At 60.1% G+C, this 57,671-nt stretch carries 49 protein-coding genes, 1 tRNA gene and 1 rRNA gene (1 of these 51 running past the window's edge); 41 read left to right on the top strand and 10 right to left on the bottom strand.

Annotated elements, in window-relative coordinates; all coding sequences use genetic code 11:
- The 9 genes from rrf to AAAX73_RS07165 form a co-directional block, all read left to right on the top strand.
- Positions 1-104, top strand: a 5S ribosomal RNA gene (gene rrf, locus AAAX73_RS07125); the annotation flags it as partial.
- 172 nt (positions 105-276) lie between these two features.
- Positions 277-816 carry a holo-ACP synthase gene (acpS, locus tag AAAX73_RS07130; protein ID WP_349125495.1) on the top strand — a complete coding sequence of 180 codons (540 nt, stop codon included), beginning with the start codon at positions 277-279 and terminating at the stop codon, positions 814-816.
- Positions 817-2,433, top strand: a complete 1,617-nt coding sequence (locus AAAX73_RS07135) for an NAD(P)H-hydrate dehydratase (RefSeq protein WP_349125496.1) — start codon at positions 817-819, stop codon at positions 2,431-2,433.
- Between the two features lie 2 nt (positions 2,434-2,435).
- The gene (gene alr / locus AAAX73_RS07140) at positions 2,436-3,581 is read left to right on the top strand and encodes an alanine racemase (protein WP_349125497.1); all 1,146 of its coding nucleotides are present in this window, start codon (positions 2,436-2,438) and stop codon (positions 3,579-3,581) included.
- Positions 3,582-3,589: 8 nt separating this feature from the next.
- Complete coding sequence (locus AAAX73_RS07145) at positions 3,590-4,210, top strand: uracil-DNA glycosylase (protein ID WP_349125498.1); 621 nt, start codon at positions 3,590-3,592, stop codon at positions 4,208-4,210.
- Between the two features lie 15 nt (positions 4,211-4,225).
- Positions 4,226-4,732: a tRNA (adenosine(37)-N6)-threonylcarbamoyltransferase complex ATPase subunit type 1 TsaE gene (gene tsaE, locus AAAX73_RS07150; RefSeq protein ID WP_349125499.1), complete on the top strand. Its 507-nt coding sequence runs from the start codon at positions 4,226-4,228 to the stop codon at positions 4,730-4,732.
- On the top strand, positions 4,719-7,103 hold the full coding sequence (tsaD, locus tag AAAX73_RS07155) for a tRNA (adenosine(37)-N6)-threonylcarbamoyltransferase complex transferase subunit TsaD (RefSeq protein ID WP_349125500.1): 2,385 nt from the start codon (positions 4,719-4,721) through the stop codon (positions 7,101-7,103). The genes tsaE and tsaD overlap by 14 nt, the downstream gene beginning before the upstream one ends.
- 810 nt (positions 7,104-7,913) lie before the next feature.
- Positions 7,914-9,803 carry a carbon starvation CstA family protein gene (locus tag AAAX73_RS07160; protein WP_349125501.1) on the top strand — a complete coding sequence of 630 codons (1,890 nt, stop codon included), beginning with the start codon at positions 7,914-7,916 and terminating at the stop codon, positions 9,801-9,803.
- Positions 9,804-9,986: 183 nt separating this feature from the next.
- The gene (locus tag AAAX73_RS07165; RefSeq protein WP_349125502.1) at positions 9,987-12,176 is read left to right on the top strand and encodes a hypothetical protein; all 2,190 of its coding nucleotides are present in this window, start codon (positions 9,987-9,989) and stop codon (positions 12,174-12,176) included.
- A 611-nt stretch (positions 12,177-12,787) separates the two neighbouring features.
- Here the strand turns inward: AAAX73_RS07165 and AAAX73_RS07170 are convergent.
- The 4 genes from AAAX73_RS07170 to AAAX73_RS07185 all read right to left on the bottom strand — a co-directional run bounded on the left by AAAX73_RS07170 (position 12,788) and on the right by AAAX73_RS07185 (position 17,540).
- A tRNA-Gln gene (locus AAAX73_RS07170) sits at positions 12,788-12,862 on the bottom strand.
- Between the two features lie 38 nt (positions 12,863-12,900).
- Positions 12,901-13,806: a peptidoglycan-binding domain-containing protein gene (locus tag AAAX73_RS07175; protein WP_349125503.1), complete on the bottom strand. Its 906-nt coding sequence runs from the start codon at positions 13,804-13,806 to the stop codon at positions 12,901-12,903.
- Between the two features lie 138 nt (positions 13,807-13,944).
- Entirely contained in the window at positions 13,945-14,958 is a 1,014-nt protein-coding gene (locus AAAX73_RS07180; protein WP_349125504.1) for a polyprenyl synthetase family protein, read from the bottom strand.
- Between the two features lie 128 nt (positions 14,959-15,086).
- Positions 15,087-17,540: a PTS transporter subunit EIIC gene (locus AAAX73_RS07185; RefSeq protein WP_349125505.1), complete on the bottom strand. Its 2,454-nt coding sequence runs from the start codon at positions 17,538-17,540 to the stop codon at positions 15,087-15,089.
- Positions 17,541-17,767: 227 nt separating this feature from the next.
- On the opposite strand from AAAX73_RS07185, the gene AAAX73_RS07190 reads away from it, so the two are divergent.
- The 5 genes from AAAX73_RS07190 (at position 17,768) to ugpC (ending at position 23,159) form a co-directional block, all read left to right on the top strand.
- Positions 17,768-18,487, top strand: coding sequence for a GntR family transcriptional regulator (locus tag AAAX73_RS07190; protein ID WP_195247228.1), 720 nt, complete (start codon positions 17,768-17,770; stop codon positions 18,485-18,487).
- Positions 18,488-18,793: 306 nt separating this feature from the next.
- On the top strand, positions 18,794-20,110 hold the full coding sequence (locus tag AAAX73_RS07195) for an ABC transporter substrate-binding protein (RefSeq protein ID WP_349125506.1): 1,317 nt from the start codon (positions 18,794-18,796) through the stop codon (positions 20,108-20,110).
- An 87-nt stretch (positions 20,111-20,197) separates the two neighbouring features.
- Entirely contained in the window at positions 20,198-21,052 is an 855-nt protein-coding gene (locus AAAX73_RS07200; RefSeq protein ID WP_349125507.1) for a sugar ABC transporter permease, read from the top strand.
- Positions 21,052-21,891 (top strand): carbohydrate ABC transporter permease, encoded by an 840-nt coding sequence (locus AAAX73_RS07205; protein ID WP_342996925.1) that lies wholly within the window; start codon positions 21,052-21,054, stop codon positions 21,889-21,891. Before AAAX73_RS07200 ends, AAAX73_RS07205 begins: the two co-directional genes overlap by 1 nt.
- Before the next feature lie 68 nt (positions 21,892-21,959).
- Entirely contained in the window at positions 21,960-23,159 is a 1,200-nt protein-coding gene (ugpC, locus tag AAAX73_RS07210; protein WP_117746802.1) for a sn-glycerol-3-phosphate ABC transporter ATP-binding protein UgpC, read from the top strand.
- 375 nt (positions 23,160-23,534) lie between these two features.
- Here the strand turns inward: ugpC and AAAX73_RS07215 are convergent, their stop codons facing one another.
- The 3 genes from AAAX73_RS07215 to galE form a co-directional block, all read right to left on the bottom strand.
- On the bottom strand, positions 23,535-25,802 hold the full coding sequence (locus AAAX73_RS07215) for a glycogen/starch/alpha-glucan phosphorylase (RefSeq protein WP_349125508.1): 2,268 nt from the start codon (positions 25,800-25,802) through the stop codon (positions 23,535-23,537).
- A gap of 129 nt (positions 25,803-25,931) precedes the next feature.
- The gene (gene malQ / locus AAAX73_RS07220; RefSeq protein ID WP_349125509.1) at positions 25,932-27,449 is read right to left on the bottom strand and encodes a 4-alpha-glucanotransferase; all 1,518 of its coding nucleotides are present in this window, start codon (positions 27,447-27,449) and stop codon (positions 25,932-25,934) included.
- A 208-nt stretch (positions 27,450-27,657) separates the two neighbouring features.
- Positions 27,658-28,719, bottom strand: coding sequence for a UDP-glucose 4-epimerase GalE (galE, locus tag AAAX73_RS07225; RefSeq protein WP_117786009.1), 1,062 nt, complete (start codon positions 28,717-28,719; stop codon positions 27,658-27,660).
- Between the two features lie 267 nt (positions 28,720-28,986).
- Here galE and AAAX73_RS07230 point away from each other — a divergent pair, with 267 nt between their 5' ends.
- A complete protein-coding gene (locus AAAX73_RS07230) occupies positions 28,987-30,195 on the top strand; it encodes a hypothetical protein (protein WP_349125510.1) in 1,209 nt (402 codons plus the stop codon).
- Positions 30,196-30,677: 482 nt separating this feature from the next.
- A complete protein-coding gene (locus AAAX73_RS07235) occupies positions 30,678-31,043 on the top strand; it encodes a hypothetical protein (protein WP_147350683.1) in 366 nt (121 codons plus the stop codon).
- Positions 31,044-31,111: 68 nt separating this feature from the next.
- Here the strand turns inward: AAAX73_RS07235 and murB are convergent, their stop codons facing one another.
- Positions 31,112-32,074 (bottom strand): UDP-N-acetylmuramate dehydrogenase, encoded by a 963-nt coding sequence (gene murB / locus AAAX73_RS07240; RefSeq protein ID WP_349125511.1) that lies wholly within the window; start codon positions 32,072-32,074, stop codon positions 31,112-31,114.
- A 240-nt stretch (positions 32,075-32,314) separates the two neighbouring features.
- On the opposite strand from murB, the gene AAAX73_RS07245 reads away from it, so the two are divergent.
- The 22 genes from AAAX73_RS07245 (at position 32,315) to hisE (ending at position 54,168) form a co-directional block, all read left to right on the top strand.
- Positions 32,315-33,343, top strand: coding sequence for a LacI family DNA-binding transcriptional regulator (locus AAAX73_RS07245; protein ID WP_349125512.1), 1,029 nt, complete (start codon positions 32,315-32,317; stop codon positions 33,341-33,343).
- A 203-nt stretch (positions 33,344-33,546) separates the two neighbouring features.
- The gene (locus tag AAAX73_RS07250; protein ID WP_349125513.1) at positions 33,547-36,075 is read left to right on the top strand and encodes a phosphoketolase family protein; all 2,529 of its coding nucleotides are present in this window, start codon (positions 33,547-33,549) and stop codon (positions 36,073-36,075) included.
- A 513-nt stretch (positions 36,076-36,588) separates the two neighbouring features.
- Positions 36,589-37,527 carry an AEC family transporter gene (locus AAAX73_RS07255; protein ID WP_349125514.1) on the top strand — a complete coding sequence of 313 codons (939 nt, stop codon included), beginning with the start codon at positions 36,589-36,591 and terminating at the stop codon, positions 37,525-37,527.
- A 411-nt stretch (positions 37,528-37,938) separates the two neighbouring features.
- The gene (locus AAAX73_RS07260) at positions 37,939-38,427 is read left to right on the top strand and encodes a hypothetical protein (protein ID WP_349125515.1); all 489 of its coding nucleotides are present in this window, start codon (positions 37,939-37,941) and stop codon (positions 38,425-38,427) included.
- Between the two features lie 38 nt (positions 38,428-38,465).
- Positions 38,466-39,233, top strand: coding sequence for a GntR family transcriptional regulator (locus AAAX73_RS07265; protein ID WP_349125516.1), 768 nt, complete (start codon positions 38,466-38,468; stop codon positions 39,231-39,233).
- Entirely contained in the window at positions 39,218-39,931 is a 714-nt protein-coding gene (locus AAAX73_RS07270) for a GntR family transcriptional regulator (protein WP_117638248.1), read from the top strand. The genes AAAX73_RS07265 and AAAX73_RS07270 overlap by 16 nt, the downstream gene beginning before the upstream one ends.
- 194 nt (positions 39,932-40,125) lie before the next feature.
- Positions 40,126-41,241, top strand: a complete 1,116-nt coding sequence (locus tag AAAX73_RS07275) for an SIS domain-containing protein (RefSeq protein WP_349125517.1) — start codon at positions 40,126-40,128, stop codon at positions 41,239-41,241.
- Between the two features lie 61 nt (positions 41,242-41,302).
- Complete coding sequence (locus AAAX73_RS07280) at positions 41,303-42,364, top strand: SIS domain-containing protein (protein WP_349125518.1); 1,062 nt, start codon at positions 41,303-41,305, stop codon at positions 42,362-42,364.
- 94 nt (positions 42,365-42,458) lie between these two features.
- Positions 42,459-42,875 carry a PTS fructose transporter subunit IIA gene (locus AAAX73_RS07285; RefSeq protein WP_349125519.1) on the top strand — a complete coding sequence of 139 codons (417 nt, stop codon included), beginning with the start codon at positions 42,459-42,461 and terminating at the stop codon, positions 42,873-42,875.
- Positions 42,876-42,891: 16 nt separating this feature from the next.
- Positions 42,892-43,362 carry a PTS sugar transporter subunit IIB gene (locus tag AAAX73_RS07290; RefSeq protein ID WP_099432278.1) on the top strand — a complete coding sequence of 157 codons (471 nt, stop codon included), beginning with the start codon at positions 42,892-42,894 and terminating at the stop codon, positions 43,360-43,362.
- A gap of 8 nt (positions 43,363-43,370) precedes the next feature.
- The gene (locus tag AAAX73_RS07295) at positions 43,371-44,162 is read left to right on the top strand and encodes a PTS sugar transporter subunit IIC (protein WP_117640903.1); all 792 of its coding nucleotides are present in this window, start codon (positions 43,371-43,373) and stop codon (positions 44,160-44,162) included.
- Positions 44,152-44,988 (top strand): PTS system mannose/fructose/sorbose family transporter subunit IID, encoded by an 837-nt coding sequence (locus AAAX73_RS07300; RefSeq protein WP_349125520.1) that lies wholly within the window; start codon positions 44,152-44,154, stop codon positions 44,986-44,988. Before AAAX73_RS07295 ends, AAAX73_RS07300 begins: the two co-directional genes overlap by 11 nt.
- A gap of 83 nt (positions 44,989-45,071) precedes the next feature.
- Entirely contained in the window at positions 45,072-45,908 is an 837-nt protein-coding gene (locus AAAX73_RS07305; protein ID WP_117640904.1) for a sugar phosphate isomerase/epimerase, read from the top strand.
- Positions 45,909-46,077: 169 nt separating this feature from the next.
- Positions 46,078-47,793 (top strand): ATP phosphoribosyltransferase, encoded by a 1,716-nt coding sequence (gene hisG / locus AAAX73_RS07310; protein WP_349125521.1) that lies wholly within the window; start codon positions 46,078-46,080, stop codon positions 47,791-47,793.
- 105 nt (positions 47,794-47,898) lie between these two features.
- Positions 47,899-49,332 carry a histidinol dehydrogenase gene (gene hisD / locus AAAX73_RS07315; protein ID WP_349125522.1) on the top strand — a complete coding sequence of 478 codons (1,434 nt, stop codon included), beginning with the start codon at positions 47,899-47,901 and terminating at the stop codon, positions 49,330-49,332.
- Between the two features lies 1 nt (position 49,333).
- On the top strand, positions 49,334-50,449 hold the full coding sequence (gene hisC, locus AAAX73_RS07320) for a histidinol-phosphate transaminase (RefSeq protein WP_349125523.1): 1,116 nt from the start codon (positions 49,334-49,336) through the stop codon (positions 50,447-50,449).
- Positions 50,450-51,037, top strand: a complete 588-nt coding sequence (gene hisB / locus AAAX73_RS07325) for an imidazoleglycerol-phosphate dehydratase HisB (RefSeq protein WP_349125524.1) — start codon at positions 50,450-50,452, stop codon at positions 51,035-51,037.
- Positions 51,038-51,116: 79 nt separating this feature from the next.
- A complete protein-coding gene (gene hisH / locus AAAX73_RS07330) occupies positions 51,117-51,806 on the top strand; it encodes an imidazole glycerol phosphate synthase subunit HisH (RefSeq protein ID WP_349125525.1) in 690 nt (229 codons plus the stop codon).
- Positions 51,803-52,546 (top strand): HisA/HisF-related TIM barrel protein, encoded by a 744-nt coding sequence (locus AAAX73_RS07335; RefSeq protein WP_349125526.1) that lies wholly within the window; start codon positions 51,803-51,805, stop codon positions 52,544-52,546. The genes hisH and AAAX73_RS07335 overlap by 4 nt, the downstream gene beginning before the upstream one ends.
- Positions 52,547-52,549: 3 nt before the next feature.
- Positions 52,550-53,332: an imidazole glycerol phosphate synthase subunit HisF gene (gene hisF / locus AAAX73_RS07340; RefSeq protein ID WP_006235891.1), complete on the top strand. Its 783-nt coding sequence runs from the start codon at positions 52,550-52,552 to the stop codon at positions 53,330-53,332.
- A gap of 142 nt (positions 53,333-53,474) precedes the next feature.
- Positions 53,475-53,804: a phosphoribosyl-AMP cyclohydrolase gene (gene hisI, locus AAAX73_RS07345; protein WP_148332627.1), complete on the top strand. Its 330-nt coding sequence runs from the start codon at positions 53,475-53,477 to the stop codon at positions 53,802-53,804.
- Between the two features lie 46 nt (positions 53,805-53,850).
- Positions 53,851-54,168 (top strand): phosphoribosyl-ATP diphosphatase, encoded by a 318-nt coding sequence (hisE, locus tag AAAX73_RS07350; protein ID WP_006235893.1) that lies wholly within the window; start codon positions 53,851-53,853, stop codon positions 54,166-54,168.
- A gap of 319 nt (positions 54,169-54,487) precedes the next feature.
- On the opposite strand, the gene AAAX73_RS07355 is transcribed toward hisE, so the two are convergent.
- Positions 54,488-55,399 (bottom strand): PHP domain-containing protein, encoded by a 912-nt coding sequence (locus AAAX73_RS07355; RefSeq protein WP_349125527.1) that lies wholly within the window; start codon positions 55,397-55,399, stop codon positions 54,488-54,490.
- A 193-nt stretch (positions 55,400-55,592) separates the two neighbouring features.
- On the opposite strand from AAAX73_RS07355, the gene larC reads away from it, so the two are divergent.
- Genes larC through mazG form a run of 3 tightly spaced genes read left to right on the top strand, consistent with a single transcriptional unit; the run spans position 55,593 to position 57,548 of the window.
- The gene (larC, locus tag AAAX73_RS07360; protein WP_349125528.1) at positions 55,593-56,078 is read left to right on the top strand and encodes a nickel insertion protein; all 486 of its coding nucleotides are present in this window, start codon (positions 55,593-55,595) and stop codon (positions 56,076-56,078) included.
- Positions 56,079-56,136: 58 nt separating this feature from the next.
- A complete protein-coding gene (yfcE, locus tag AAAX73_RS07365; protein ID WP_349125529.1) occupies positions 56,137-56,685 on the top strand; it encodes a phosphodiesterase in 549 nt (182 codons plus the stop codon).
- A gap of 2 nt (positions 56,686-56,687) precedes the next feature.
- Positions 56,688-57,548 carry a nucleoside triphosphate pyrophosphohydrolase gene (gene mazG, locus AAAX73_RS07370; protein ID WP_349125530.1) on the top strand — a complete coding sequence of 287 codons (861 nt, stop codon included), beginning with the start codon at positions 56,688-56,690 and terminating at the stop codon, positions 57,546-57,548.
- Between the two features lie 39 nt (positions 57,549-57,587).
- On the opposite strand, the gene AAAX73_RS07375 is transcribed toward mazG, so the two are convergent.
- Positions 57,588-57,671: the 3' end of an ATP-binding protein gene (locus AAAX73_RS07375; RefSeq protein WP_118081468.1), read on the bottom strand. Its footprint extends 1,284 nt past the window's final position; the window shows 84 of its 1,368 coding nt (coding positions 1,285-1,368); the start codon falls outside the window, past its right edge; its stop codon occupies positions 57,588-57,590.

Consider the following 57,671-nt stretch of genomic DNA (forward strand, 5'->3'; position numbering starts at 1 on the left):
AGCATGGGGGGCACGCCCGGTCCCGTTCCGAACCCGGAAGCTAAGCCCCATCGCGCCGAGAGTACTGCGGGGTCAGCCCGTGGGAGGCCAGGGCGCCGCTGACCGGTGGACGGCACCGAGCCGCCATCGAGATTGAGAAGGGGGAGGCCTCGCGGCCTCCCCCTTTTTTGCGCTTATAGGGCCATCACTCCACTCTCGCTGTGTTTTTGACCCTCGTTTGTCGCATCTTCTGCGAACGGGCTACAATGTCATAGTCTGTGCAGCATGGAGGTGATTATGGCCGAAGCCGGAATCGGCGTTGATATCGTCGAGATTTCCCGAATGAAATCAATCCTTGAGAAGACACCCGCGTTTGCCCGGCGCGTGTTTACCGATGAAGAGCGCGCGTATTGCGATGCCTCGTCTCGTCCTGCCGCGCATTATGCCAGCCGTTTTGCTTCTCGCGAGGCGGTACTTAAGGCGCTTGGTACGGGTTTTAGCCAGGGCGTTGGCCGTAAAGACGTTTCCGTAACGCGCGATAAGCTCGGCAAGCCAAAAGCGCTGCTTTCGGGCCGTGCTCTCGAAATCGCCCAGGAATTGGGCGTTGTCGAGGTCGCTCTTTCTATTACTCTGACGGGTGACTTGGCTGTTGCTAATGCCATTGCGATCACCGAGGATGCTCGACCTAAACCCAAGGAAGAAAAGGTGAGCACGAAGGAGCGCGTTGCTCAGACATTTAAAGAGGCTCGTTCTGTCTTAGACGAGCTCGAACAGCTGCAACAATCTGCTTTGTCGGAACATCTGGATGATGATCCGCAAGATACGCTAGGAGCATAGATGAAACCGGTTTTGAGTACCGAGGAAGTCGTTCGCCTCGAAGATATTATCGAGCGTGAGGGTACCTCGAAGGCCGAACTCATGGAGTTGGCGGGCGAATTTGCTGCCAACGAGATTTTAAAGCTCAACCCCGATCGCGTTCTTGTATTGGTCGGTTTTGGCAACAATGGCGGAGATGGCTGGGTTGCCGCTGACATTCTGACGCATAAGGGCGTTGATGTAGATATCGTCTCTCCGGTTGAGCCGGATGAGATCCCTGCCGCTCTCGCTCGTCATGTCGCCCGTCGTACTGCTGGTCGCGACGTGCATGTGTGTGTCGGCCCCTCTCGTGATGAGCTGGAGGTGCTGATTGATAAGGCTGATGTTGTAGTCGATGCCATTTTTGGTACCGGTTTTCATGGTGATCTTCGTGCGCCGTTTTCAATCTGGATCCCCACGGTCAATGAAAATGCCGATCGCGTTGTCTCCATCGATGTTCCTTCGGGCCTGAATGCCGAGACGGGTGTGGTGGATGACGACTGCATTCGTGCCGAGCGTACGGTGACGATGATTGCTCCCAAGATCGGCTTATACAGCGCTGACGGTCCCGAATATTCAGGCGATCTGGTCTGCGGCGGTCTGTATGACCGCCTTGATGAGGTTATTGACGATGTCGACCATGCTGCCGAGATCGTGGAACCCGGTGACCTTGTGGACTATTTTGCTCCGCTGCCTACGAATATCGATAAGTACTCGCGCGGCTCGGTGCTCATTGTTGCCGGATCGGCGCAGTATCCTGGTGCGGCCATTATGGCTGCCAAGTCCGCTGCCCGTGCAGGCGCCGGCTATGTGGCAGTCGCGACTCCGGATGCGTGTGCCAACCTTATCCGCATGGCGCTCCCCTCGATTCCGGTCTTTGCTATTCCATCTGATTCCCGCGGTTCTTTTGGTGCCGCTGCGCGCATGACGGTATGTGAGATTGCCAAGAAATATAGCTGCGTGCTGTGTGGTCCCGGCATGACGACATCTGCCGGTGCCATGCAGGTGGTTTCGGGTCTGCTTGAGCTCGACGTACCGCTTATCTTGGATGCCGATGCTCTCAACTGCCTTGCCAAGATTGCAATCGATGGCATCGACAGTAATCCCGAGATGTATCGTCGTGAGCAGCCGCTCGTTATGACGCCGCATTATCGTGAGCTTTCGCGTCTCGTCGCCGGTGATGAGGTCAATGACCTTGGAACCGCGATTGCCGCCGCGCAAAAGGTTGTCTGGGCCGCCGGTTCCGATAACCTCGTTGTTATCGCTAAGGGCCCGACGACGGCCATTTGCGGTGTTGAGCGCGTGCTGCTGCCGCTCTCTGGCCCGGCGTCGTTGGCGACCGCTGGCTCGGGTGACGTCCTTGCGGGTATTCTGGCCGGCACGCTAGCCACCATGCGCGATGAGATGGACCGCTGGGAGCTGCTGTACTCGTATGCCGTCGCGCTTCATAGCTATGCCGGTTTTGCCGCGGCGACGGAGTTTGGCGAGAAGAGCGTTATCGCGACCGATCTTATCGACTTGATCGGTCCCGCCATGGAGTTGGCGGCAAAGGATGCGCTCGATGATCTGGGAATCACGGACGAAGGGTCGGATGACTAATTATGAATAAAGCCGATTTGACGCGTTGGTCCTGGGTCGAGATCGACCGCGGGGCGCTTCGCCGCAACACGAGGGCCTATAAGAATTTGCTGAATCCGCGTCAGCGCCTGTGCTGCGTGGTTAAAGCCGACGCTTATGGTCATGGAGCTGTTGAGTGCGCCAAGATTATGTATTCGGCCGGCGCCGACATGTTTGCCGTGGCGACGGTTAACGAGGGCGTTGAGCTCCGACAGGGCGGGATTACGAAACCCGTCCTTATCCTAAGCGAGCCGCCTATCGAGGCCATTCCGACGTTGCTCGAGTTCGATATCATGCCCTCGGTCTATACGTCCGACTTTGCTCTTGCGTATGGCGAATGTGCCGTCGCGGCGGGCAAGGTGGGCAAGTATCATCTCGCCATCGAGACGGGCATGAACCGCATCGGCGTACATTACACGCAGGTGCTCGACTTTGTCCGCGGTATTGATTTCCATCGCGGTATTCAGTGCGACGGCGTATTTACGCACTTCGCCACGGCCGATGAACCTTCGGGCTGGGACTACAAGCTGCAGTGCCAGCGCTTTACCGAGGCCGTTCAGGCCATTAAGGATGCGGGTTTTGAGTGCGGTATCGTGCATTGCGCCAACACGCCGTCCTCGATGCTCGACCCCTCGATGCATTTTGATATGATTCGCGCCGGCGTTGGCTTGTATGGCATGCAGCCGTGCGAGCTGAGTAGCCGTGTGATGCAGCTCGATCCCGTTATGAGCGTTCATGCGCGCGTGACGCGCGTGGCGCACCCTGCGATGGGCGAGGGCGTGGGCTACGGTTTTACCTACCGCGTACCGCGTACGCGCGTTCAGATCTGCACGCTGCCGATCGGTTATGCCGACGGCCTATCGCGTACGCTTTCCAATCGTATGGATGTGCTGTATCGCGGCGAGCGCGTGCGTCAGGTTGGCAATATCTGCATGGATCAGTTTATGGTCGCCATTCAGTCCAACCCGGCACACGAGATTCCCGAGGCCGAGTATGGTGACGAGATGATTATTGTCGGCCGCGATGGCGATGCCGAGATCACTATGGACGAGATGGCCCGACTGCGCGGAACGATTAACTACGAGGTCGCCTGCGGCTTTGGCATGCGTCTCGACAAGGTCTACGTGTAGGAGCCGCTATGGGCGTCATGCACATTCCCGGCCATACCCATCAGGCGCCACGTGAGGTCGCACTCGAGGAGATTGAGGCTGTTTTAGGCGACTGCCATCTCTGCCAGCTCTATCAGTCGCGCCATAACATCGTGTTTGGCGTGGGAAACCCCCACGCTCGCGTCATGTTTATTGGTGAAGCACCGGGTCGCAACGAGGATTTGCAGGGCGAACCTTTTGTGGGGGCGGCGGGTGAAGACCTCAACGGCATTTTGTCCCTGGCAGGTCTTAAGCGCGAGGACGTCTATATCGCCAACGTGCTTAAGTGCCGCCCGCCGGGAAACCGCAATCCGCGTCCCGAGGAAGTGCTGGCTTGCTCACCGTTTTTGCGCGAGCAGATTCGAAGCATCTGGCCCGATATCATCGTGACGCTCGGTAACCCCGCAACGCACTTTGTGCTCAAGACCGAGATCGGCATTACCAAGCTGCGCGGCAGGTTCCATCAGATGGGCCACTTTGTGGTGATGCCGACGTTTCATCCTGCGGCGGCGCTGCGCAATCCGGCGTGGCAGGAGTTGCTGGAGGAAGACTTTAAGATGCTTGGCGACTATCTGGAGCGGCACCCCGCGCCGGAGACCGCCTCGGAATAATAATAAGGAGCGTATATGTCCCTGGAGCGCCTGGGGGTAGGTACCTATAGAACGGCCCGTACTGCCGATACGGAGCATTTTGGCGAGCTGGTCGCACCGTGTCTAGAAGATGGCGATGTGCTGATCTTGACCGGCGGCCTCGGGGTGGGCAAAACCCACTTTACCAAGGGCGTTTCGCGCGCTCTGGGCGATGAGCATATGGTCACAAGCCCTACGTTCGCACTCATGGCCGTTCATGACCAAGGGCGTATTCCGCTGTTCCATTTTGATCTGTACCGCCTGGAGCATGCCTACGAGCTTGAGGATACGGGCATTTTTGACGTGCTGGGCTATGAGGGTGTTTGCCTGCTGGAATGGGGCGAGCAGTTTCAGGATGAACTGACAGATGAGTATCTTTCGGTGACGCTTAAGCGCGATGAGGACGACAGCGACGTGCGAACGATAACGCTCGAGGCACACGGCGAGCGCGCGATTGAGCTTTCCCATTTGATAGATAAGGCTGTACAAGATGAGCTTGCATAACGACAACGCGCTGGTGGTGGCGCTCGACACATCGACCGACATGCTTGCCTGCGCGGCAAGCTGGATTGACGTGCAGACAGGCGAGGCAAAGCTGGTAAGTGGGGACCATCTGTGTCGCCGCCATGCCAACGTGGAGCTCGTGAATACTGTTGATGACCTACTGAAGCAGGCCGGCCTGGATCGCAGCGATGTCGGCTGTTATGTGGTCGGTCGCGGTCCCGGCTCGTTTACGGGCGTGCGTATCGGCATCTCCACCGCAAAGGGTCTGGCGCACGGTGCCAATGTGCCGTTGCTGGGCGTGTCGACGCTCGATGCTTGCGCCTGGACGGCATGGAAGGCCGGCGTGCGCGGCAAGCTTGGTGTTCTTGCCGATGCCATGCGCGGCGAGGTGTACCCGGCGCTCTATGTGCTGGGGGATGAGGGCCCCGAGCGTCTGTTTGAGCGCGAGCGCGTGGTCAAGGCCGCCGTGGCGCTTGATGAGTGGCGCCAGACCGCGGACTGGGATCAGGTTCAGCTGACTGGTGACGGTCTCGTGCGTTATGGCAAACTGCTGGGCGAGGATGAGACGGCGCGCTGCGTGGAGCGAGACCTGTGGTGGCCCTCGGGCGAGGGCCTGCTGATGGCGCACGCCGCAGGCGATGGCGATCCGGCTCGCGTCTTGCCGATCTATACGCGCCTTTCGGACGCCGAGGAAAACGAGCGCAAGCGTCTGGGCCTTGCCGAGAGCGCGCAGAGTGAGGTGACAGGTGTTGCCGACGAGCTTGCCGGACGTCATCTGCAATTCCGCCCCATGGGCGCGGCGGATGCCGAGGGCGCGAGCGCACTGGAGACCGCCTGCTTTGAAGGCGCCGGACACGAGGCGTGGACGCCGGGCATGTTCCTGTCCGAGCTGGGCGAGGACGTTGCCGCGCCACGTAGCTGGTGGGTGGCGCACGACGACGGCCGTCTGCTGGGTCTTGCCGGCGGTATGGTCGTCGACGGGGACGTGCAGATTATGGACGTTGCCGTCGATCCGGCGCATCGCCGCGAGGGCATCGCCCGCAAGCTTCTGTCGCACGTGAGCTATGACGCGCAGATGCTCGGCTGCACCACGGCTTCGCTTGAGGTTGAGGACGGCCACGAGGCCGCAATTGCGCTCTATGCCGCTCTGGGCTTTACCGAGGCGGGTCGTCGCCGTGGCTATTACGGTGCCGGCAAGGATGCCATCGTCATGACGGCGCCGCTGCCCCTGGTGCTTCCTCTCGACAATGCCTCGCCCGAGCCGACGGCTGCCGAACAACGCGTATGGCCGCTGCCCGCGCCCAAGCGCTCTGCCGAGGAACGTGTCGAGATTGAGCGTCGCCGCCTAGTACTCGCTATCGAGAGCTCCTGCGACGAGACGGCCGTGGCAATTATCGATGCGGACGGCAATATGCTGGCCAACCAGGTGTCGACGCAGATCGATTTTCATGCTCGCTTTGGCGGCGTGGTGCCCGAAATCGCCTCGCGCAAGCACGTTGAGGTCATCGTGAGCGTCGTGGACGCGGCGCTCGAGGACGCCGCAGCGTCGCTGGGCCTTACAGGCGGAGCCATTGCACCAAGTGAGCTTGCCGCCGTGGGCGTGACGCAAGGTCCTGGCCTGGTGGGTGCCCTGGTGGTGGGTGTCGCCTTTGCCAAGGGCTTTGCGTATGCTGCCGGCAAACCGCTGGTGTGCGTCAATCATCTGGAGGGCCACCTGTTTGCCAACCTGTTGGCGCAGCCCGACCTCAAGCCCCCGTTTATCTTTACGCTCGTTTCGGGCGGGCACACCATGCTCGTGCACGTAAAGGCATGGGGCGACTACGAAGTGCTTGGCGAGACGCTGGACGACGCCGTGGGCGAAGCCTTCGACAAGGTGGCAAAGGCACTGGGCCTTGGCTATCCCGGAGGCCCCATCATCTCCAAACTTGCCGAGACGGGCAACCCCAAGGCGATCGATTTCCCCCGTGCGCTGAACAGCAGAGGGGACTACCGCTTCTCGCTTTCGGGCCTCAAGACGGCGGTGACGCTCTACATCGAGCAGGAGACCAAGGCCGGGCGCACGATTCACCTGCCCGACCTAGCGGCCTCGTTTGAGGCGGCGGTCTTTGACGTGCAGTACAAGAAAGCCAAAAACGCCCTGTATGCCACTGGGTGCAAGGAGTATTGCATCGGTGGCGGCGTCTCGGCCAATCCGCATCTGCGCGAGATGATGATCAAGAAGCTCGGGCGTCAGGGGATCCGCGTAACGGTGCCGCCCTTGTCTGCCTGCACCGATAACGCCGCCATGATCGCGGAGGTCGCTCGCCGTAAATTCGACCGAGGTGAAATCTCGCCGTTCGACGTCGACGCCGATCCAAACATGACGCTGTAGTCGTATGGGTGCGGTCCCCGACCGGAGGGGCCGGATATAAGGTTTCCTGCTCTACAGTCCTGCGCAAGACGAAGGCCACATTAAGTGGCCTTCTTTGCGTGCGGAACTCGCGATAAACCTTATATCCGGCCCCTCCGGTCGGGGACCTTTCTGTATCGATATAGCTTCTGAGCTGGTTTGGCGTCGACAGCGTCCAGCAAGGTCAACAAGCCAGCGTCGAATTTCCGGCGTTCTTTAGCTGAAAGAAAAAGTTGGTGTGCGGAGCTATGCTCCGCACATTTGGGATGGGAGCCCCTGAGAGCCGCGGGGGCCGGGCGGCGCATATGAACTTTATCGCGAGTTCCGCACGCAAAGGAAAGCACTTAATGTGCTTTCCGTCTTGCGCAGGACTGTAGAGCAGGAAAGTTCACATGCGCCGCCCGGCTCCCGCGGCTCTCAGGGGCAATTCTCATGCAAAAACTTTTGTTGGGTAAAGTCCGAGGTCAGTGGCGTTTTATACCGAGAAATTCAAAAAAGTGGAAAATTCATTACATATTTGCGTTGACTTTAGGTAACTAAAGTTTCATACTCCTTTTCAACCACTGGGGGATGTGAACACGCACGGATCGTTCACATCATGATTGAAGAGGATTTCTTAGACATGTTCACGCATCAGCTAAACATTATCAGCGTAGTAATTATCTGATGCGGGTTAGCACATACAGCTAGCCCGTACGATAACGGGCGGCTGATGAAGATGAGGGCCGTCGAGCGCAACCGACGGCCCTCATTTTTTATGTCTGGGAAGTTCTTTTTAGAGGAGGAAATGTAATGAACGGAGTTTTGCTCATGGTTGTGGCCGCGGCGGTGCTCGCCTGCGGCTATCTGGGCTATGGCCGATGGCTGGCCAACAAGTGGGGCGTTGACAAAGAGGCCCTCACGCCGGCCAAGCGCATGAAGGACGGCAACAGCTTCTCACCCGTCTCCGCCTTCACCGCGTTCTCGCACCAGTTCAGCTCGATCTGCGGTGCCGGCCCTGTTACGGGTACGATCGTCGCCATGGCCTTTGGCTGGCTTCCCGTCGTGCTCTGGGTCCTCGTCGGCGGCATCTTCTTTGGCGCCGTCCACGACTTTGGCGCCCTATACGCCTCGATGAAGAACAACGGCAAGTCCCTGGCTCAGCTCATCGAGAAGTACATCGGCAAGACCGGCCGTCGCCTGTTCCTGCTGTTCTGCTGGCTGTTCTGCATCATCGTTATCGCCGCTTTCACCGACATGGTCTGCAAGACGTTCATGTTCACCCCGGCCGTTGACGCTTCTGGTGCTGCTACCGGTGCCATCGACTTCACCAAGTCCTATGCCGCTGGCTGCGCTGGCACCATCTCCATCCTGTTCACCTTCGTCGCTATCGCCTTTGGTTGGGCCCAGAAGAAGTTCAACCTCACCGGCGCCGCCGAGTTCGTCACCGGTGTGGTCCTCATGGTTCTCATGTTCGCCGTCGGTATGCAGTTCCCGGTCTACCTGGATAAGTTCCAGTGGTTTGCCGTCGTCATGGTCTACCTGGTCTTCGCTGGCGCTATGCCCATCCAGATGCTCAAGACCCCGCGTGACTACCTCACTTCCATCATGATGATCGTCATGATTGCCTGCGCTGTCCTCGGCATCGTCGTCCTGGGCGTCAACGGTCAGGCCACTATCACCGCTCCGGTCTTCACCGGCTTCTCCACTGCCTCCGGCATGATGTTCCCGGTCCTGTTTGTCTCCGTCGCTTGCGGTGCTCTCTCCGGTTTCCACAGCCTCGTTTCTTCCGGCACCTCCTCCAAGCAGGTCGAGAAGGAGCAGGACGCCGTCAAGGTCGGTTACGGCGCCATGATCGTCGAGTCCTTCGTCGGCATCCTTGCCATCATCGTCGCCGGCATCATGTTCTCCGACATGAACACCGCCGGTACCGGCGCCCTTAACGCCGGTGTCGCTTCCACCCCGTTCCAGATCTTCGCCGCTGGCATCTCCCGCGGTATGCAGGCCTTCGGTGTTGACGGCACGCTCGCAACCGTCTTCATGACCATGAACGTCTCCGCTCTGGCCCTGACCTCGCTCGATGCCGTCGCCCGCATCGCTCGCACCTCGTTCTCCGAGTTCTTTGCCCAGACCAATGACGCCCTGGCCATCGAGTCCAAGGCCGGCTACATGAAGGTCCTCGGCAACCCCTGGTTCGCCACGGTCGTTACCCTGCTTCCTGGCCTCGCCCTCGCCTTTGGTGGCTATGCCAATATCTGGCCGCTCTTTGGTGCTTCTAACCAGCTGCTCGGCGGTATGACCATGATCACCCTCGCCGTGTTCTGCAAGTGCACCGGCCGCAAGGGTTGGATGCTCTACGTGCCCGTCGCCTTCCTGCTCTGCTGCACCTTTACCTCGCTGGTCCAGAGCGCCATGGGCTGCATGACCGCCGTCCAGGCCTACGGCTTCTTCGGCACCATCCCGGCTACCGCTACCACGGCCGCTGTCTCCGTCGCCGCTACCAAGGGCCTGCAGCTCGTCTTCGCCGTCCTGCTGATGGTCCTGGGCCTCATCGTTGCCGTCAACTGCCTCAAGGAGTTCTTCGGCAAGGAGGCCGGTTCCATGCCCGACGAGGAGCCCGAGTGGTCCGAGATGGGCAAGGCCGAGTATGGCCGCACTGCCGCCGCCGAGGCTCCCATCGACGCCGAGGCTGCCAAGGCCTAGTCAGCTTGATGAGCTAACCGTTCCATCCATATGACTCGGAAAGACCTGGTCCGCGACTGCGCGGGCCCGGTCTTTTTTCATGCAAAAGCGGGCGACGCCCGAGTGTTCTCGCAGATGTTTTGCGTGGATAAGGGCGTGCGTTGTACCATATAGACGTATATGTGTACATATGAAAGGGGCCCCGTGGCCAAGACGGTATATTCCGATAACCAAAACAATGTCGATGCCCTGGCTGAGCGTCTGAGCAGCCAGACGTCGCTTTCTGCCGAGCGCGCCAAGCTGGTTGCCTACGACCTGCTCTGCCGCAAGGCACTCAAGATCAAGTCGAGCGCGCTGGCTCAGATTTTCCGCTCCGTCGATAAGGAATGTGACACCAAGGCGATGCGCGATGAGCTCATCGCGGCAAAGATCGTTACCAAGATCGAGGGCAGCGGCATTAACGGCCGCCCTGCCTTTTACACCATTAATGCCGAGATTAACGATGCCCAGGAGCAGCCCGTCGAGGTTGCCGAAGAGGCCGTCGAGGACGTTGCCGAGGCGCCCGCTTCGGTGGAAACGGCTTCGCGCGAGCATATCGATACCGATGAGCTGCTCGATGAGAACGTCGTTCGCGCTTTTACCGCCAAGGCGGGTCGCGGCGGCTTTGGCGGGGGCGGCAAGCGCGATGCGCAGCGCCGCGCTCAGCAGGAGCGCTTCCGTCGCGCCGTGGCTCAAAAGGATGAGCTCGATACCGAGGCTGTTGAGACCGAGGTTGCTGTCGAGTCGCAGAAGCCCACGAAGGAGCAAAAGCTCGTGGAGGCCCAAGAGCCCAAGCGTCGTCGCGGTGCTCACTTTAAGGCTGCGCAGCAGGATGTCGCGCATGAGGCTGAAGAGCCTTCCGAGGTTGCAGACGATGTTGAGGAGTCTGCCAAAAGGGCTCCGGGTTCGTGCCGTCCCGGTCGCGGTTTTGCGGGACGCGCGTATCCCGTAAAGCGACAGGAGAAGGGCGAGTCGGCTTCGACCGCTCAGGCCGATAAGGCCGAACAAACCGAGAAAACCGTTGAGCCGGTGGCTCGCGAGCAGCAACCTTCCGAGTCGCATTCTGCGGCTGACACCGAGGTCAAAGCTCAACAGTCCGCTGATAAGCAGGCGGGGGAGAGCGCTTCGAGCAAGCCCCGCCGCCGTCGTCACCGTGGCGGCCGTGGCTCAAATGCCGAGACTGTGGCCGAGAAGGTAGCGACGCAAAGCAAGGATGCGAAGGCTGAGGCCCCGGCGGAGCAGCCCAAGCGCCAGCCGGCGAAGGGGGACAAGCCCGAACGTTCGCAAAAGAGCTCGTCCGCGCCAAAGCAAGAGCGCAAAGCTCAGGTAGATTCCAAGCGCAAATCCCAGACGCAGCCCAAACCGACTGCAAACGATGCGGCCGCCCAGCAGCCTGAGCCGTCCGCTCATGGCGAGGTTTCGGCGTTTGCTCTGGCCCGTGTCCTGGGCAGACAGTTGCTCAAGGTCGTTCCTACGCCAATGGCGCTCTCCAAGATTAAGGAGCAGCAGACTCAAATTGTTAAGGTCGAGGGCAAGGACGGCAAAAAGGCTCCGCAGCGCACTCAGCACAACGAGATGTCCAACCGCAAGATTGTCGAGGAGATTGCGATCATCCAGGCTTGGATTGAGCAGAATCGCGGTGCCGACACGCCGGTCGCTTCGCGTCGCCAGCGCGCCTACCAGATTTTTAACGATGAGAAGGCCTTTGACGGCAAGCACGGCGAGCGCCTGATTCGGCGTATGACCGAAAAAGGCATCAGCATGCAGGCGATTAAGGTCGCCCCTAACCGCCCCGTGCACTTTACGGGTTTCTTTACGCTGGGCGCCGACAAGCCGTTCATTATGGTCGAGAACCTGGACACCTATGACGAGATCGTCAAGCTCCTGCGCGGCCGCAAACACGCTAAGCTCTTTGGCACCAAGGTGGGTGGCGTGATCTTTGGCGGTGGCTGCAAGGCGAGCGTCTCGCATGCGTTGGATGATTATCTGGCCGAGATCGGCTATCGCTTTAATTATGTCTACTACGTGGGCGATATCGATCGAGAAGGTGCGCGCATTGTCGAGCAGACCCGTAACGCCAATGTGGTTGAGATTCGCCTGCATGCCGGCATGTATCGTGCCATGCTCGCCGAGCACAAGCGTCGCGTGAAGGCCGGCGGAGAGTGCGAGCCCGCGGCTGCCAACCAGGGTGTGCCGCAGAACCTGGCGGCGACGATCAAGGATCTGCCCATGGTCACGCGCGTACAGTTCCGCAACGTGCTGCGCGAGGGCGGACGCATTCCGCAGGAGATTCTGATGACCGCCGACTATCGGGATGGCGACTCGGGAAGCTTCGACCGCATGCTGAACAATTAGTTCCGCCGGCCCCGGGAGAGCGGGGACACCGACTTAGGTTTCCTGCTCTACAGTCCTGCTCACGACGGAGGCCACATTAAGTGGCCTCCTGTTCGTGCGGAACTCGCGATAAACCTAAGTCGGTGTCCCCGCTCTCCCGGGGCCGGCGGCTACTTGGTTGTCGCAGACGGCTCGCTTTTCGGAACTGGGCTGATATTTCTTGATGTAAGGCGCTCTTGGTCCTAATGGGCTTGGGGCGCCGCTCTTTTGGAGGTGGCTTTTTGGGAAATGCCTGAAAATCTACCTTTTGCAACTTCTCGTCCTGCACGAGAAGTTTCGGCCATAACTTCTCTTGTAGGACGAGAAGTTATGGCCGGCACTTTAGGAACGTCTCTAAGTGCCGGTTCGGCTGGAAAGTCGAGATGCGGGGGGCTCTCGACTGATATGGGACGGAGGGATTCCGCGTCCGCCTGGTCGGCGGCCGCGCCCCGCTGCGTCGCTTCGCTCCTTGCGTGCTGCGCTGGAAAACGCTTCGCGTTTCCTCAGCTCCGCACCCTTGCGGGTTCGAATCCCTCCGCTTGCCCACAAGAAAAACCTCCCGATCGGCTATGCGTTCGAGAGGTTTGTTTCTTTGGCTGGGACGGAGGGATTCGAACCCCCAACAGCCGGCACCAAAAACCGGAGTTCTACCGTTGAACTACGTCCCAATGTGTGGTGTTGCCCAAAAGCAACCCGTTTAGTTTACCTAATCTGCGAGGGCATCGCAAACGCCATCGAGCAGGCGTACGGCGAGTGTCTGCGCATCACTTGCGGTGAAGGTTCCGTTGTAGCGCGTCATGCCCGTGAGCTCAATGCGGATGCGCGCGGGCTTTTGCTGCGCGGCGACATTGGCGGTGCGGATGCGCTGCGCCAGGTTGTGACACTCGGCAAGGGCGATCGTGGCGCGCGGCGCTGCATCTGCGGGCAGCTCATCGCTTGCGATCTCGAGCACCAGGTCCACGTCGGTCGGAACCTCGGAATCGCAAAGCATCATGCCGCTGCTATCGGTCGTCGCCGTGGCGATGTTCCACATGCGCGATGCAACGCTACGCGCGATGGGGTCCTCACCGATGACGGCAATCTGGAAGCGTTCGAGCACGTTGGCGGCGCGGGCAAAACCGATGCGCGACTCGGCTTCGGTAACCGAGGGCTTGCCCTCCCACACGTGATGCAGGCGGTTGATATAGGCGTAGGTATCCTGGAACGCCATACCATCGGCAAACAGGCCAACATTTTCCTGGAACTGCTGCAGAGCGGCCTCGGTGTGCGGGCCAAAGTAACCGTCGTCCTCACCGCAGGCAAAGCCCAAAACGTTGAGCGCGCGCTGCAGGGCCTGAACGTCGGCGCCATGGAAATTGGGCATGCGCAGATAGAGCGTGCGGTCGCCCAGCTTATACGAGGCGTCTACCAGGGCGCTCCAACAGGGGATATCGACGGCACAGCCAGCGGCAAGGCCGCTATCGAGTCTAAAGGTGCCAACAGCCTGCTCGGTGGTGGTGCCAAAGCGCTTGTCGGAGACCTCGGCGTCATCGATTGTATAGCCGAGCTGCAGAAGGCGGGACTGCACGTCCTCGACGGCTGCTCCCTGCATGCCCGTTGTAATAGGTTCCATGAACGAACCCCTTTCGGCGTATCATTCGTACTATTTGAGCGCCTGTCGGATAGACGACGCAAAGAGATGCATAAACATACATTCAACAGTGTAGCAACTTGTACCCAAATGCGCTGCCGACAGGTTTTGCAACCCCCGCTAGTTGAGTCGCTCCACAAAGAAATCTGCCATGGAGAGGAACAGTTCGCGTGCATGCTGGTCGAGCGAAACGTCCTCGATGGCGGCCTTGGCTTTGGCGGTCAGGTCCAGCGCGTAGGCGTGGGCGTAATCGATAGAGCCGGTCTGTTGGAAGATCTCCACAGCACGTGCAAGTTGCGCGGGGTCCTCGGTGCCCGAGGAAAGGATTGCCTCGACCTCGTCGTGATAACGCTCGTCTGACAGGGCGTGCACGGCGACAAGCGTGTGCTTGCCCTCGGTGATGTCGGTGCGGAAGTCCTTGTTGGCGGCCTCTTTGGTGCCGATCAAGTTGAGCAGATCATCTTGGATCTGGAAGGCAAGGCCCGTGTGCAGGCCAAAGGCGCGCAGCGCCTCAATCTGCTCCTCGCTGCCGCCGCCGATAATGGCTCCGGCGGCAAGTGGCGTGGCTCCGCTGTAGTACGCGGTCTTGTGCGTCGCCATGTCCAGATAATCGTCGACCGAGATGTCAAAGCGCCCATCGCGGACCCAGCCCAAGTCGAGTGCCTGGCCCTCAATGGTGCGGACGATCATCTCGGTGAGCTCGTGGAGCACGCGGAGTTTCACGTCCGCCTCGAGCGTGGGGTCGTCGAGAACCGTCTTGGTGACCATGGTGAGCGCTAAATCGCCGCAGTTGATGGCGAGTCCCGTGCCCTCGGTAAGGTGCATGCAGGGCTTGCCGCGGCGCAGTTGGCCGTTGTCGGCGATGTCGTCGTGGATCAGCGCGCCCGACTGAAAGTGCTCGATGGCTGCCGCGGCGCTGCGGGCGCTCTCAAAGCTACCGCCCACTGCGGTCGCGGCGAGCATGCAGATGAGCGGGCGGTGGCGCTTGCCGGCATTGGCCGTAAATGCCGAGAGCGGGGTATACAGGTAACGCTCGATATCGGCGGAAGTCGCCTGTCCGTCAAAAAACGTGGCCAGATAGTCGTTAATCTGGTCAAAGTGCTGGGCTAAAAAGCTGGTAAACGGACTGGACACGGGTTCTCGCATTCTTTCTTAGGTTGCACTGTTGCATTATGCAGACAACATATTGCCACATTGGGGCGTCGAGCGCGGCGGTTGAAGACGATTGAGTCTTGCGGTCGCAAACGCGGTGAGGGGCTCGGCTAGATAAGCCCAAAGTGTTCGAGCGCGGTGACGACGCCGTCGTGGTCGAAGCTGTCGGTTACGTAGTCGGCCTTTTCCTTGAGGAAGTCCGGCGCGTTGCCCATGGCGATGCCAACATCGACCGCCTCCATGAGGGCGATGTCGTTGCTCGCGTCGCCAATGCCATATACGGTGCCGTGGTCTGGTCCCAGGGCGTCAAGCACAGCCTTGATTCCGGCCCGTTTGGTGCACTCGCGCGGCGAGATTTCTGTGACCTCGAGCTCGAGCTCGTTGAGGCAGAGCAGAGGTCCAAGCTCTTCATCTTGGGCGATGCGGTTGGCAAGTGGTGTGGACATAAGAATTTTATAGGCGTTGTAGTGCTCAAGTTGCGTGACGGCGTCGCCCACGGTGCGTGCGTAGCCGTACGTCTCGGGGGCATCTGCACTCATGCGCACGACGCGATCGATGCCCTCAAAGCGAATGACCTCGCCCGATTGCTCGAGATAGGGGGCGAGGCGCTGTAGCAGACCAGGGTTTATGGCTGCATTTCGCACGATACGCCCCTCGAGTTCGGCGTAACCGCCCGCGAGGCACACGACGCCTGCCCACGGCAGCTCGAGCAGCTTGGGATGGATGCAGCTGAGGGTGCGCCCCGTACAGATAAAGGCTTTGTTGCCGTTGGCGACAAACGTGCGAATTGCCTGTGCAACCGTCTCGTTGGGATAGGGGGAGAGGTCTCGCTCACCCTCGGGAAGCTCCTGGGCAAGTCTGGGATCTTGCCAGGCGAGCGTACCGTCGATGTCGAAGAAGCAGACATTGCCATGCTTTTTGGTGGCGTCGGCGGCATGAGAAGGCGAGGCGGCGAATGCAAAACCCGGTTCGAGTCCCATAATCCGATCAAAGTGCTCTTTGACGCGGGGTACCGAGATGCCGATGATTACCTGAGCGGTCTTGCCGGTGACGATGAGGCCTTTGGCACCCGCTGCGACAAAGGTCGCATTGTCCGCGACGATGGAGGGGTCCACGACTTCGACGCGCAGCCGCGTGGCGCAGTTGGTTGCGCCCACAATGTTGGAGACGCCGCCCAGAAGCGTCACAACCTGCTCGGCGAGCAGATGATCTTGTGAGGCCTGGTCGCCGGAAGCGCCGGTTTTGGATGAGCGCTTTTCGTCAACGTCGTCTCCCGTCAAGCGCGAGAGCGCCGCGTTGCTGGCGATGTGGTCCTCGCGTCCCGGGGTTTTAAGGTCAAAGGTCAGGATAAGACCTCGAAAGCTCAGAAAGAAGATGACGCTAAAGATGAGTCCGATTCCGAGTGCCAAAAGGTAGGAGCCGGCATGCGTCCGCATGAGCGGGATAAAGTTGAAGGCAGCCATTTCCATAAAACCGCCCGAGAAGATGCCGACGACGCCAAAGAAGTTCATGGCCATGGCGAGGCAGGAAGATAGGACGGCATAGAGCAAAAAGAGTCCGGGATAGGTGAACATAAAGAGAAACTCGAGCGGTTCGGTGACGCCGCAGACCACTGAGGCAACAATGGCGGGAACCAGGATGACCTTGAGGGCAGCGCGGCGCTCGGGCTTTGCGGTGGAGTAGAACGCAGCCGCGATGGCAGGAAGGCCAAAGAGCTTGACCCAGCCGGTGGCGGTAAAACCGGCCCACGGCGCAAGCTCATTGAGGGGGCGCGTGCTATGGGAGAGAATGGGGAGCAAATTGGTCCACGTGGCGTAGATGCCGTCGTTAATGACCAGGTTGTCGTAGTAGATCGGCATGTAGAGCAGGTGGTGCAGCCCCATGGGCTCGAGTGCTCGTTCTAAAAAGACAAAGATGCCTACGCCAAAGGGGCCGACGCCCACAAGTGCGTGGCGTAGCGTTTCGGTCGCTGCGTATACGAAGGGCACGATGGCGGCCGAGATGGCGGCAAGGGCGAACACGGCAAAAAAGCTGATGAGGTAGACCAGCGAGGAACCCGAGAAGGTACCGAGCCAATCGGGAACCTTGGCATCGTAGAAGCGGTCATGGATGGCGACGACGGTTGCCGACACCGCCAGCGGGCCGATAATGCCGGTGTCGAGTGTCTTGATGCCGTCGATGATGGTGATGCCGCTAGCGGAGGTCAAAGACGATGGGTACTTAAGTCCAAGGTTGTCTCCGCTCAGCTTGATGATCTCGCTCAAAAAGAAGCAATAGGCAAAATAGGCCACGAGCGCCTCGAGGCAACAACGTGCCGGTTGCTTTTGGGCAAGGCCGATGGGCAGCGCTACGGCAAAAAGGAGCGGAAGTCGTTTAAAGACCGTCCACGAACCACGCTGGATGATAGTCCAAAAAACGTACCAAGGGGTTCCGTATACGGCGAGGTCGCCGACGATATCCGCAGACGTTGCGAGGGCGGAGACGCCGACCATAAGGCCCGATATGGAAAACAACATGGCGGGCGCGAACATTGCCCCGCCAAAGCGTTGGATTTTTTGCAGCATGTTCTGCCTCCCGAATATCGAGGCGCGTTGCGCGTGGTGAAACGTTTAAACAATGGATTCATTGTAGAGGACCAGACGATTGTCGTACCGGCAGTTTTGAGCGAAACCGGTTTGGGCGCGACGGAAACCGTCAACGGTTAAATCCTGTCGCTTTGCCGATAATCGGTTTAAACAACTTCAAGAAATGCTATCGTGCCTAGCCATACATATTCATTAGAGGTGAAGTCATGCCAAAAGCGATTTACGAAGGAATCTACCGCGAGATCCGTTCGCGCATCATTAACGGGACTTATGCGTTTCAGGAGATGCTGCCAACCGAAGCCGAGCTAACCGCGGAGTTTGGCTGCACGCGCAATACCGTTCGACGCGCCTTGAGCATGCTGGCCGACCAGATGTTTGTGCAGCCTATACACGGCAAGGGCGTGCGCGTTATTTGGCTCAAGGGCGAAACCGACATGCTGGGCGCACTCGAGGAAGTCGAGTCGTTTGGCGAATTTGCAAAGCGCAACAATGCCGTTGCATCGACGGACGTTAAGTCTTTTGAACATTTGATTTGCACCGAGCAACTCTCTCGTCGCCTGGGCTTTAAGGTGGGCGAGGAGTTGATTCGCGTGGTGCGTGTCCGAAGCCTTAACGGCAATGCGCGCCAAGTAGACCATGGTTACTTTTTGGAGTCAATCGCCAAGGGCCTGACGCCCGAGATCGCCGCAAAGTCAATTTACGACTATCTGGAGCACAAACGCGGCGTCAAGGTGATGGCGAGTCGCCGTACAGTGAGCGTCGAGCTTGCCAACGATGAGGACTGCAGCTATCTTGACCTCGGCAAATACAACTGCGTTGCCGTCATGGAGAGCCAGTCGTACACCTCGGACGGCATCTTGTTCGAGGTCACGCATGCCCGCACGCATCCCGAGATCTTCCACTACCGCGTCAACTCCAAGCGATAGCCGGCTAGCTCGCAGCCTGACGAGACTCATGCCCTCAAAGCGAAAACGCCCGGTCAAACCGACGATGCATCGGCTTGACCGGGCGTTTTCTCTGCATTCGATAACAAATAATTGTTTATACAAAACTTGTCAAGTATCAAGTTGAAATTACCGTTCACCGAAGTTTTTCTACCGCTCTAGTAATACTTGTTCAAACAACTAGCCAAATAGCGTATCGTTCAAATCAGCAAAAGGGGCAAAGTCCCCGAGCCAATCTCCGAAGGCGGCGGCAAAGGGTGCCGCCACGGTGTGAAAGGGTGGATTGTAATGAAGAACGAAATGAGCAGAAGGCAGTTCCTGGGCTTTGCTGGTTCCGCGGCTGCGGTTCTTGGTCTGGGTCTCGTGGGCTGCGGTGGCTCCGCCGGCTCCGGCTCCTCTGCTTCTGGTGACGCTGCCGAGGTCTACTTCCTCCAATTCAAGCCCGAGGTCGACAAGGAGTGGAAGGAGATCGCCAAGGCGTACAAGGAGGAGAAGGGCGTCGAGGTCAAGATCGTGACCGCCGCCTCCAACACTTACGAGGAGAAGCTCAAGTCCGAGATGTCCAAGAGCTCCGCTCCGACCCTGTTCCAGGTCAACGGCCCCACCGGTCTTAAGAACTGGAAGGATTACTGCGCCGATCTGTCCGATACCAAGCTCCGCGGTGAGCTCATTGACGACTCCCTGGCTCTGCAGTCCGATGGCAAGGATCTGGGTATCGACTGGGTCCAGGAGAGCTACGGCATCATCTACAACAAGCAGCTGCTCGAGAAGGCTGGCTACAAGGCCGAGGACATCAACTCCTTCGACAAGCTGAAGGCTTGCGCTGACGACATCCAGGCCCGCAAGGACGAGCTCGGCGTTGACGGTGCCTTCACTTCCGCCGGTATGGATGACTCTTCCAGCTGGCGCTACACCACCCACCTCGCCAACCTCCCGCTCTACTACGAGTTCGAGAAGGAGCACAACCAGGAGGACGACGAGATCAAGGGCGAGTATCTCGACAACTTTAAGCAGATCTTCGACCTGTATATCACCGACTCCACCTGCGATCCTTCGCAGCTTGCCTCCAAGACCGGTGACGACGCCACCAACGAGTTCGCAACCGGCAAGGCCGTCTTCTATCAGAACGGCTCTTGGGCCTACGCTGACCTCACCAAGGCCGGTATGACCGACGACCAGCTCGGCATGCTGCCGATCTACATCGGCGTCGACGGCGAGGAGAACCAGGGCCTGTGCTCCGGCGGCGAGAACTACTGGTGCGTGAGTTCCCAGGCTTCCGAGGATGCTCAGAAGGCCACCGAGGACTTCATGTACTGGTGCGTCACCGCTGACACCCCGACCAGCATCATCGCCGACAAGATGGGTCTGACCGCTCCGTTCAAGAGCGCCAAGGAGACCACCAACGTCTTCTCGCAGCAGGCCGTTGCCATGGCCAAGGATGGCAAGAAGACCGTCGCTTGGGACTTCGTCTACATCCCCTCTGAGGAGTGGAAGAAGAACCTCAAGCAGGCTCTCATTGCTTATGCTGCCGACAACACCAAGTGGGACGGCGTCAAGAACGCCTTCGTCGATGGCTGGAAGACCGAGAAGGCTGCTTCCGAGTAAGCAGTTGCTGCCCAAGCTATCTGATTAGCGACAGGGGGCGGGCAGACGTAGGTTTGCCCGCCCCCTGCATATTGAAAGGACCCTTCTATGGGCAAAGCACTCAAGCGCTGGTGGCCGCTCTTTATGCTGCCCACGTGCCTGGCGTTTATGATCGGGTTCGTGATCCCTTTTATCCAGGGCTTCTATCTCTCGTTCTGCCAGTTTATTACCATTAACAACGCGCACTTTGTCGGTATCGCGAACTACGTGCGCGCGCTGTCCGATCCGCAGTTTGCCACGTCGTTCTTCTTTACCGTGGCGTTTGCCTTCCTGTCGACGGTGCTCATCAACGTGATCGCCCTGGCAATTGCGCAGGCGCTCACCCGCAAGGCGCTCAAAGGCACCAACATCTTCCGTACGATCTTCTTTATGCCTAACCTGATCGGCGGCATCGTGCTGGGCTACATCTGGCAGATCTTGATCAACTGCCTGCTCTCCAACATCGGCGCCCAGCTCATCGCCCTTAACTCTGCTGCTGGCTTCTGGGGCCTTATCATCCTGACCCTGTGGCAGCAGGTCGGCTACATGATGATCATCTACATCGCCGGTCTGCAGTCCATTCCGTCCGACTACATCGAGGCCGCCAAGGTTGACGGTGCCACGGCATGGCAGACGTTCTGGAAGGTTAAGATCCCCAATCTGATGCCGACGATTACCATCTGCCTGTTCCTGTCCATCACCAACGGCTTTAAGCTGTTCGACCAGAACCTCGCCCTTACCGGCGGCGCCCCTGCGCACTCCACCGAGATGCTCGCCCTGAACATCTACAACACGTTCTATTCGCGTGCCGGTATCGCATGGCAGGGCATCGGTCAGGCCAAGGCGGTTATCTTCTGCATCCTGGTCGTAGCCATCTCCATGATTCAGCTTAAGGCCACGAGGTCCAAGGAGGTGCAGCAGTAATGAAACGCGATAAGGTTATCAACCGCGCGCTCTCGATTTTCTTTACGATCCTGTCGCTCGCGTGGATCTACCCCGTGTTCATGATTGCGCTCAATTCCTTTAAAAAGGGAACTGCAATCAGCACCACCACGGCATTCGATTTGCTCACGCCCGAGACGTTCAACGGTCTCGCAAACTACGTGCACGCTCTTAACGAGCAAGGCTTTGCCTCGGCGTTTATGTACTCGCTCATCATCACGGTCACGTCGGTCGTGCTGATCTTGGTGTGCTGCTCCATGTGCGCTTGGTACGTGGTGCGCGTCAACAGCAAGATCTCGAACTTCTTCTATTACCTGTTCGTGTTCTCGATGGTCGTACCGTTCCAGATGCTCATGTTCACGCTGTCCAATTTGGCGGACCGCATCGGCTTTAACACGCCGTTCAACATCTGCTTTATCTATCTGGGCTTTGGCGCGGGCCTGGCGGTCTTTATGTTCGCCGGCTTTGTAAAGAACATCCCGCTCGAGATCGAGGAGGCGGCCATGATCGACGGCTGCAACCCGGTCCAGGTGTTCTTTAAGATCGTCCTTCCCATCATGAAGCCCACCTATCTTTCGGTCGGCATTCTCGAGACCATGTGGGTCTGGAACGACTACCTGCTGCCCTACCTCACCCTCGACTCCACCAAGTACAAGACCATTCCTATCTTGATCCAGTACTTCCGCGGCGGCTATGGCCACGTCGAGCTCGGCCCCATGATGGCCTGCATCATGATGGTCGTTATCCCCATCGTCATCATGTACATCCTCTGCCAGAAGTACATCATCGACGGCGTGGTGGCAGGTGCCGTCAAGGGCTGATGCCGTAACTGTTTTGCAAGTTTCTGCGGCGCCCCTCAGCGCGGCGCCGCACATCGAAAGGTAAAGACATGGCCGAGATCGTTCTCAAACATGTTCAGAAGGTGTATCCCAACACCGAGTCCAAAAAGAAGGGCTTCTTTGGCAAAAAGAAGAAGACCGAGGAGAAGAAGCATAACCTTAAGGTTACCGAGGATGGCGTGCTCGCTGTAGAGGACTTCAACCTCACCGTTCACGACCAGGAGTTCGTCGTTCTCGTTGGTCCCTCTGGCTGCGGTAAGTCCACGACGATGCGCATGGTTGCCGGCCTGGAGGACATTACCTCGGGCGATGTGCTCATCGACGGCAAGCGCGTCAACGACGTGGCGCCCAAGGACCGCGACATCGCCATGGTGTTCCAGAGCTACGCTCTGTACCCCAACATGACGGTGTACGAGAACATGGCGTTTACGCTTGAGCTCAAGAAGGTCCCCAAAGACGAGATCGACCGCAAGGTTCGCTCCGCTGCCGAGATCTTGGGTATCACCGAGTACCTCGACCGCAAGCCTAAGGCGCTCTCGGGCGGCCAGCGCCAGCGCGTCGCCATCGGCCGCGCCATCGTGCGTGACCCCAAGGTCTTCCTGATGGACGAGCCGCTGTCCAACCTGGATGCCAAGCTTCGTAACCAGATGCGTGCCGAGCTCATCAAGCTGCGCCACGAGATCAAGGGTACGTTCATCTATGTTACTCACGACCAGACCGAAGCCATGACCCTCGGCGACCGTATCGTGGTCATGAAGGACGGCGTTGTCCAGCAGATCGCCACGCCGCAGGAGGTCTTCAACCATCCCGCGAACATCTTCGTCGCCGGCTTCATCGGCGTGCCGCAGATGAACTTCTTCGATGCCCAGCTGGTGCGCTCGGGCGACGGCTTTACCGTCAAGACCGAGGATATGAACGTGGCACTCGCCCCCGAGACTTGCGCTCAGCTTGCCCTCAACTGGGATGGCGGCGACGTGAAGGAGATTACGGCCGGCGTGCGCCCCGAGCAGATTCTGCTTGCCGACAAGGACGAGGAGGGTGCGCTCCAGGGCACCGTCGAGGTGACCGAGCTCATGGGTTCGACCGAGCATGTCCACGTGACCGCTCCCGATGGCCAGTTCGTCCTGATTATCCCCGTCGTCGACCTCGAGGCCAAGGGTGCGCTCAAGGCTGGCGACACCATCTGGTTCAAGTTCGAGAAGAACGCGACCCATCTCTTCGATAAGGTGTCTGGCAAGAACCTTATCTAGGCCCGGTGCATCCAGGCCCTCCCTTTGGGCGACTGCGGTATTGCCATCCTTTTGCCGCGGTCACATATAAGACTCCCCTCCCGTCCACTGGGCGAGAGGGGAGCCTTTCTTTGTGTTGGGACCGTTCGTCTGTCAGTTTGTCTCAATCTGTAACAGGAGGAGGGCCAAATTGGGTCTAGATGTTACAGATTGAGACAGCATCGAGCTGCCTATCCTTTCATCTCGATCTGTAACACGGGAGGCTGATTTCGGCAGCTACCTGTTACAGAACGAGATTGTTTGGTCGAGACAAATCACGGGCCGGCGTATCGGCACAAAAAGCGGAGCCGCGTTGCCGCGACTCCGCTTTCAAGAGGATGGGTAAAGGAAACGAAATTAGCTCAGGTGCCAAATCTCGTCGTTGTACTGGGAGATCGTGCGGTCAGACGAGAAGGTGCCGGCGTTGGCGATGTTGATCAGCGCCTTGCGCATCCAGGCATCCTGGTCCTCGTAGTCCGCCAGCACGCGCTCCTTAGTCTGGATGTACTCCTCAATGTCGAGCAGGGCCATAAACCAGTCCTTGCCCTTGATATCGTCGTGCAGGCGCTGCAGACGCTCGGCGTTGCCGGTCGCCATAAAGGCAGGGTTAGTGATAAAGTCCACCAGCAGCTTGATACCGGGCTTGCGGTAGAGTGCGCCGGCGTTATAGCTGCCGTCGGCGTAGAGCTGCTCGACCTGCTTGGATGAGGCACCAAAGGTGTAGATGTTCTCGTCGCCCACGAGCTCGGCGATTTCGACATTGGCGCCGTCGAGCGTGCACAGGGTTAAAGCACCGTTGAGCATGAACTTCATGTTGGAGGTGCCGCTCGCCTCCTTGGAGGCCAAGCTGATCTGCTCGGAGATATCGGCGGCGGGGATCACACGCTCGGCAGCAGTGACGTTGTAGTTCTCGATCATGACAACCTGCAGGTAGGGGGCCACATCGGGATCGTTTGCGATCCACTGCGACAGCGTCAGAATCAGATGGATGATGTCCTGGGCGATGGTGTAGGCAGGCGCTGCCTTGCCGCCAAAGATGATGGTGACGGGATGCTTAGGTCTGTTGCCGTTCTTGATGTCGAGATACTTCCAGATGATGTAGAGCGCGAGCATCTGCTGGCGCTTGTACTCGTGGATGCGCTTGACCTGGACGTCGATGATGGCGTTGGAGGGAATGGTCACGTCCTGCTCGAGCGCCATGAACTGGCGCATGATGGTCTTGGCCTCGGCCTTGGTGGCGGCCAGGCGCTCAAGAACATCCTTGTCGTTAGCGAATTCGGCGAGCTTGCTCAGGTCGCCGGTGCTGCGCCAATCGGTGCCGATCACATCGTCGAGCAGGCTGGCAAGCGCAGGGTTGGCTCCCTGGATCCAACGGCGGAAGGTGATGCCGTTGGTCTTGTTGGAGAACTTCTCGGGATAGATCTCGTAGAACGGGTGAAGCTCGGTGTCCTCCAGAATCTTGGTGTGGAGTGCGGCGACGCCATTGATGGAGAAGCCAAAGTGAATGTCCACGTGGGCCATGTGGACGGTGTCGTGCTCGTCGATAATGGCGACGCGCGGGTCGTCGTGCTCGGCCTTGGCAACCTCGTCGAGCCTGACGATGATGTCGGCGATGGTGGGCGAGACCTTCTGCAGGCTGGCGAGCGGCCACTTCTCGAGCGCCTCGGCAAGGATTGTGTGGTTGGTGTAGGCGACCATGGAGCGCACGATGGCAACGGCCTCGTCAAACTCGATGTCGTGCTCGGTGGTGAGCAGGCGGATGAGCTCGGGAATGACCATGGTGGGGTGCGTGTCGTTGATCTGGACCACGGCGTAGTCGGCCAGATCGTGCAGGTTGCTGCCGCGCTCGACGGCCTCGTCGATCAGGAGCTGGGCGGCGTTGCTCACCATGAAGTACTCCTGGTAGATGCGAAGCAGGCGGCCCTGCTCATCGGAATCATCCGGATAGAGGAACAAGGTGAGGTTCTTGGCGACCTTCGTCTTGTCGAAGTCGATGGAGCTGCCGGGGACCAGGCCGTCGTCGACACTTGCCAGGTCAAACAGACGCAGGCGGTTCTTGGTGGGCTGGTCGTAACCGGGCACATCGATGTTGACGAGCTTGGAGGTAACGGCAAAATCGCCAAACTCGACGGTGTAGGAGCGGTCGTCATCGATCAGGATGTCCTGCTCGCTAAGCCACTCGTCGGGGACGGCCTTTTGCTGGTTGTCGGTAAAACGCTGACGGAACAGACCGTAATGGTAATTGAGGCCCACACCGTCGCCGGTAAGGCCCAGCGTGGCAATGGAATCCAGGAAGCACGCGGCCAGACGGCCCAGGCCGCCGTTGCCCAGCGACGGTTCGACCTCAAACTCCTCAATCTTGTTGAGGTCGTGGCCCGCGGCGGTGAGCTGGTCCTTAACCTCGCCATAGATACCGAGGTCGATCATGTTGTTGATCAGCAGCTTGCCAATCAAAAACTCAGCAGAGATGTAATAGAGCTTTTTCTTGCCATTGTTGAGCGGGCAGGCGGCGGAGCGCTCCTGCACGAGCTTGACCAGCAGCTTATAAATACGACGGTCATCGAGCTGCTCGAGCGAGGTGCCAAAGGACTGCTCGGCAAGAGCCGCAAGATTGATACGGGGCATGTTTCCTCCTGTGGTGAGTTGACGACATGTCAGATATTCAAAAGAAGCCCGCGCGAGGGGATTGGAGTGGCCTCGCGCGGGAAAAGCGGTCGCGTCCGCACGGTGGGGTGGGGTCGGGCGCGGTGGCTCCTATTGGGGAAGCTCGATTTCGGCTTCCGATGGGATGCGGAAGTAGGTTTCGGTCCAGTCGGTGAGCTTGTGCTCGAGCTCGCGGGTGATGGCGCCATCGAGCATGCGCCAGGTCCAGTTGCCGCCCAGGGTGGCGGGAGTGTTGATGCGTGCCTCGTTGCCCAGATTGAGCAGGTCCTGCATGGTGTAGATGCAGGTATCGCTCACGCTGGCGGCGATGGTGCGGTTGAGCGCATCGGCCATGGGCTCGCCCGCCTGCTGGTGGGTGTACAGGGCCGCCTGCTCGCGCTGACGCGGGGTGGCCGTTCCCTCATACCAACCGCGTGCCGTTTCGTTGTCATGTGTTCCGACGTAGGCGACGGTGTTGGCGATGTAGTTGTGCGGCAGGTAGTACGAGTTGGTGCCCTCAAAGGCAAACTGCAGGATCTTCATTCCAGGGAAGCCCGTGGTGTCGCGCATGTCGATGACGCCGGGGGTAAGAAAGCCCAGGTCTTCGGCAATGATGGGAAGCGTGCCGAGCTTTTCCTCGAGCACCTTGAAGAGCTTGAGGCCGGGTCCCTGCGTCCACGAACCATATGACGAATCGGGAGAGGAGAACGGCACCTCCCAAAATGCCTCGAAACCGCGGAAGTGATCCAGGCGGATGATGTCGTACATGTCGAGGGCGGCGCGAATGCGGCCCTCCCACCAGGAGAAGCCGTCGGACTCCATGGCGTCCCAGTCGTAGATGGGATTGCCCCAGTACTGGCCGGTGGCCGAGAACTGGTCGGGCGGCGTGCCAGCGACGCTCACGGGATTGCCGGCGGTGTCGATCTTAAAGAGCTCGGGCGTGGCCCACATCTCGACGGAGTCGCGCGAGACGTAGATGGGCAGGTCGCCGATGATCAGGATGTCGCGCTCGTTGGCATAGGCCTTGAGGCGGCTCCACTGGCGATCGAAGAAGTACTGCGTCATTTGGTGGTAAAGCATGCGCTCGGGATGGGCGGCGCAGACCTTGCTGGATGCATCGCCGCGACGGCGGAGTTCCTCGGGCCACTCCCAAAAGGCCTTGAGCCCGCACTCCTCCTTCACGGTCATAAACTCGCAGTAGGGAATGAGCCAGTTCTCGTTTGCCTGGATAAAGTCGTCGAAATCGGCCGGCTTGTCGGCAGCAAAGCGCTCAGCGGCTCGATCGAGAATCTGACGGCGGCCAGCAAAGATGGCGCCGTAGTCGACGTTGCTGGGATCGGAGCCCAGGTACACGCCGTCGATATCGCACTGCTCCAGATAGCCGGCCTCGATAAGCTCGGCAAAGTCAATGAAGTTAGGGTTGCCCGCGCGGGCCGAGAACGACTGATAGGGCGAATCGCCATAGCTGGTCGTCGTAAGGGGCAGAATCTGCCAATAATGTTGTTTGCACGAGGCGAGGAAATCGACAAAGTCGTAGGCATTCCAGCCAAAGCCGCCGATTCCGTATGGTCCGGGCAGAGATGAGACGGGCATGAGGACGCCGCTTGCACGCTCCATGAATGCGCTCACCAACCTTCTTGTTGTGGGGTCGGCCTGCCGATGGGTGTGCAGTCCGCCTCCGATGTTCTGATTCGATATGCCTATTGTAAAACATGTTGTTTAAACATGTACAGGCAAGATATAAAAGTTGGTCGATTTTCGGCGAATGGTTACATGCCGTGAAAAAGCCCCGACCTCACAACGTGAGATCGGGGCAAGAGCGGTATGTAGGTTTTTGCTACTCAGCGTCGGCGAAGCCGTTGGGATTGTGGCTCTGCCAGTTCCAGCTATCGCGGCACATGTCCGCGATGTCGTACTGGGCCTTCCAGCCCATCATGCGCTCGGCCTTGGAGGCATCGCACCAGTTGGCGGCGATATCGCCGGCACGGCGCTCGCGAATCACGTAGGGCAGCTCCTTGCCGCAGGCCTTGGAGAAGGCGGCGACGACCTCGAGCACCGAGGTGCCGGTGCCGGTGCCCAGGTTGAAGATCTCAACGCCGGTCTTGCCGTTCATCCAGTTGAGGGCGGCAACGTGGCCCGAGGCCAGGTCGCAAACGTGGATATAGTCGCGCACGCCCGTGCCGTCGGGAGTGGGGTAGTCATTGCCAAAGACCTGAACGGCCTCGAGCTTGCCCACGGCAACCTGCGCGACATAGGGCACCAGGTTGTTGGGGATACCCTTGGGGTCCTCGCCGATCAGGCCCGACGGATGGGCGCCGATGGGATTGAAGTAGCGGAGCAGCACGACGTCCCACTCGGGGTCGGCGGTGTGAACGTCCATAAGGATCTGCTCGATCATCCACTTGGTCCAGCCATAGGGGTTGGTTGCGGGCTTCTTGGGGTCTTCCTCGGTGACAGGCGGGTTGTCCGGGTCGCCGTAGACGGTCGAGGAGCTCGAGAAGATGATGGACTTGCAGCCATGGTTGCGCATGACGTCGATGAGCACCAGGGTGTTTTCGATGTTGTTGTGGTAGTACTCGACGGGCTTGGTCACCGACTCGCCGACGGCCTTAAAGCCGGCGAAGTGGATGACGCGGTCGATCTGATGGGTGTCGAAGATCTTGTTCATGGCCTCGCGGTCGAGCACGTTGGCCTCGTAGAAGGTGAGGTTCTTGGCGGCCTCTTCGCCCACGATGGTCTTGACGCGGTCGACGGCGACGGCGCTGGAGTTGGAGAGGTCGTCGACGATGACGACCTGGTAGCCGCCCTCGAGCAGCTGAACGACGGTGTGCGAGCCGATAAAGCCGGCGCCGCCGGTTACGAGGACGCAGGTGTCTTTGGGGTCGAGTGCTTTGGACATGTAGTCTCCTATCGAATCAGGAACACTTCTTGAGGGGAGTATAGCGCAGGCAGGGGCACCCAAAACGTGCAGGGCAGGAAAAGCAGATGAGCATGCTAACGTACTCATGGAAATGTTTGGCGTGGGCGTAACCTTGACTTTGACGTTTGCATACGAGCCGCCGACCATACGGTTTGCTGCCGTTCGTGGAAATCGTTGGGATGCGCCGGATGTACGCTAATATGTATGAGTTGAGCGACATATAAATAAACATGTAACGGAGTAGATATGTCACCAAACAGCGATTCCATCCTTTCCCAGGAGCTTTCGCGTCGCACTGCCCTCAAGGCCCTGTTCGGCGCAGCTTCTGTAGCCGTTCTTTTTGGTTTGCCCGCTCGCGCCCATGCTGCGGAGGCCACCAAGGAAACCACCGACAAGCTCAATGCGGCCCAGGCTCAGCTTGACGAGGTCCAGGCCCAGCTCGACAGCATCGCAAATGAATACGCGGCGCTGGCCAACAAGAACGCCCAGACCCTCAACGATATCGAGGGCGTACAGGGCCAGATTGACAGCACGCAGGCGCAGATTGACGAAAAGAAGGCCGAGCTCAAAAAGAAGCGCGACGATCTTTCCGATCGCGTTTCCGCCAGCTATAAGTCGGGCGGCACCAACGTCCTGTCGCTGCTGCTCGCCTCGGGTTCGTTTGAGGAGCTCGTCGCCAATGCGCACTATGTTGAGAAGATCAACAAGAGCGACCGCGACGCCATCGAGGAAATTCAGACCATCCAGGAAGAGCTCGATGCGCAAAAGACCGAGCTTGAGTCGCAGAAGGCCGACTTAGAGAAGCTCAAGGACCAGCAGACTGCCCAGATGCAGGATATGCAGGCCAAGCAGCAAGAGGTCCAGACCGTGCTGAGCGGTCTTTCCGACGACGTCAAGGAGCTCATGGCTCAGCGCGATTCAGAGATTCTTGCTGCCGCCCAGGCCGAGGAGGCTGCCAAGAAGGCCGCCGCTGCTGCCGCGGCCGCCGCGAACAAGAACAATTCCTACTCGGGTGGTTCGAGCTCGGGTGGTGGATCGTATGCGCCCGGAACTCCGCAGCAGAATGCCGGCTCGGGCAAGCAGCAGGCCGTCGTCAACGCGTGCTACTCCACGCCTTCGCCGGGTCAGAACTGGTGCGCGGCGTGGGTTACCAATGTCTTCCGTAACGCCGGCGTTGGCTACTTTGGCGGTAACGCGTGCGATATGTTTAACGCCTGGTGCTATAGCTCCGACCGCTCGGCGCTGCAGGTGGGCATGATTGTTGCCGACTCATCGCATAGCGGTACCGGCATACCGGGCCTGATCTATGGCCACGTGGGCATCTACGTTGGCGGCGGCATCGTTATGAGTAACGAGGGCGCCATCACGTCGAGGTCGCTTGACTCGTTCATTGGGTTCTACGGCACTGGCTCTGGCGTGCGCTGGGGCTGGCTCGGCGGTATTGCGCTGTCGTAACTGCGGCTTGAAGCTGGTTGGTCCGGGACTGCGGGCGAGGCATAAGGTTGCCTGCTCTACAGTCCTGCGCAAGACGAAGGCCACATTAAGTGGCCTTCTTTGCGTGCGGAACTCGCGACCAACCTTATGCCTCGCCCGCAGTCCCGGACCTTCCGGGTTCAAAGCGCGACACACCGGACTGGTTGTCTGATATAAAGATGGCGAAGGCCCCTTTCGGGGCCTTCTTTTTAAATAAAATTATCGACTCCGTGGACTTCGGTTTTGGAATTTGGAGCCGACGGCTCATCAAAGTGGAAAATGAAATATAACCTAGCTGCAATAATCGCCTTGTTGCGAACTCGAACTGATCATGTAGATTTAAAATAGTCGCAATATACAATTGTCGTGTGGTGCGTTGGGTTGGAGCTGCTGCGGGTCCTATATGGATTGCGGTCTTGCGCCCCGATGTTCAAACAGGTTTCTCTCTAGACGGGAAGTTGCTCATGGACACCATATATGACGGAGACGACTGGGTCGATCATTATAGTTGGCGACTAGTCGGCTCGGATGACAATGGGGATGTGGTGTTTGATGGACTATGTCCAAAGCATCTCCATCCTTTTGTCTCGTCGTTAATTGAGAGTTCCGCTCGTGTTGCCCCCTACAGCTCGGCGTCGCTTCATGATACGGACGTTTTGAAGACCATAAAGGAATCAATTGACGAGGGCACGATGAGTAGCTTGCTGTTTTCTCGGCTTGTGGGGCTAGATGAGATTGGCTCGAAACGACTGCTTGCGGGCGAAAAGGTGGAACTCACTTATCGGTCGATGATTTCAATCCTGCGGATGGCCGATGTTCTTCGCAAATAAATGAAAACGGGACAAGTGAGCTACATCACTTGTCCCGTTATTAATTAAAGTGGACCGCGGCGAGCGGGCTATAAAAATTCGCCTACTCGGTGGACTTCGGGTTGTAGGTCTACTCCGAATTGGTCCTTGACGGTTGCCTGGATGTGGCGGATGAGTTCGTCGACGTCGGCGGCGGTGGCGTGGTCGGCGTTGACGATGAAGCCGCAGTGTTTTTCGCTCACCTGCGCGCCGCCGACAGCATGGCCGCGCAGGCCGGCATCCATGATGAGCTTGCCGGCAAAGTAGCCCTCGGGGCGCTTGAAGGTGGAGCCGGCGCTCGGCATGTCGAGCGGCTGCTTGTCCTCGCGGCGCTGGCGGTAGTCGTCCATGTCGACCTTGATCATCGCGGCGTTGCCCGGGGCGAGATTGAAGGTGGCCGAAAGCACGATGAAGCCGTCGTCAGCGATGCGGCTCTTGCGATAGCCCAGGTTAAGCTCATCGACATCGAACTCGATGATGCTGCCGCTGCCGCGGGTGCCGTCGTCGAGCATGCGGGCGGGCTTGTAGACGCGCACAGACTCCAGTACATCGGCCATGCAGGCGCCATAGGCGCCGGCGTTCATGTAGCAGGCGCCGCCGACCGATCCGGGGATACCCGAGATGGGCTCCATGCCGGTGAGACCGGCCTCGGCTGCCGCCGCGGCGACATCGGAAAGCAAGGCGCCGGCTGCCGCCGTGACGTGCGTGCCGTCGACCGTAATGTCGGAGAGGCCCTCGCCCAGCGCCACGACGACGCCGCGTATGCCCTTGTCACCGACGAGCAAGTCGGAGCCGTTGCCCACGATGGTGAGGGGCAGATCGCAGCGATAGCAGGTATCGAGCGTGGCGACGAGGCCCTGCTCGGTGTCGGGCGTGACAAAGACGTCGGCCGGGCCGCCGATCTTAAACGTGGTGTGCTCGCGCATGGGCTCGCTCATCAACACGTTGTCCTCGCCGGCGACACCGGCGAGCGCGCAGAGCAGGTCCTCGTTAAAAAAGTCATTCTCGTGCATACGAATATCCGCCTTATGGTGGTCGTTTTCATCAATCGAATGCAATATACCCCACCCGGATGGATTTGGTGCAAAGTAACCTGACCCCAATGCATCACATGGTGCAAAGGGGCCAGGTTACTTTGCACCAATCACGGCGATAAAACAGCCGTCTACCGGATTGGTAAAGTGTTTATCATCGAGGTAGAGGGACGGTCGCTATACTTTCAAGAGATTGCGCGAATACTCGGAAGGAGCGAGATGGGCAACAAAGTTACTCTCAAGCAGATTGCCCAGGAGGTGGGGCTTTCCCCCTCGTCGGTCTCGCTTGTTCTCAATAATCGGCCCTGTCGCATCTCGGAAGAAAACCGCAAGCTCATCAAGGAGGTCGCGGCGCGCAACCACTATGTTCCTAACCAGATTGCGCGTAGCCTGGTCATGCGCGAGTCGCGCACGCTGGGCCTTATCGTTCCCAACATCGAGAGCCGATTTTTTGCCTCGCTCGCCGGCAGCCTGGAAAAGCGCTGCCGTGAGGACGGCTACGCGCTCTTTATTACCAGCTCGGGCGGAAGCGCCGAGGACGATCTGGAGCTCCTGCGCCAGCTGGTGACGCGCGGCGTCGACGGCGTCTTTCTGGTGGTGGGTGACGAGTTCTCCGACGACCGCGCCCTGCGCGAAGAAGTCAGCCATCTGCCCATCCCGGCGGTAATGGTCGACCGTGCCATTGAGGGACTCGAGTGCGATAAGGTGATGTTCGACCACGAGATGGGTGGCTATATGGCTACCCGCCATCTGATCGAGCAGGGTCACCGTCGCATTGCCTGCTTGGTTAATGCTCGCCGTTCCAATACGGGTCGCAAACGTCTTGCCGGCTACGAGCGTGCGCTGCGCGAGGTCGGCCTGCCGATCGATGCGCGTTTGGAGTTTGAGAGCGAGTACTACATCCCGAGTGCCTACGAGGCCTCGGAGGCGGTGCTCGCAACCGATGCCACCGCCGTGTTCGCAAGCTCGGACAACATTGCCCTCGGTTTGCTCAAGCGCCTGCACGAGATGGGGAAGAGCATTCCGGGCGATATCTCGGTGGTGAGCTATGACAACTCGGCTGCCGACGTTCTCTTTGAGCCGGCACTGACCGCGATCGAACAGGATCCGGGTGTCCTCGCGGAGCATGCTTTTAGCTGTATGTCCAAGCGTCTTGCCGGCAGGGGCGGCAGGCGTGCCGAAGAGGTCGTTCTGGAGCCGGCGCTTATCGTCAAGGGCAGCGTGCTCAAGGTTACAAAACACAACTAAACGCGTTTATCGATTTGTATATCAGGAATATGAAGAACTTGTGACAAATAATGTCGCAGGTCAATGTCTGGTTTTGTCAGGCTAATGGCGAACCTGAATGATAAAACGTTTTTTCATACTGATAAAACGTTTTAGCAAATATACTTGTCCCAACGAAAGGTCGCCATATCGGAGGGTGACCATGCAGCGAAGGGACATAAACAATGGCTAAAACTCTGGGAACGCCATGGCAAAAGCTGGGACACGAGGTGCCGGCTTCCGAGCTCGAGGGCGTCGATCTGTATTGGCGCGCATCGAATTACCTGTCCGTCGGCCAGATCTACCTTCGCTCCAACCCGCTGATGCGCACCGACTTTGTCGATGAGAAAACCGGTGAGGTGCGCGACTTTGGTCGCCCGGACGTTAAGCACCGCCTGGTCGGTCACTGGGGCACCACGCCCGGCATCAACTTTCTGTTCGGCCACGTCAACCGCCTTATTGCCGACCACAACCAGAACGTCATTTTCCTGATGGGCCCGGGCCACGGTGGTCCTGCCGGCACCGCCCAGTCGCTGCTCGATGGCACCTACCGTGAGATCCGCCCCGACATCACCAATGACGAGGCCGGCCTGCAGAAGTTCTTCCGCCAGTTTTCCTACCCCGGTGGCATCCCGAGCCACTTTGCGCCCGAGACGCCTGGCTCCATCCACGAGGGCGGCGAGCTCGGCTACACGCTCAGCCACGCCTACGGCGCCGTCATGGACAACCCGAGCCTGCTGGCCGTGGCCGTGGTGGGCGACGGCGAGTCCGAGACCGGTCCGCTTGCGACTTCTTGGCAGTCCAACAAACTCGTGAACCCGGCAACCGACGGTATCGTCCTGCCGATCCTGCACCTCAACGGCTACAAGATCGCCAACCCCACCATCCTCGCCCGTGTGTCCGACGAAGAGCTCACCAAGTTCTTTGAGGGCATGGGCTATAAGCCGCACTTCTTTGTCGCGGGCTTTGACGATGAGAGTCATGCAAGCATTCATGCGCGTTTTGCCGCCCTGTTCGAGCAGGTCTTCGATGAGATCTGCGATATCAAGGCCACCGCTATGGCCCAGGCCGCCGCGGGCGAGACCGTGGTTCGCCCGGCCTATCCCATGATCGTGTTCCGTACGCCCAAGGGCTGGACTTGTCCCAAGCACATCGATGGCAAGAAGACCGAGGACTCCTGGCGCGCCCATCAGGTGCCGCTGGCGAGTGCCAAGGACACCCACGAGCACTTCCGCGTGCTGCGCGAGTGGCTGCGTTCCTACAAGCCCGAGGAGCTCTTTACGCCTGAGGGCCAGGTGCGCCCCGAGGTGACGGCCTTTATGCCGACCGGCGAGCTGCGCATCGGCGCCAACCCCAATGCAAACGGCGGCAAGGTGCGCCGCGAGCTCGAGCTGCCCGATATCCACGCCCACGAGATCCCCGTCGCAAGCAAGGGTCACGGCTGGGGCTCCACCGAGGCCGCCCGCGTCTTTGGCGAGTACACTGCCGACGTTCTGGCCAAGAACATGGACGATTTCCGCATCTTCGGTCCCGACGAGACCGCGTCCAACCGCCTGCAGGCTGCCTACAAGGTGACCAAGAAGCAGTGGGACGCCGGCTTCTACGAGGACGATGCCAACGACGAGCTGCTGGCCGGTTCCGGTAAGGTTGTCGAGCAGCTGTCCGAGCACCAGTGCGAGGGCTTCCTCGAGGCCTACGTGCTCACCGGCCGCTCGGGTGTGTGGAGCTCCTACGAGAGCTTTGTCCACGTGGTCGATTCCATGGTCAACCAGCACTGCAAATGGCTCGAGGCCACCAAGCGCGAGATTCCGTGGCGTGCTCCCATCAGCGGTCTCAACATTTTGCTGTCGAGCCATGTCTGGCGCCAGGACCACAACGGCTTCTCGCACCAGGACCCCGGCTTTATTGATCTGCTGCTCAACAAGGCCAACGACACGCATATCGTGAATGCCTACTATCCGGCCGACGCCAACATGGCGCTTGCCGTTGCCGAGCGCGTCTACCAGTCCACCGACTGCGTCAACGCCATCTTCTGTGGCAAGCAGCCTGCCCCCACCTTCCAGACGGTCGACGAGGCCAAGTCCGAGCTCGCCGAGGGCGTAGCGACCTGGGAGTGGGCATCAACTGCCGACTCGCTCGTCGAGGCCGACGTCGTGGTCGCCACGTGCGGTGACGTGCCGACGCTCGAGGCTCTGGCCGCAACCGACATGCTGCGCGAGCTGGGCATTAAGGTGTGGTTCGTCAACGTGGTCGACCTGCTCAAGATCCAGAACGTCTGCGAGAACGACCAGGCCATCAGCGATGAGCGCTGGGCTGAGCTGTTCGGTCGCGGCGAGAAGCCCGTGCTCTTCGCATTCCACGCCTATGCCGGCACGATTCGCCGCCTGATCTGGAACCGCCCCGGCCACGACGCCTTCCGCGTCCACGGCTACGAGGAGAAGGGCTCCACGACCACGCCGTTCGACATGCTGCGCCTGAACAACATGGACCGCTGGGCCCTGGCCGCCGACGTGCTGCGCATGGTCGACGCCGACAAGTTTGCAGAGCAGATTGACGAGTGGGAGGCATTCCGCACCGAGGCCTTTGAGTTCGCGTGCAACGAGGGCTTCGATCACCCGGCCTTCACTGACTGGGTCTGGCCCGACGCTGCGGCTGCAACTGCCGCCGACGGCACGCTCTCCGCAACCCAAATGACCGCAGGCGACAACGAGTAACTTAGTTACGCGGTTTTACCAAACCGCGTAATGGCTCGACGCTGCGCGGGTTCCAGGCACCCCGTCTCGCCGTTCAAACCGTCGCTCGCGTACAAGAAGTACGCGTCGCTCCTCTTTCGCGGCGACCTGGGGCACCTGGAACTCGCTCGCTGACTTTTGCGCAACCAGCGGTGAGCGATTGCTCGGGGAGCGCATTGCTGGATGGTCTCGCGCTGGGGCCGCCTCCGGGCGGGTTGCCTTGCTCCGGGAAGTGGGCTTCGCGAACTTCCCGGAGCAAGGCCACCCCGCCGGGCAAGGCCCTCTCGACCGTTTCGATATGCGGGGGCTGATATTTTTTAATGGGATGGGGCTGTTGCTGTTGCGGCCTTGGAAACTGCATATCTTACTTTGGTCAGCCTACGATACATTGCCGGGGCCGGGGAGGCATACTTTGTTTTGAGAAGTTCGCGAAGCCCACTTCCAAAACCAAGCACCCCGCCCCGGCACTCGTGGGATAGATAAGAGGGGGAGTAGATGAGTTTTACGAGCGTGGCCTTGCAGATGGTGACGGTTTCTTTGCCGATCCTGTTGGGGTGGTGTATCGCCAAGCTGGGGTTTATGAAAGCGGAGTTCGAGCGCGAGCTGTCGCATCTGCTGTTGCAGGTGGCGCTACCGTGCTTGGTGCTTTCGTCAGCGCTGGGCGATGATGTGAAGCTTCCGAGCATTGCCGATACGTTTTCGCTCATGGGACTGTCCTTTGTGATGTATGTGGTGGCGACCGTTATCGCGTTTGCTGTCACCGCTGCTCTTCGCGTTCCCAAAGGGACGGAATGCTCGTATCGCTTCGCCGTGCTTTTCGGTAATGCCGGGTTTATCGGTTTTCCGGTTATTTCGGCGGTGTTGGGAAAACAAGCGCTGTTGTATGCATCGATTGCGCTTATCCCCCCAAACTTTCTTATGTTTACCGTCGGCGTTATGTTATTTAGCGGAATAGGTGGTGGCCTTAAAACGCAGATGCGCAATATTGCCGCCTGCTGCAAGAGTCCTGGTCTCATTGCAAGTACTGTTGTGCTTGGGATCGTGCTCACCGGATGGACCGATTGGGGCGTGCTGGGCGACTCGATTTCCATCGTTGGCACCATGACCACTCCTGCAGCATTGTTGCTCATGGGGTCGTCTATCGCCAAGTACCGTCCGCTCGAGATGCTCACCAACTGGCGTGCCTATGCTGCCGTGGCATTTCGCCTGGTTGTCGTGCCGGTGGCATGTCTTGCCGTCGCGCGCTTGTGGCCCGGCATGACGCCCATGTTTATCGCGACGCTTGTGCTCGATATGGCAATGCCGGTGGGCAGCAACGGTACGCTGTACTGCCTTCAATACGGTAAGGATGCACGCCCCATGATGCAGTGCACGTTTCTGTCGATCATTTGCTCCATTCTGACCATCCCGCTCGTAGCCACGCTGTGCGGGTAGGCATCCGGGACGGTCTCGCGCTGGGGCCTTGCCCGGCGGGATGACCTTGTCCGGGAAGTGGGCTTCGCGAACTTCTCAGAGGAAGGCACCCGCCCGGAGGCGGCCCTCTCGACCGTTTCGATCTGCGGCGCTGATATTTTTTAATGTAATGGGGACTTGGCTGTTGCTGCCTTGTGGATCGTGCATCCAACTAGGGTCAGCCAAGATTACATTGCCGGGGCCGGAGAGGCATACTTTGTTTTGAGAAGTTCGCGAAGCCCACTTCTCAAAACAAAGTATGCCTCCCCGGCCCTCGCCCGTATTACCCCGCTGGGCGAGCCATAGACGCCGCGTACCGATAGGGTGAGGTGGAGGCTTGAAATTGGTGCTATATTCAGCTTGAGTTGTTAAATGTTAGTAGGAGAGGCTGATATGGGGCTGTTCAAGAAGAAAAACCCGCAGGATGCCTTTGATCCCGATGTGTTTACCATCACGGATACGATTTTGGACCCGCCGCGGTTTACGTTTTTGCCGGCTATCTACCAGGATGCCACGCGTCGCAAGTGGGCCGTACATCAGCGCGGCGGCGAGCCGAAGATTTTTGACTATGCGGACGTGTTGCAGTGCGAAGTGGCCGAGGCGGGCGATCCGGAGGCCGATGAAGCGGTCTCTAAACAGGAATTTGCCCAGCGTATTCTGGCAAATCCCGCTAAGGCGGCAAAAATGAACGCAGCCAAGCGTAATATGTGTTTTGGTATGGGCGTTGTTGTGGCGGTTCAGACGGGAAAAGACGAGGTTTCCAAACTAGAGATTCCCGTTATGACCGATGAAGTCAAACGCGATTCAAGCCTGTATAAGTCGTATCGGAATGTCGCCGAGAAGATCAAGGCCGAATTTGATGCCATGGGTGGTCTGGCCTAATTTTGGCGACATACGTTTCTGAACGAGGAGTCTGTGCAATGGCAGGCGAATCTTATGCAATTCCCCCCAAAGATCGTGCTGTTGAGGGGATTCTTTGGTATATCCAGCACCATCAGCTTGCCGGCGGCGATCGCCTGCCGGCCGAGCGCGTGCTGTGCGAAGAGATTGGCGTTTCGCGTACGGCGTTGCGCGCCGGTATCACGCGGCTCATCTCGTGTGGAACGCTCGAGAGCCGTCGCGGATCGGGTACGTATGTGTGTCCTCCCAAACCGCTCAATATCTTTCAGGAAACGTATAACTTCTCCGATGCTGTGCGGACTGCCGGCCTGCACCCCTCTTCTCGTCTGGTTTCCACCGGGGCCATCGAGGCGGATGAGGCGCTTGCCGACAAGCTTGGGGTTGCTGTAGGCGCTCCTTTGCTCCGCATGCAGCGTGTTCGACTTATTGAGGGCGAGCCGGCGTCAATTGAGACGGCTCACGTTAACCTGTCCCTGTGCCCCTCGCTTCCCGATCACGATTTTGAGTGTGAGAGCCTTTACGATGTCTTGCTCAAAGAAGGCGGCGTGCGCGTTGAGCATGGACGTGAGCATATCTCCATCTCGCGTTTGAACGCCGAAGAGGCCGAGTTGCTCCAGCAAGAAGAGGGAACGCCGGTGTTCTATGAGAGCACGATAGAATTTGATAAGGACATGCGTTTTGTGGAGCATTGCAAATCGGTGATTTTGCCCACAAAGTTCCGCTTTGCCGATAACGGCGAAAAGAACGGCATGAGGAGCGTGGCAAGTGAACAATGGCTGAAACAGTAGATGCCACCCCGGTTTATATGCGCATTCGACGCCGCATCGAGGAGCGTATCGAGCGCGGTATATATCCCACGGGTTCCATGATTCCGTCCGAAAAAGACCTCGCCGAGGAATTTGGTACGACGCGCTTGACCATCCGAAGCGCTGTCGATGAGCTGGTTCGGCGTGGGCAGATTCGACGCGTCCGCGGAAAGGGCGCGTTTGTGGCACAGAAAGTGCCCGTTGCCTACGAGCGAACGGGAGGCTTTCGCGAATCAGTTCGTGCTTCGGGCGGCGAGCCGTCCGTCCGCATCCTCGCGCGTTCCAAGCGTTATGCGGGTCCATATTATGCCAACCTGTTTGGCATTGCCGAGGACGATTTACTGTATTCGATTCGGCGTTTGAACTGCGTCAACGGCGATCCCGTATCGATTGAGATGGCGTTCATCCCGTGCCTGCTGTTTCCCACAATCGAAGATATTGACGTGTCGGTCTTCAGTTTGTACGAGACCTATGAGATGTTGGGCCGAAAGCCAGTCATGGCACAGGAAAAGCTCGATATCGAAGCGCTGGGCGCGCGAGATGCCGGCCTGCTTGGACTGGAGCAGGGCGATCTTGCCTTGACGCTTGAGTGCGTGAGCTTCGATGCGAGCGGCCAGGCGATCGAGTACGTCAAGTCGTTTAACCGCGGTGATGCGGGTGGATATACCTATACGTACTAGCTGGTTTTTTGCATAACGGGCTGAAAAGCTGACGGAATTTTGATTTGTTGAGCAGACTGCATATACAACCTTACATGGCTCAAAATCGACCGTTCGCCGATGGGGATAAATTAATCGACAAAGAGGTATCAAAAAGCCGTAACCTGTAATCGTGATTGGTATCAAATACTAATGATTTGTTGCGAGGTGAGACGATGAAGATGCTCGATTACGTTCAACTCGCCCATGTGCGTATGGGAGAGAACCTCGAGCGTTCGTCTGAGCTGGTAGCGCAGCTCGTTGATATTTTCCAGTCCGGTTCTTTTGACGCGCTGCGCATCGTTGCTTCGGGTTCGTCGCGCCATGCCGCCGATTGCGCCCGCGATTACCTGCAAGATGCGCTGCAGATGCAAGTGTCCGTTGTGACACCCGAGGCCTTCGTCGATTTTGAACACACCTATCCGCAGCATGCGCTCAACATCGCCGTCTCGCAGAGTGGTTATTCGACCAATACGATTGCGGCGCTCGATTACATGCGCGCACACGATATGGCTGCAGTTGCGCTCACGGCAAACGTCGAGGCACCCATCAAGGAGCACACTGACATCGTTCTTGACTACGGTGTGGGCGTCGAGTCGGTGGACTTTGTGACTCTGGGCGTCGAGGTTCTCGTTGAGTACCTGGTGCTCTTTGGTATTTACGGCGGTCAGGCGCGCGGAACGATTGACGCCAAGGGCGTTGCCCAGCGTCTTGACGACCTGCGCGAGGCTATCCATGCCAATGCCGTGATGTGCAAGACTGCCGGGGCATATGTCCAAGACCGCATGCTCGAGCTTTCTGAGCACATGCCCGCCATGGTCGTCGGCAACGGCCCCAACTATGGCGTTGCCGAAGAGGCGGCCCTCAAGCTGAGCGAGACCATCAAGATTCCTGCCATGCATCACGAGGGCGAGGAGTTCGTCCACGGTCCCGAGATGCAGATTGTTCCGGGTTATCTGGTGTTTATTGTCGACGATCCGCAGGGGTCGGAGCGTCTTGCGAATATCGCCGATGCGCTATCGAACGTTACGACAAAAACGGTGCTGCTCACAGCCCATCCCAGGGGTAGGGCTCACGAGGTTGCGGTGCCTCAGGTGGCTCCGCTGCTCAGCGCAATTCCCAATCTTGTGTTCTTCCAGACGATTGCGGCAATAATCGCCGAGCGTCTGAAGTCATGGGACGTACACCCGTATCTCGATGCCGTCTCCAAACAGATGGAGGTCAAGGCAGAGGGCTACGAAGAGTCAGTCAATGCGCTTAAGGCCAAAGCGGCTGAGTGTTACGGAATGTAAGCGGGTTTTGATGCCCGTTGGCATGGGGGATGTGGAAACAACCCCCAGAAAGGAGAGACAAATGAAGGAAACCGAGAAGATCGAGATCATGCATTTCGACCAGGAGGGCTACCTCGAGGACGGCAAGACGCTCTACGAGACCGGCAAGAAGATGACCGCGCTCGCCGACAAGGTCGCCGACGAGGGCTACGACGCCGTGTTCCTGATGGGCGTCGGCGGCACCTGGGACGAGCTCATGCAGCTCGAGTACCTCATGAACAAGTTCGGCGACCGCGACCTCGAGGTCTACCTGATCCACGCCGCCGAGTGGAACGCCATGGGCCACAAGCGCATGACCGAGAAGTCCGTCGTGCTCACCGCCTCCGAGTCCGGCACCACCCCCGAGGTCCTCGAGGCCGTCAAGAAGATGAAGGACATGGGCGTGCGCGTCTACGCCATGACCAAGCCCGAGGGTCTCATCGGCCAGGCTGTGGGTGCCGAGAACTGCGTCGCCATGGCTTCTGACCATGGTTCGGGCGGCTGCGAGAAGGGCTACTACCTCGCCGACTGCTTCGGCCTGCGCCTGCTCAACCGCCGCGGCTGCTTCCCCAAGTTCGACCTGTTCATCGAGCAGACTAAGGATATCTGGAAGGACATGCTCGATATCCGCAAGCGCTTCGAGCCGCGCGCCGAGGAGCTCGCCAAGAAGTACGCCCTGGCCCCCTACACCATGTTCATCGGCTCCGGTGCCCTGTGGGGCGAGACCATCCTCTTCTCGATGTGCATCCTCGAGGAGATGCAGTGGAAGCGCACCCGCTACATCACCTCGGCCGACTTCTTCCACGGCACCCTCGAGCTCGTGGAGCCCGGCGTCCCCGTGTTCCTGTTCATGGGCGAGGACGAGAACCGCAAGCTCGACGAGCGCGTCCGCGCGTTCCTGACCCGCGGCGTGACCGGCGACACCGACATCAACATCATCGACACCGCCGAGTTCGCCATCCCCGGCCTTGACGACGAGTTCCGCGTCATCGTCTCCCCGTGGATCCTCTCCTCGCTGATCACCGATCGCCTTGCTGCTTACTACGAGACGGTCACCAAGCACAACCTCAACTACCGTCGTTACTATCACCAGTTCGACTACTAATCGGTGATAAATAAGCTACTGATCAAGAAGCACCCTGCCCGGGCGCATGCGTCCGGGCATTTTTATGCCGAAATTCGCAAGAAAGGGGAATCGAATGAGGCAGTTTATCGTGGCGTCCCATGCTCATTTCGCGTCTGGAATCGTCGAGAGCATCGGCCTGCTTTCCGGTGAGCGCGAAAACGTCCATCCGCTGTCTATGTATGTCGACGGAAACGAGGACCTGGTCAAGGAGACTGCAGCGATTCTGGACGGCTTTGCCGCGGACGATGAGGTCGTCGTTTGCACCGACCTCTTTGGCGGCAGCGTCAACAACGAGTTCACCAAGATCGTCCAGACGCGTCCCAACACGCATCTGGTGACCAATATGAACCTGCCGCTCCTTATTCAGCTGCTGTTCGTGCCCGAATCCACCCCGATCGATGAGGCCATTCGCCAGATCGTCGAGGCGGACGACACCAAGGTCAAGTACGTCAACGACCTGCTGGGGCAGGCCGAACTCGATGAGTTTTAATCGTTAGGAGCACATCATGATTCAGATGATTCGTGTAGATTATCGACTGCTGCACGGCCAGGTTGCCGTTAGCTGGACCTCGGCTTTGGGTGCCGACTGCATCCTGTTGGTGAGCGACACGGTCCTCAATGACAAGCTTCGTCTGCAGGCCCTGTCCCTTGCAAAGCCGGAGGGCTGCAAGGTCGTCGTCAAAAACACCGAGGATGCCGTCAAGGCGCTCCAGAGCGGTGTGACCGATAAGTACAAGCTCTTCGTGGTTTGCGAGACGATCCAGCAGGCCGGTGCCGTCGCCAAGGCGATGGGCGTCAAGAAGATCAACCTCGGCAATGTTGCCTTTAGCGAGGATGCCCGCCAGGTCTCGACCAGCGTGTTCCTTACGCCCGAGAACGAGGCCTACGTGAAGGAGCTGCTCGGCGAGGGCTATGAGCTGTTCATTCAGATGATTCCGGCAGATGCGAAGACTGACGCCGCGAAGGTCATCGGTTAGGGGCTGTCATGGTTATCAAGACAATCCTGATTTTCCTGATTGCCCTTTTGGGTTATTCCGAGTGGCTGACGGGCACGAGCTACCTCCAGCGCCCGATCGTGCTCGGACCTCTGGTTGGCCTTGTCATGGGCGACATGGTGACCGGCACGATCATGGGTGCCACGATGGAGCTTGCCATGGTCGGCGCCATCTCGGTCGGTGCGTATAACCCGCCCGATACGATTTCCGGAACCATCCTGGGCGTGTCGCTTGCCATGCAGGCCGGTGCGGACGCTTCGGCGGCCCTGACCCTGGGCATTCCCATCGCAACGATCGTCCTGGCGCTCGATACCGCCCTGGGCCAGCCGGTGATGCTGCTGCTGGTGCACCGTATCGACAAAAACGTCGAGGACGGAGACACCAAGGCCATCACGCGCAACATGCTTATCGCGGGTTATGCGCAGAGCTGGTGCGGCCTGCTGATTATTCCCCTGGCATTCTTCTTTGGCGCCGATGCCGTCGCCAGCCTGCTCAACATCATCCCCGATTTCGTTCAGACCGGCATGGATGTCGCCGCCGCCTTCTTGCCCGCACTCGGCTTTGCGATGCTGGCGCAGATGATTATGAACAAAACGGTGGCTCCGTTCTTCTTCGCTGGCTTCTTCCTCGTCGCCTACTTTGGCATTAGCACGACGGGCGTGGCGATCTTTGCCGCGATCATTGTCGTCGCGATGACGGTTTTGGGCGAGAAGAAAAAGGCGGAGCAGCCCGCAGTGGCAACCGAGGATCCTGCGATTGGGAGTGGGTTCGATGAGTTTTAAGTTTGAGTCTTCTTATGACGGGCTGATTTCCCGCGCAGACCTTAAGAAGCTGTTCTGGCGCTCGATTCCCTATGAGCATTCCTGGAACTACGAGCGTATGGGCCATATCGGCTTTATGTGGGCCCTTATGCCGATCCTTCGCAAGCTGTATCCGCAGGATGCAGACTTTAAGGCCGCACTCAAGCGCCATATGGAGCTCTATAACGTCACGCCGTACATCTCGACGCTCCCCATGTCCATTGCTGCCGCAATGGAAGAGGTCAACGCTACTGACGATAGCTTTGACACGAGCGCGATCTCTAATGTCAAGCTTGCTTTGATGGGACCGCTGTCCGGCGTGGGCGATGCCTTCTGCTGGGGCACGCTGCGAATTTTGGCAACGGGTGTCGGCACGTCGCTGGCGCTGCAGGGCTCTATTCTTGGCCCGATTTTGTTCCTGCTCGTGTTCAATGTTCCTCACTACATCATCCGTTACCTGCTGACGTTTGTGGGATATCGCTTTGGCTCGGACATGATCAGCAAGGTCCAGGAATCGGGCATTATGGACACGATCGTCAAGATGGCCTCTATCATGGGCGCCATGGTGATCGGTGCTATGACCATGGAGATGGTCACCGTGGACATTCCGCTCATGGTCGGCGCGGGCGATGGCGCTCAGACGCTCGCCGAGCTGCTCAACGGAATCTTCCCGGGCTTTGTCACGATGGGGCTGTTTGGAATCGTCTATCTCATGCTCAAGAAGAAGATGAATCCGCTGCTCATCATGCTCGTGATCCTACTCGTGAGTATCGCCGGCGCGTTCTTTGGAGTGCTTGGTGTTCAGTAGGGCATCCGTCATAATTAAAACAATGTAAGAGGGGGCGTCGCGCACACTGTGCTGCGGCGCCCTTTTGCCGAAAGGTGGACAAGATGGAGTATCCACAGCTTGCCGTCATGAATATCAGCCATCGCTATTTTGACCTTGAGGAATTCTTTTCCTCGGCAGCGGCCTCGGGCTACACGTGTTGCGAGCTTTGGACCGGGGCGATGCATCTGTATGTCGATTGCCATGGATACGATTCGCTCGAGCAGGTGCGGGAGCTGTCGCAGCGGTATGGAGTTCGGATTGTGGGACTTTGTCCCGAACAGAACAACCCCAAGCCGTGGAATATCGCGGCGCGCGGGAATGAGGCGCGTGCCCGCACGCTCGCGTACTTTAAGAACGTTGTGGATATCGCGGCGGAACTTGGAGCCGAGCAGGTCATGGTCTCGAGCGGCTGGGCATTTTTGAACGAGCCGATCGAGGACGCGTGGGGTCGCAGCGCCTCGATGCTGCGTGCGATTGCCGAGCATGCGGGAGAACGCGGCGTGCGACTGGTGCTCGAAGCCCTACAGCCGGTTGAGTCGATGATCGTGAACTCGGCGGCCGATACGAAGCGCATGATCGAGGCAGTTGATCATCCGGCACTTAAGGCGTGTCTGGATATGGGCGCCATGGCGGTGGCGGGGGATACCATCGACGATTACTTCGATCTGCTTGGCGATGATGTCGCCCACGTGCATTTTGTCGATGTTGCGGCAGATGGCACGACGCATCTTGCTTGGGGTGACGGCGACCGCGATATGCGCGCTGACCTGGATAGGCTGGTGGCGCGCGGCTATCGCGGAGTTGTTTCGGCCGAGACCTATGACGGGCGCTATTTTGCCGACCCCGCAGCTGCCGATGCGCAGGTAATGGCAGAGTATCGTCGTGCGATTGGCGCCTAGGTGGGGTTGGGCTGCGGCAATCTGCCCCATGTTTCCAAATGAATACGCTGTGAGCCGTGAGAGACGATTCTCCCCGCAAGCACTCTAGTATGCTAAAGTACCCAGAAGACCGGCGGAGCTATGCCGGTCTTCTGCTCTAGGTGAAACACAGCATGAGGAGGCTCACCAGATGACGGCCACACCGTGGGGGTTCCGGGACATATTGCCCGAGGAGGCTCAGGCGCGCGAGGAGATCGCATATACGGTGAAGGGCTGCTTCAGGGAGCATCATTACCTTCCGGTCGAAACGCCGCTGCTCGAGGACAAGGGTTCACTCGAGGAAGGCGGCCGCATCGCGGACACGCCGTTTAAGCTTTTTGACGATGATGGCCGTCTGCTGGTGGTCCGTCCCGACAACACATTGCCGATCGTGCGTCTGGTCTCGACCCGCATGCGCGCGGCCGACCTGCCCCTGCGCCTGCGCTATGAGGCGCCGGTGGTTCGCGAGTGCCAGCGCAATGCCGGTGGCTCGCGTCAGTTTACGCAGCTGGGCTTTGAGCTTATCGGTGCGGGCGATACCGCGGGCGATGTCGAGATTGTCTCGCTCGTGGCCGAGGCCGTGCGCGAGCTGGCGCTGCCCGATGCGCGCATTATCGCAGGCAGCGTGCGTCCGTTTAAGGAGCTGCTCGCGGCGTGCGAGGATCGCGAGCTGGCCGCCGAGGCCTTGCGCTGCGTGCACGCCAACGACTTTGTGGGCCTCGATGCCCGCGTGGCGGCAAGCGCCGAGTCCGATGCCGTCAAGGCCGCCATTAGCGAGCTGCCGCGCTTGCACGGCGGCGCCGAGGTACTCGACCGCGTGGACGCGCTGCTGGAGGCCGCCGGTATCGTCGCGCCGCTGACGCGCGAGCTGCGTGCCCTGGTCGAGGGCCTGGCACCCGAGGACGCCCAGGTGCTGTCGTTCGACTTCTCTATCATGAACTCTTTCGATTACTACACGGGCCTGGTCTTTAAGGCCTATGCCGGCGGCTTGCCCGATCCGGTCGGTTCGGGCGGACGCTATGACTCCATCTTTACCGGCGCATTTGGCGACGGTATCGAGGTGCCGGCGGCGGGCTTCGCCTTTTCGCTCGAGCGCTTGGAGGCCGCGCGCACCTCGGCCGAGGATGCCGCTTCCGATGGCGACCATGCCGCGGGCCGTGGCGCCGAGGGTCCGCTGCGCATCGCCGTGCCCAAGGGCTCGCTTAAGGCCGACACACTCGACGTGCTCGAGGCAGCGGGCCTGGATGTCTCTGAGCTGCGTGACCCCGGCCGTCACCTGATTGTGCGTGGTCGCGACACGCGTGCCGGCGAGGGCACGGTCGGCGATATCGAGTTTGTCATCGTGCGCCCCAGCGACGCGCCCGCCTTTGTGGGCTGCGGTGGTGCCGATTGCGGCATCTGCGGTTGGGACTCGCTCATCGAGGCAGACCTCAACCTGCTGCAGCTGGTCGACCTGGGCTATGGCCTGTGCACCTTTATCGAGGCGGAGCCCGCATGGCGCGCCGGTCAGGCCGAGCGCAACTATGCCCGCCGCGGTTCGCTTCGCGTGGCAACCAAGTACCCGCGCATCGCGAGTGCCTGGTATGCCGAGCGCGGCGTGAACGTCGACATCGTTTCGCTACACGGCAACATCGAGCTGGGCCCCATCGTCGGCATGACCGATCGCATCGTGGATATTACCGCCACGGGTGCCACGCTGCGCGACAACGACCTGGTCATCGCCGGGCGCATCATGGACTGCACGGCCCGCTTCTTTGTCAATCCGGGCGCCGCGCGCCTGGATCCGCGCGTACGCAATCTGGCAGATCGCTTGGCGGCAGCCGTGAAGGACAAGCATTTTGAGCCCGTCGCGGGCTCGGCACAATAGCGCGAGCACGCACGGGCGCCCCAACGTACGGGCTGCGGGCCGGTTGGCGCCGCCGCCCGGCCTCTCGTTTTTCGAACACAACTTCGACCGATAGGGGATACCGATATGAAGACTATCAAGCTTGCTCCCGGTGAGCGTCTCGTTACCAACCAGCTCAACCGCAAGGGCGTGCTGCCGCAAAACATCGTCGACGCCGCCCGCGATATCGTGGCCAACGTGCGCGCCAACGGCGATGCCGCGGTGCGCGATTACTGTCAGCGTTTTGACGGTGTTGAGCTGCAGAGCTTCCGTCTGCCGCAAGAGCAGATCGATGCCGCGCTCGAAGGCCTCGACCCGGCCTTTGTCGCCGCACTCGAGAAGGCCGCGCGCCAGATTCGCGAGTTCCACCAGCGCGAGGTCGAGCAGAGCTGGTTTACCACGCGTGCGGACGGCACGATGCTCGGCGTTAAGGTAACTCCGCTCGCGGCGGCCGGCATCTACGTGCCGGGCGGTCGCGCGCAGTATCCCTCCACCGTGCTCATGAATGCCATTCCCGCCAAGGTGGCCGGCGTCAAGCGCATGGTCATGGTGACCCCGCCGCAAAAAGACGGCCTGATCAGCCCCTACACGCTCGCTGCGGCAAAGCTCGGCGGCGTGGACGAAATCTATATGGTGGGCGGCGCCCAGGCCGTGGCCGCGCTGGCGTACGGTACCGAGACCATTCCGCGTGTCGACAAGATTACCGGCCCGGGTAACGCCTTTGTCGCCGCCGCCAAGCAGATCGTCTCGGGTGATGTGGGTATCGATATGGTCGCCGGTCCCTCCGAGGTCTGCGTGCTGGCCGACGCCACGGCCAAGCCCATGGTGGTCGCGGCCGACCTGATGGCCCAGGCCGAGCATGATCCGCTGGCGGCCTGCTATCTGGTGACCTGCGACGAGCAGTTTGCGCGCGAGGTCGAGGCGGGTATCGACATCCTGGTGGCACAGTCCCCGCGTGCCGAGATCACGCGTGCCTCGCTCGACAACGAAGGCGCCATCGTGGTGGCCGCCGACATGGCGGCTGCCGTCGAGGCCGTGAACACGGTGGCACCCGAGCACCTGGAGTTACACTGCAAGGACGCGATGGGGCTGCTCGGCGGTATTCGCAACGCCGGTGCCATCTTTGTGGGCGCTTGGAGCTCCGAGCCGCTCGGCGATTACGTCGCCGGCCCCAACCACACGTTGCCGACCGGCGGTACCGCCATGTTCTCCAACCCGCTTTCGGTCGAAGAGTTCGTCAAGCGCTCGAGTGTCATTTGCTATACGCCCGAGGGCCTGCTCTCCGACGCTCCCGCCACGCAGCGCCTGGCCGAGGCCGAGGGCCTGTGGGCACACGCGCTTTCCGCCGCACTGCGTCGCCGTGTGCTGGAGCAGGGCGAGGATGCCGTGAGTGCCGAGTCTCTGGCCGCGGCCGACCTGACCAAGGTCGCCTGGCCGGGCGATGCCGTGGCGACGGTTGCCGAGGGCGTGGACCTGGCGGCGGCTGCGGGTGGTGCCGGCGCGACTGGCAAGGAGGCCTAATATGGCCGAGCTGACGCCCCGCATGAAGGGGCTCGTCCAGCCTTACCTGGCCGGTATTGAGCCCTACGATCCCAACTTTACGTCCACGCACATCAACCTTTCGGCCAACGAGAATACCTATCCCGTGCCGGCCGGCGTGCGCGAGGCGGTCGACGCCGCCCTGGCCGCTACACCGCTCAACCGCTATCCCGATCCCATGTCCTGTGACCTGCGCGACGAGCTTGCCGCTTGGCATGGTGTGGCGCGCGAGAATGTCTGCGTGGGCAACGGTGGCGACGAGCTGCTCTATAACTACCTGCTGGCGTTTGGCGGCGCGGGGCGGACCCTGCTCAACTGCCCGCCGTGCTTTAGCGAGTATGCGTTCTTTGCGTCGCTCTGCCAGACCGAGGTGCGCGACGTGTGGCGCGACCCCGCGACCTTTGAGCTCGACCGGGCAGCCGTGCTTGCGGCGGCGCCGGAGTGCAACCTGGCGATCGTGACCTCGCCCAATAACCCCACGGGCGACGTGGCGCCACTCGACTTTGTCGCGGCGCTGTGCGATGCGTGCCCCGGCATGGTAATGGTCGACGAGGCCTACGTTGAGTTTGCCGACGATTCGTTTGGCGCGGCCACCACGGCGCAGGGACTTATCGCCGAGCATCCCAACCTGGTGATTTTGCATACGCTGTCCAAGGCGTTTGGCGCCGCCGGAACGCGTCTGGGTTACGTGATCGCGGCACCGGAGGTCATCGACGTGTTCGCGGCGATTCGCCAGATCTACTCGGTTAACGTGCTGAGCCAGGCCGCCGCGCTTGCCTGCGTGCGTGCCCGCGATGCGTACGCGCCCGTGGTGGCACAGGTCGCATCCGAGCGCGAGCGCGAGCTGTGCGCCCTGCGCGCGATGGCTGCCGAGGGTCTACCCGTGGAGGCATGGCCGAGCGCGGCGAACTTTGTGCTTGTGCGTACGCCGCACGCCACGCGCGTGCGTGAGCGTCTGCGCGACGAGTATTCGATTTTGGTGCGCGACTTTAGCTACGCGCCGGGGCTTGCGGACTGTCTGCGCATTACCGTGGGTACCCCGCAGGAAAACGACGAGGTGCTGGCTGCGTTTGTCGCGCTGGTGAAGGAGGAGATGTAGATGGGCCGTTATGCCGAGGTGACTCGCAAGACGGGGGAGACCGACATTGTCGTAAAGCTCGACCTGGACGGAACCGGTACGTGCGATATCTCGACCGGCGTACCGTTTTTCGACCACATGCTCAACGCCTTTGGCCGCCATGGCCTGTTTGATTTGACGGTGCATGCGGTAGGTGACGTTGAGGTCGATGCGCATCACACCGTCGAGGACACGGGCATTGTGCTGGGCGAGGCGTTTTGCCAGGCGCTGAGCGACAAGGCGGGCATTACGCGCTTTGCCGACGCGGCGATCGCCATGGACGAGACGCTCGTGATGGCCGCCGTGGACATTTCGGGTCGCGGCCAGGCCTATTGCGAGCTGCCCGTGCCGACCGAGCGCGTGGGCAGCTTCGATACCGAGCTGGCCGTCGAGTTCTTCTGCGCCTTTGCGCGCGATGCCAAGCTCACGCTGCACGTGCGCGAGCTGGCGGGTGGCAACTCTCATCACATTATCGAGGCCGCCTTTAAGGCCGTGGGCCGCACGATGCGCTGCGCTTGCGAGCTCGATCCTCGCGTGCAGGGCATCCCCAGCACCAAGGGCACGCTGTAACTGACGGATCGCACAAACCACCACAAAGGGGACAGGCACCTTCGTGGTGGTTTTGGATGATGAGAAGAGGGAGGGTCGCGTGGGCGAACCGAAGATCGTGGTGGTCGACTACCGCAAGGGCAACTTGTCGAGCGTCGTGCGCGGGCTTGCGCGCGCCGGTGCCGCCGCTTGCACGTCGGACGATCCGGAGCAGATCCGCAGCGCCGACGGCCTGGTTATCCCAGGCGTGGGCGCGTTCTATGACGCGATCGCCTTTATGCGCGAGAGCGGCGAGGCGGACGCGGTGCTCGATGTCGTTGCCGCCAGAACTCCGCTGCTCGGCATCTGCCTGGGGCTTCAGCTATTTTTTGAGCGTGGCAACGAGGGCGTGCCTGCGGACGCGGACGACGATGCCTCAGAGCAGGCCGGTGGCCCCTGGGTCGATGGCCTGGGTATTATGCGCGGTTCGTGCACGCGCTTGGAGTCGAGCCGCCTGAAGGTGCCGCACGTGGGCTGGGACCAGGTGCACATGACGCCTGCCGGTGCGGTCGATCCGCTGCTTGCCGGTTTTGCCGAGGGTGCCAACATGTATTTCACCCACAGCTACGCGGTGGCCGACGACGCCGATGCCGCCGATGTGCTGGCGCGCACGCACTATACGCGGAGCTTCCCGTGCATCGTGCGCCATGGCAACGTGTGGGGCTGCCAGTTCCATCCCGAGAAATCCTCCGCGCTGGGTCAGCGCATCCTTAAGAACTTCGTCAACATCGTCGAGGAGGGTGGCCGATGATTCTGTTTCCCGCAATCGATTTGATCGGCGGCAAGGTCGTGCGCCTGGAGCGCGGCGACCGCAGCCGCTGCAAGGTATATTCCGACGACCCCGTGGCCGTTGCCCGCTCGTTTGCCGAGCAGGGCGCGAGCTGGGTGCACGTCGTCGACCTGTCCGCTGCCTTTGGCGAGGACGAGGACGTATGTGCCGCCAACTCGGCGGCGATCAAGGCCATCTGCGGCGTCGACGGTCTGTCCGTGGACGTGGGCGGCGGTGTCCGCTCGCTCGCACGCATCGACGAGCTGGCCGGCTATGGTGCTCGCCGCATCGCGTTGGGCACCGTGCTGGTGACCGAGCCGGGTTTTGCCGAGGTAGCGGCCCAAGGCTTTGGCGAGTTGCTGGTGGCAGACATCGCCGCGCGCGACGGCCAGGTCAAGGTGAATGGCTGGCGTGACGGCGCGGGCGTGGCGCTCGACGATGCCGTGGCGCAGCTTTCCGAGCTGGGCTTTAAGCACCTGGTGTATACCGACATCGCGCGCGATGGCATGCAGACGGGCATCGATGTGGCAGCGTATCGCCATGTGGCCGAGGTTGCGGGTTTTCCCGTCGTGGCTTCGGGCGGCATCTCGACGCTCGACGACATCCGTGCGCTGGCCGCGGTGGGTGAGGGCGCGATTGAAGGCGCCATTACCGGTCGCGCTCTCTACGAGGGAAACTTTACGCTGGCACAGTCGCTGGCCGCCGTCCGAGGGGAGGAGTAGCCCATGCTTACCAAACGCGTGATTCCCTGTCTGGACGTCAAGGACGGCCGCGTGGTCAAGGGCGTCAACTTTGTGAGCTTGCGCGATGCGGGCGATCCGGTGGAGCTGGCGCGCGCCTACGACCGCGAGGGTGCGGACGAGGTCGTCTTCCTGGACATTACCGCCACGAGTGACAACCGCGCAACGACCATCGAGATGGCGGCGCATGCTGCCGAGGAGCTGGCCATTCCCTACACCGTGGGCGGCGGCTTTCGCGACCTGGCGGGCATGCGGACCATGGTGGCTGCCGGTGCCGACAAGGTATCGCTCAACTCTGCCGCAGTGCGCGACCCATCGCTGATCAGCCAAGCTGCCGCGGCGTTTGGCAGCCAGGCCGTGGTCGTGGCGATCGATGCCAAGCGCGTGGGGCTGCCCGGGGAGCCGGGCGCCGATAAGTGGGAGGTCTTTACCGCAGGAGGCCGCAACGCCACGGGTATCGACGCGGTGGCGTGGGCCGAGGAAGCGGCTCGTCGCGGCGCCGGCGAGATCCTGCTGACCAGCATGGATCGCGACGGCACCAAGGCCGGCTTTGACCTGGCACTCACCCGTGCCGTGGCGCGCGCGGTGCCAATCCCCGTCATCGCGAGCGGCGGCGTGGGCACGCTCGAGCATTTTGCCGAGGGCGTGATCGAGGGCGAGGCCGATGCCGTGCTGGCGGCGAGCGTCTTTCACTTTGGAACCTTCAGCATTCGCGAAGTCAAAGAGTATATGGCCAGCCAAGGCATTCCTGTGAGGCTGGACTTCTAATGCTGCGGCTTGCCCAGGCACCCGACCTTTCGGCTCCAACCCTCCTCGCGTACTTAAGTACGCGTCGTCGGGCTTGTCGCTCGTAATCTCGGGCACCTGGACAACCCTCGCCGACCTGCGAAGTTTGAATTTGGGAAGAGAAATGGAAGAGATAACCGATCCTTCAAAGCTTACATACGACGCCAAGGGGCTGATTCCTTGTGTTGTTCAGCAGTATGACACCGGCGAGGTGCTTATGGTTGCCTGGATGAACGAGGAGTCGGTGGGGTTGACGCTCAAGACCGGCACCACGTGGTTTTGGAGCCGTAGCCGCCAGGAGCTCTGGAACAAGGGCGCGACGAGCGGCAATATGCAAGCGGTCAAGGAGCTCTGGGCCGACTGCGATAGCGATACGCTGCTGGTCAAGGTTGACTCGCCGGGTCCGGCCTGCCACACCGGCAACCGTACCTGCTTCTTTAAGAAACTCGCGTAGGACGGGCGCTCGACTAGGCGCTTGGCCAACCAGAAAGGATTGAACTATGGGTGTGCGCACCGCAAACGTTCAGGATGGAAATATCGGTGAGACGCTGACGGGGCTCGCCGAGGTGATTCACGGCCGTCGCGACGCATCGCCGCAGGAGAGCTACACCGCTCGTCTGCTGACCGACGTCGAGGACGAACTGCTCAAGAAGCTTGCCGAGGAGGCGAGCGAGGTCATCATGGCCTGCAAGGACAACGACCACGACCACATCCGCTACGAAGCTGGCGATCTGGTCTACCACCTGCTCGTGACGCTCGAACGCTACGGCATCACCCTCGACGAACTGGCCGGCGAACTCAACGCCCGCCGCCACTAGTCATTGGGTAGTCATTGGGGACGTTCTTAAACGACTAGTCGTTTGGGACAGTCTTTGCCGACGCTGCCAAATAACATGCCCAATTACTACGATGAAACTGGATCTGCTGACCACATGTCGGTTTTGAGCAAATCGTCAACGCTTCTACCTGCGGTTTTATTTTCCGCATTAAGCCGATGGTCGGAGGTTTGCGGTTCATCGTAGTAAAAGGGCGTTTTTTTGGCGGGCGGTGTTGCACGGGCGTCGGTGGTGAGCAAAACGACCTGTTTTCCTCCGTCCCCAAGGGGTCATTTGTGAAGAGTGTCCCCAACGACTAGTCTTAGGCGAGGGGCGTGGGCTCCCATTCTCCGGTGAGGTGGGGGATGTCGAAGGTTCGATAGCTACAGTCGTAGGCGTGGGCCTGGGCCTCGCGGATGTTCCAGCAGATGTCGCAGGCGCGGTGTGCGTCCGAGCCAAAGGTAATGGGCACCTCGGCATGGGCAAAGCAGCGCAAGAGGCCGGTCGCGGGGTAGTAGTCGTCGAGCCCCTTGCGCGACGCGGCAGTCGAGACCTCAACGCGCCGATTCGTGTCGTGTGCGCATTCTGCCATCTGCCCCCAGAACGGCGCGGGGTCAAAATCGGGTGCAAAGCCTTCCTTCGAAAAGCGCATGACCAGGTCGGGATGAGCCATCACATCAAAGTTAAGCGAGCTTTCGCAGGCGCGACACCAGTCGTCGACGTAGCGCTCCCACACGCCGCGCACGCCCAGGTTTTCCCAAACGTGCAGGTTGGTGTCATCGTCGATCCAACCGCAGCTCGAATCGGGCGTGTCGGGACGAGCGACGTCCTCCGCCCCCGCCGCGCCCGCAGCGCCTGCCGCAATATCGCCTGGGTTGCCAATCCAATGCACGCTGCCCAGGCGTACCACGGCGCCTTCGGACCAGCGCTCAACCAAAGGCTCGCAGTCTTCGTACCAATCGCATTCAAAACCATAGATAAGCTCGAGCTCCGGCGCGATCCGCGCGGCAAGCTTGCGGGCGTCTTCAAAAGCCAGACGATGTGCCGGCAGGTCGCCCTCGACAACCTGCACCTCGCAATTGGAATCCATGCTGGCGGGCAGGGTGAGGTGGTCGGTTGAGACCATGACACGGCAGCCTGCCGCAGCAGCGGCGCGAACGTTGTCCTCAAACGAGGCGTGCCCGTCCGAGAACGAGGTGTGGGTATGGCAATCGACCAGCGGGCAAGCAGACATGGCGGCTCCTTTGCGTCAAGCGAATCCGCTCCATTGTAGCGGCGCGGCCCTCGATGCGACGAGCGCGCTGGGGTGTCGGTTTCTTGCGGACAAGGAAAATCGCGCTCATCGCGCTCCGCCACATCCACGCCGCCCGCGATGTGTTAGCGTTTGGATGAACAAAACGAGCCCACGCGGAAAGGAGCCGGACCGTATGCCATGCGATAGCAAATCCCCGCTGTCCCGCGAGACCGATGCGCCAGAGACCATCGTCAAGCTGGAATGCGATATCGACGACGCGTCGCCCGAGGTGCTCGCCTACGCCGCCGACCGCCTGCGCGAGGCCGGTGCGCGCGAGGCGCACTGGCTGCCCCTCTATTGCAAGAAGGGCCGTCCCGGCTGGCAGTTGCAGGTAATCTGTACCCACGAGGATATCGAGCGCCTGCAGACGATTATCTTTTTGGAAACCACGACCAATGCCATCCGCCGCCAGGTCATGGAGCGCGTTTGCCCGCCACGCCGCTTTGAGCGCGTAACGACGCCATGGGGCGAGGTGTCCGTCAAGGTGGCCACCCTGCCCGACGGCAGCGAGCGCGCGGCGCCCGAGTACGAAGACTGCGCCCGTCTTGCCCGTGAGCACGACGTACCGCTCCAGCGCGTGATGCAGGCGGCCCAGAGCGCGGCGCTGCGATTTGAATAACAAGATCGTGCGGCGCGCCGCGACCGGCTCCGTCAACTCCATCCCGAAAGGATCCCTCATGAAATACCTCATCGCCTCTGACATTCACGGCTCGGCATATTGGACCGAGCGCCTCTGCGCCGCCATCGAGTCCGAGCAGCCCGACCGCATCGTCCTGCTGGGCGACCTGCTCTATCACGGTCCGCGTAACGACTTGCCGCGCGACTACGCTCCCAAGCGTGTGATTCCGCTGCTCAATGCCCTGGCCGACCGCATCATCGCGGTGCGCGGCAACTGTGACGCCGAGGTCGACCAGATGGTGCTCGATTTCCCGGTCATGGCCGACTACGCCACGCTGTTTGACGAGACCGGCCGTGAGCTGTTCCTGACGCACGGCCACGTCTTTGGCGCCGGCATGCACAACAGCGTCGACCACGCGCCCGCGCTGCCCGAGGGCTCCGCGCTCGTCTACGGCCATACGCACATCAAGGTTAACGAGGCAAGCGCCGCGCACCCGGGCCTGTGGCTCTTCAATCCCGGCAGCGTGAGCATTCCCAAGGACGGTACGCACAGCTACGGCATCTACGAGGGCGGCGCGTTCCGTCACGTGGTCCTGGAGGAGGAATAACCATGGCGCAGCACATGGCTCAGCAAAATACCGAGGGTTCGCGCGACCTGTCCACGCTGGTCGACGCGTCGGCCGAGCTGCAGCATCTGGTGCAGACTATCTGGCGTCTGCGTCAGCCCGATGGCTGCCCGTGGGATCGCGAGCAGACGCATCAGAGCATCGGCAAGAACATGATCGAGGAAGCCTACGAGGCGCTCGATTGCATCGAGGCCGATGATGCCACGCATCTGCGCGAGGAGCTCGGCGACGTGCTCATGCAGGTAGTACTGCATGCGCAGATTGCGGCGGACGCCGGCGAGTTTACGCTGGCCGACGTGGCGCGCGATATCGACGCCAAGCTCATCCGCCGCCACCCACACGTGTTTGGCGATGCGGACGCCGAGAGCTCCGACGAGGTGCTCAAGATTTGGGATGAGGTCAAGCTTGCCGAGAAGGTTGCCAAGGACAAGGCCGTGGCAGCGGGCGAAGCTGCGCCCGAGGGTCTGCTCGACGGCGTGCCCACGCATCTGCCGGCGCTGATGCAGGCGCAGAAGGTGTCGCGCAAGGCGGCTGCCGTGGGCTTTGAGTGGGAGACGGTCCAGGATGTGTGGGACGAGGTCGCCGAGGAGCGTGCCGAGTTTGAGGCCGAGGCCCCCGGAACGCCCGAGCGCGAGATGGAGTTTGGCGACCTGCTCTTTGCCCTGGTCAACGTTGCGCGCAAAGAGGGCATCGACGCCGAGAGCGCCCTGCGCGCGAGCACGGCCAAGTTTCGCCGTCGCTGGGCTGCGATGGAGGCCGCCGTGCACGAGGCGGGCGATGACCTCGCCGCCTGCTCAACCGCTCAACTCAACGACCTGTGGGACCAAGCAAAAGCAAGCGAGTGAGGCCTGCGTCTCTCACGGCATCCATTCGTAGAGAGGTCTCTACAAGCAAAAAGCCATATACAACGGAAGATGTGCCAGCTGTGCTTCGGCATCCCACTCGAGTTGTTTAGGGTGCAACACGTA

Source organism: Collinsella sp. CLA-ER-H9, from assembly GCF_040092295.1.
Classification (GTDB): domain Bacteria; phylum Actinomycetota; class Coriobacteriia; order Coriobacteriales; family Coriobacteriaceae; genus Collinsella.

Coding starts and splice junctions, on each gene's coding strand:
- hisE (WP_006235893.1), top strand. CDS start 53,851: ATGGGTGTGCGCACCGCAAACGTTCAGGATGGAAATATCGGTGAGACG.
- ugpC (WP_117746802.1), top strand. CDS start 21,960: ATGGCCGAGATCGTTCTCAAACATGTTCAGAAGGTGTATCCCAACACC.
- AAAX73_RS07175 (WP_349125503.1), bottom strand. CDS start 13,806: ATGGAACCTATTACAACGGGCATGCAGGGAGCAGCCGTCGAGGACGTG.
- AAAX73_RS07260 (WP_349125515.1), top strand. CDS start 37,939: ATGGGGCTGTTCAAGAAGAAAAACCCGCAGGATGCCTTTGATCCCGAT.
- murB (WP_349125511.1), bottom strand. CDS start 32,074: ATGCACGAGAATGACTTTTTTAACGAGGACCTGCTCTGCGCGCTCGCC.
- hisD (WP_349125522.1), top strand. CDS start 47,899: ATGAAGACTATCAAGCTTGCTCCCGGTGAGCGTCTCGTTACCAACCAG.
- AAAX73_RS07290 (WP_099432278.1), top strand. CDS start 42,892: ATGATTCAGATGATTCGTGTAGATTATCGACTGCTGCACGGCCAGGTT.
- AAAX73_RS07205 (WP_342996925.1), top strand. CDS start 21,052: ATGAAACGCGATAAGGTTATCAACCGCGCGCTCTCGATTTTCTTTACG.
- AAAX73_RS07300 (WP_349125520.1), top strand. CDS start 44,152: ATGAGTTTTAAGTTTGAGTCTTCTTATGACGGGCTGATTTCCCGCGCA.
- hisI (WP_148332627.1), top strand. CDS start 53,475: ATGGAAGAGATAACCGATCCTTCAAAGCTTACATACGACGCCAAGGGG.
- AAAX73_RS07195 (WP_349125506.1), top strand. CDS start 18,794: ATGAAGAACGAAATGAGCAGAAGGCAGTTCCTGGGCTTTGCTGGTTCC.
- AAAX73_RS07145 (WP_349125498.1), top strand. CDS start 3,590: ATGGGCGTCATGCACATTCCCGGCCATACCCATCAGGCGCCACGTGAG.
- AAAX73_RS07230 (WP_349125510.1), top strand. CDS start 28,987: ATGTCACCAAACAGCGATTCCATCCTTTCCCAGGAGCTTTCGCGTCGC.
- AAAX73_RS07215 (WP_349125508.1), bottom strand. CDS start 25,802: ATGCCCCGTATCAATCTTGCGGCTCTTGCCGAGCAGTCCTTTGGCACC.
- mazG (WP_349125530.1), top strand. CDS start 56,688: ATGGCGCAGCACATGGCTCAGCAAAATACCGAGGGTTCGCGCGACCTG.
- AAAX73_RS07305 (WP_117640904.1), top strand. CDS start 45,072: ATGGAGTATCCACAGCTTGCCGTCATGAATATCAGCCATCGCTATTTT.
- hisC (WP_349125523.1), top strand. CDS start 49,334: ATGGCCGAGCTGACGCCCCGCATGAAGGGGCTCGTCCAGCCTTACCTG.
- hisG (WP_349125521.1), top strand. CDS start 46,078: ATGACGGCCACACCGTGGGGGTTCCGGGACATATTGCCCGAGGAGGCT.
- AAAX73_RS07200 (WP_349125507.1), top strand. CDS start 20,198: ATGGGCAAAGCACTCAAGCGCTGGTGGCCGCTCTTTATGCTGCCCACG.
- AAAX73_RS07265 (WP_349125516.1), top strand. CDS start 38,466: ATGGCAGGCGAATCTTATGCAATTCCCCCCAAAGATCGTGCTGTTGAG.
- AAAX73_RS07235 (WP_147350683.1), top strand. CDS start 30,678: ATGGACACCATATATGACGGAGACGACTGGGTCGATCATTATAGTTGG.
- AAAX73_RS07355 (WP_349125527.1), bottom strand. CDS start 55,399: ATGTCTGCTTGCCCGCTGGTCGATTGCCATACCCACACCTCGTTCTCG.
- hisB (WP_349125524.1), top strand. CDS start 50,450: ATGGGCCGTTATGCCGAGGTGACTCGCAAGACGGGGGAGACCGACATT.
- tsaE (WP_349125499.1), top strand. CDS start 4,226: ATGTCCCTGGAGCGCCTGGGGGTAGGTACCTATAGAACGGCCCGTACT.
- acpS (WP_349125495.1), top strand. CDS start 277: ATGGCCGAAGCCGGAATCGGCGTTGATATCGTCGAGATTTCCCGAATG.
- AAAX73_RS07335 (WP_349125526.1), top strand. CDS start 51,803: ATGATTCTGTTTCCCGCAATCGATTTGATCGGCGGCAAGGTCGTGCGC.
- AAAX73_RS07280 (WP_349125518.1), top strand. CDS start 41,303: ATGAAGGAAACCGAGAAGATCGAGATCATGCATTTCGACCAGGAGGGC.
- yfcE (WP_349125529.1), top strand. CDS start 56,137: ATGAAATACCTCATCGCCTCTGACATTCACGGCTCGGCATATTGGACC.
- AAAX73_RS07245 (WP_349125512.1), top strand. CDS start 32,315: ATGGGCAACAAAGTTACTCTCAAGCAGATTGCCCAGGAGGTGGGGCTT.
- AAAX73_RS07190 (WP_195247228.1), top strand. CDS start 17,768: ATGCCAAAAGCGATTTACGAAGGAATCTACCGCGAGATCCGTTCGCGC.
- hisF (WP_006235891.1), top strand. CDS start 52,550: ATGCTTACCAAACGCGTGATTCCCTGTCTGGACGTCAAGGACGGCCGC.
- galE (WP_117786009.1), bottom strand. CDS start 28,719: ATGTCCAAAGCACTCGACCCCAAAGACACCTGCGTCCTCGTAACCGGC.
- alr (WP_349125497.1), top strand. CDS start 2,436: ATGAATAAAGCCGATTTGACGCGTTGGTCCTGGGTCGAGATCGACCGC.
- AAAX73_RS07250 (WP_349125513.1), top strand. CDS start 33,547: ATGGCTAAAACTCTGGGAACGCCATGGCAAAAGCTGGGACACGAGGTG.
- AAAX73_RS07270 (WP_117638248.1), top strand. CDS start 39,218: ATGGCTGAAACAGTAGATGCCACCCCGGTTTATATGCGCATTCGACGC.
- AAAX73_RS07135 (WP_349125496.1), top strand. CDS start 817: ATGAAACCGGTTTTGAGTACCGAGGAAGTCGTTCGCCTCGAAGATATT.
- AAAX73_RS07285 (WP_349125519.1), top strand. CDS start 42,459: ATGAGGCAGTTTATCGTGGCGTCCCATGCTCATTTCGCGTCTGGAATC.
- larC (WP_349125528.1), top strand. CDS start 55,593: ATGCCATGCGATAGCAAATCCCCGCTGTCCCGCGAGACCGATGCGCCA.
- AAAX73_RS07160 (WP_349125501.1), top strand. CDS start 7,914: ATGAACGGAGTTTTGCTCATGGTTGTGGCCGCGGCGGTGCTCGCCTGC.
- AAAX73_RS07275 (WP_349125517.1), top strand. CDS start 40,126: ATGAAGATGCTCGATTACGTTCAACTCGCCCATGTGCGTATGGGAGAG.
- AAAX73_RS07295 (WP_117640903.1), top strand. CDS start 43,371: ATGGTTATCAAGACAATCCTGATTTTCCTGATTGCCCTTTTGGGTTAT.
- AAAX73_RS07255 (WP_349125514.1), top strand. CDS start 36,589: ATGAGTTTTACGAGCGTGGCCTTGCAGATGGTGACGGTTTCTTTGCCG.
- tsaD (WP_349125500.1), top strand. CDS start 4,719: ATGAGCTTGCATAACGACAACGCGCTGGTGGTGGCGCTCGACACATCG.
- AAAX73_RS07185 (WP_349125505.1), bottom strand. CDS start 17,540: ATGCTGCAAAAAATCCAACGCTTTGGCGGGGCAATGTTCGCGCCCGCC.